The 56,895-nt window shown below is 72.5% G+C and carries 51 protein-coding genes (2 of these 51 running past the window's edge); 21 read left to right on the top strand and 30 right to left on the bottom strand.

Going from position 1 to position 56,895, the window contains the following annotated elements; translation table 11 throughout:
- Positions 1-823: the 5' end (the start) of a DUF4192 domain-containing protein gene (locus ACFY32_RS23885; protein WP_390675193.1), read on the bottom strand. The gene continues 902 nt to the left of window position 1, outside the view; the window shows 823 of its 1,725 coding nt (coding positions 1-823); its start codon is at positions 821-823; its stop codon lies off the left edge, out of view.
- Positions 824-1,022: 199 nt separating this feature from the next.
- Here ACFY32_RS23885 and ACFY32_RS23890 point away from each other — a divergent pair, with 199 nt between their 5' ends.
- On the top strand, positions 1,023-3,188 hold the full coding sequence (locus ACFY32_RS23890; protein WP_390675194.1) for a RecQ family ATP-dependent DNA helicase: 2,166 nt from the start codon (positions 1,023-1,025) through the stop codon (positions 3,186-3,188).
- 316 nt (positions 3,189-3,504) lie between these two features.
- Positions 3,505-4,119 carry a hypothetical protein gene (locus ACFY32_RS23895; protein ID WP_359200088.1) on the top strand — a complete coding sequence of 205 codons (615 nt, stop codon included), beginning with the start codon at positions 3,505-3,507 and terminating at the stop codon, positions 4,117-4,119.
- 340 nt (positions 4,120-4,459) lie between these two features.
- On the opposite strand, the gene ACFY32_RS23900 is transcribed toward ACFY32_RS23895, so the two are convergent.
- The 3 genes from ACFY32_RS23900 to ACFY32_RS23910 form a co-directional block, all read right to left on the bottom strand.
- Positions 4,460-5,092 carry a hypothetical protein gene (locus ACFY32_RS23900; protein WP_359200086.1) on the bottom strand — a complete coding sequence of 211 codons (633 nt, stop codon included), beginning with the start codon at positions 5,090-5,092 and terminating at the stop codon, positions 4,460-4,462.
- A 67-nt stretch (positions 5,093-5,159) separates the two neighbouring features.
- The gene (locus ACFY32_RS23905) at positions 5,160-5,861 is read right to left on the bottom strand and encodes a ribonuclease HII (protein WP_390675195.1); all 702 of its coding nucleotides are present in this window, start codon (positions 5,859-5,861) and stop codon (positions 5,160-5,162) included.
- Positions 5,862-5,942: 81 nt separating this feature from the next.
- Positions 5,943-6,563, bottom strand: coding sequence for a TetR/AcrR family transcriptional regulator (locus ACFY32_RS23910; protein ID WP_359200082.1), 621 nt, complete (start codon positions 6,561-6,563; stop codon positions 5,943-5,945).
- Positions 6,564-6,750: 187 nt separating this feature from the next.
- Between ACFY32_RS23910 and ACFY32_RS23915 the strand changes: the two genes are divergently transcribed.
- On the top strand, positions 6,751-8,298 hold the full coding sequence (locus ACFY32_RS23915) for an MFS transporter (RefSeq protein ID WP_359200080.1): 1,548 nt from the start codon (positions 6,751-6,753) through the stop codon (positions 8,296-8,298).
- A gap of 345 nt (positions 8,299-8,643) precedes the next feature.
- On the opposite strand, the gene ACFY32_RS23920 is transcribed toward ACFY32_RS23915, so the two are convergent.
- The 3 genes from ACFY32_RS23920 to ACFY32_RS23930 form a co-directional block, all read right to left on the bottom strand.
- Entirely contained in the window at positions 8,644-9,564 is a 921-nt protein-coding gene (locus tag ACFY32_RS23920; protein ID WP_390675196.1) for an ADP-ribosylglycohydrolase family protein, read from the bottom strand.
- Between the two features lie 12 nt (positions 9,565-9,576).
- The gene (locus ACFY32_RS23925; RefSeq protein ID WP_359200076.1) at positions 9,577-10,236 is read right to left on the bottom strand and encodes a histidine phosphatase family protein; all 660 of its coding nucleotides are present in this window, start codon (positions 10,234-10,236) and stop codon (positions 9,577-9,579) included.
- Between the two features lie 117 nt (positions 10,237-10,353).
- Positions 10,354-10,959, bottom strand: coding sequence for a YdbC family protein (locus ACFY32_RS23930; protein WP_359200074.1), 606 nt, complete (start codon positions 10,957-10,959; stop codon positions 10,354-10,356).
- Between the two features lie 153 nt (positions 10,960-11,112).
- Here ACFY32_RS23930 and ACFY32_RS23935 point away from each other — a divergent pair, with 153 nt between their 5' ends.
- Positions 11,113-11,646, top strand: coding sequence for a TerD family protein (locus ACFY32_RS23935; protein WP_359200072.1), 534 nt, complete (start codon positions 11,113-11,115; stop codon positions 11,644-11,646).
- Between the two features lie 63 nt (positions 11,647-11,709).
- On the opposite strand, the gene ACFY32_RS23940 is transcribed toward ACFY32_RS23935, so the two are convergent.
- Both ACFY32_RS23940 and nrdR read right to left on the bottom strand, forming a co-directional pair.
- Entirely contained in the window at positions 11,710-14,610 is a 2,901-nt protein-coding gene (locus ACFY32_RS23940) for a vitamin B12-dependent ribonucleotide reductase (protein WP_390675197.1), read from the bottom strand.
- Positions 14,611-14,772: 162 nt separating this feature from the next.
- On the bottom strand, positions 14,773-15,324 hold the full coding sequence (gene nrdR, locus ACFY32_RS23945) for a transcriptional regulator NrdR (protein WP_390675198.1): 552 nt from the start codon (positions 15,322-15,324) through the stop codon (positions 14,773-14,775).
- Between the two features lie 720 nt (positions 15,325-16,044).
- Here nrdR and lexA point away from each other — a divergent pair.
- Positions 16,045-16,824 (top strand): transcriptional repressor LexA, encoded by a 780-nt coding sequence (gene lexA, locus ACFY32_RS23950; RefSeq protein WP_359204918.1) that lies wholly within the window; start codon positions 16,045-16,047, stop codon positions 16,822-16,824.
- Positions 16,825-17,132: 308 nt separating this feature from the next.
- Here lexA and ACFY32_RS23955 read toward each other — a convergent pair whose 3' ends face one another.
- The 3 genes from ACFY32_RS23955 to ACFY32_RS23965 form a co-directional block, all read right to left on the bottom strand.
- Entirely contained in the window at positions 17,133-19,109 is a 1,977-nt protein-coding gene (locus tag ACFY32_RS23955; RefSeq protein WP_359203101.1) for an ATP-dependent DNA helicase, read from the bottom strand.
- A 177-nt stretch (positions 19,110-19,286) separates the two neighbouring features.
- Complete coding sequence (locus ACFY32_RS23960) at positions 19,287-20,132, bottom strand: GNAT family N-acetyltransferase (protein ID WP_390675199.1); 846 nt, start codon at positions 20,130-20,132, stop codon at positions 19,287-19,289.
- Positions 20,133-20,199: 67 nt separating this feature from the next.
- Positions 20,200-22,206, bottom strand: coding sequence for an IucA/IucC family protein (locus tag ACFY32_RS23965; RefSeq protein ID WP_390675200.1), 2,007 nt, complete (start codon positions 22,204-22,206; stop codon positions 20,200-20,202).
- Positions 22,207-22,835: 629 nt separating this feature from the next.
- Here ACFY32_RS23965 and ACFY32_RS23970 point away from each other — a divergent pair.
- Entirely contained in the window at positions 22,836-24,059 is a 1,224-nt protein-coding gene (locus tag ACFY32_RS23970; RefSeq protein WP_390675201.1) for a trypsin-like serine peptidase, read from the top strand.
- Between the two features lie 105 nt (positions 24,060-24,164).
- On the opposite strand, the gene hflX is transcribed toward ACFY32_RS23970, so the two are convergent.
- From hflX to miaA, 6 genes are all read right to left on the bottom strand, one after another.
- The gene (hflX, locus tag ACFY32_RS23975) at positions 24,165-25,655 is read right to left on the bottom strand and encodes a GTPase HflX (RefSeq protein WP_390675202.1); all 1,491 of its coding nucleotides are present in this window, start codon (positions 25,653-25,655) and stop codon (positions 24,165-24,167) included.
- Between the two features lie 199 nt (positions 25,656-25,854).
- Entirely contained in the window at positions 25,855-27,381 is a 1,527-nt protein-coding gene (locus ACFY32_RS23980; protein ID WP_390675203.1) for a M1 family metallopeptidase, read from the bottom strand.
- Between the two features lie 149 nt (positions 27,382-27,530).
- Positions 27,531-29,762, bottom strand: a complete 2,232-nt coding sequence (locus ACFY32_RS23985) for a RelA/SpoT family protein (RefSeq protein ID WP_390675204.1) — start codon at positions 29,760-29,762, stop codon at positions 27,531-27,533.
- 216 nt (positions 29,763-29,978) lie between these two features.
- Complete coding sequence (gene dapF, locus ACFY32_RS23990) at positions 29,979-30,848, bottom strand: diaminopimelate epimerase (protein WP_359203089.1); 870 nt, start codon at positions 30,846-30,848, stop codon at positions 29,979-29,981.
- 42 nt (positions 30,849-30,890) lie between these two features.
- Positions 30,891-31,400: a hypothetical protein gene (locus tag ACFY32_RS23995; protein ID WP_359203106.1), complete on the bottom strand. Its 510-nt coding sequence runs from the start codon at positions 31,398-31,400 to the stop codon at positions 30,891-30,893.
- A gap of 108 nt (positions 31,401-31,508) precedes the next feature.
- Positions 31,509-32,447: a tRNA (adenosine(37)-N6)-dimethylallyltransferase MiaA gene (miaA, locus tag ACFY32_RS24000; RefSeq protein WP_390675205.1), complete on the bottom strand. Its 939-nt coding sequence runs from the start codon at positions 32,445-32,447 to the stop codon at positions 31,509-31,511.
- A 181-nt stretch (positions 32,448-32,628) separates the two neighbouring features.
- Here miaA and ACFY32_RS24005 point away from each other — a divergent pair, with 181 nt between their 5' ends.
- Entirely contained in the window at positions 32,629-32,895 is a 267-nt protein-coding gene (locus ACFY32_RS24005; protein WP_359203083.1) for a hypothetical protein, read from the top strand.
- A gap of 32 nt (positions 32,896-32,927) precedes the next feature.
- Positions 32,928-33,215, top strand: a complete 288-nt coding sequence (locus ACFY32_RS24010; RefSeq protein ID WP_359203080.1) for an antitoxin — start codon at positions 32,928-32,930, stop codon at positions 33,213-33,215.
- A gap of 171 nt (positions 33,216-33,386) precedes the next feature.
- On the opposite strand, the gene ACFY32_RS24015 is transcribed toward ACFY32_RS24010, so the two are convergent.
- From ACFY32_RS24015 to ACFY32_RS24030, 4 genes are all read right to left on the bottom strand, one after another.
- Complete coding sequence (locus tag ACFY32_RS24015; RefSeq protein WP_359203077.1) at positions 33,387-34,112, bottom strand: class III extradiol dioxygenase subunit B-like domain-containing protein; 726 nt, start codon at positions 34,110-34,112, stop codon at positions 33,387-33,389.
- Between the two features lie 317 nt (positions 34,113-34,429).
- Positions 34,430-35,947 (bottom strand): tRNA (N6-isopentenyl adenosine(37)-C2)-methylthiotransferase MiaB, encoded by a 1,518-nt coding sequence (miaB, locus tag ACFY32_RS24020; protein WP_390675206.1) that lies wholly within the window; start codon positions 35,945-35,947, stop codon positions 34,430-34,432.
- 67 nt (positions 35,948-36,014) lie between these two features.
- Complete coding sequence (locus ACFY32_RS24025) at positions 36,015-36,677, bottom strand: response regulator transcription factor (RefSeq protein ID WP_359203071.1); 663 nt, start codon at positions 36,675-36,677, stop codon at positions 36,015-36,017.
- The gene (locus tag ACFY32_RS24030; protein ID WP_390675207.1) at positions 36,677-37,720 is read right to left on the bottom strand and encodes a sensor histidine kinase; all 1,044 of its coding nucleotides are present in this window, start codon (positions 37,718-37,720) and stop codon (positions 36,677-36,679) included. The genes ACFY32_RS24025 and ACFY32_RS24030 overlap by 1 nt, the downstream gene beginning before the upstream one ends.
- A gap of 104 nt (positions 37,721-37,824) precedes the next feature.
- Here ACFY32_RS24030 and ACFY32_RS24035 point away from each other — a divergent pair, with 104 nt between their 5' ends.
- Complete coding sequence (locus ACFY32_RS24035; RefSeq protein WP_359203065.1) at positions 37,825-38,313, top strand: TrkA C-terminal domain-containing protein; 489 nt, start codon at positions 37,825-37,827, stop codon at positions 38,311-38,313.
- Between the two features lie 4 nt (positions 38,314-38,317).
- The gene (locus ACFY32_RS24040) at positions 38,318-39,553 is read left to right on the top strand and encodes a cation:proton antiporter (RefSeq protein ID WP_359203062.1); all 1,236 of its coding nucleotides are present in this window, start codon (positions 38,318-38,320) and stop codon (positions 39,551-39,553) included.
- A gap of 86 nt (positions 39,554-39,639) precedes the next feature.
- On the opposite strand, the gene ACFY32_RS24045 is transcribed toward ACFY32_RS24040, so the two are convergent.
- On the bottom strand, positions 39,640-40,908 hold the full coding sequence (locus ACFY32_RS24045; RefSeq protein WP_390675208.1) for an FAD-dependent monooxygenase: 1,269 nt from the start codon (positions 40,906-40,908) through the stop codon (positions 39,640-39,642).
- Between the two features lie 302 nt (positions 40,909-41,210).
- Between ACFY32_RS24045 and ACFY32_RS24050 the strand changes: the two genes are divergently transcribed.
- Complete coding sequence (locus tag ACFY32_RS24050; protein WP_390675209.1) at positions 41,211-41,831, top strand: hypothetical protein; 621 nt, start codon at positions 41,211-41,213, stop codon at positions 41,829-41,831.
- Between the two features lie 120 nt (positions 41,832-41,951).
- A complete protein-coding gene (locus ACFY32_RS24055) occupies positions 41,952-42,947 on the top strand; it encodes a TAXI family TRAP transporter solute-binding subunit (RefSeq protein ID WP_359203054.1) in 996 nt (331 codons plus the stop codon).
- On the opposite strand, the gene ACFY32_RS24060 is transcribed toward ACFY32_RS24055, so the two are convergent.
- Positions 42,944-44,341, bottom strand: a complete 1,398-nt coding sequence (locus ACFY32_RS24060) for a HAMP domain-containing sensor histidine kinase (protein ID WP_359203051.1) — start codon at positions 44,339-44,341, stop codon at positions 42,944-42,946. The genes ACFY32_RS24055 and ACFY32_RS24060 overlap by 4 nt on opposite strands.
- A 9-nt stretch (positions 44,342-44,350) precedes the next feature.
- Positions 44,351-45,037 carry a response regulator transcription factor gene (locus tag ACFY32_RS24065; RefSeq protein WP_359203048.1) on the bottom strand — a complete coding sequence of 229 codons (687 nt, stop codon included), beginning with the start codon at positions 45,035-45,037 and terminating at the stop codon, positions 44,351-44,353.
- Between the two features lie 295 nt (positions 45,038-45,332).
- Between ACFY32_RS24065 and ACFY32_RS24070 the strand changes: the two genes are divergently transcribed.
- The 8 genes from ACFY32_RS24070 (at position 45,333) to ACFY32_RS24105 (ending at position 51,800) form a co-directional block, all read left to right on the top strand.
- Positions 45,333-46,109 (top strand): amino acid ABC transporter ATP-binding protein, encoded by a 777-nt coding sequence (locus ACFY32_RS24070; RefSeq protein WP_359203045.1) that lies wholly within the window; start codon positions 45,333-45,335, stop codon positions 46,107-46,109.
- Positions 46,110-46,227: 118 nt separating this feature from the next.
- A complete protein-coding gene (locus ACFY32_RS24075) occupies positions 46,228-47,067 on the top strand; it encodes a glutamate ABC transporter substrate-binding protein (protein WP_359203042.1) in 840 nt (279 codons plus the stop codon).
- An 84-nt stretch (positions 47,068-47,151) separates the two neighbouring features.
- A complete protein-coding gene (locus tag ACFY32_RS24080) occupies positions 47,152-47,817 on the top strand; it encodes an amino acid ABC transporter permease (protein ID WP_359203039.1) in 666 nt (221 codons plus the stop codon).
- A complete protein-coding gene (locus tag ACFY32_RS24085; protein WP_390675210.1) occupies positions 47,814-48,704 on the top strand; it encodes an amino acid ABC transporter permease in 891 nt (296 codons plus the stop codon). The genes ACFY32_RS24080 and ACFY32_RS24085 overlap by 4 nt, the downstream gene beginning before the upstream one ends.
- A gap of 174 nt (positions 48,705-48,878) precedes the next feature.
- Positions 48,879-50,564: an FAD-dependent monooxygenase gene (locus ACFY32_RS24090; RefSeq protein WP_390675211.1), complete on the top strand. Its 1,686-nt coding sequence runs from the start codon at positions 48,879-48,881 to the stop codon at positions 50,562-50,564.
- 156 nt (positions 50,565-50,720) lie between these two features.
- Positions 50,721-50,792 (top strand): putative leader peptide, encoded by a 72-nt coding sequence (locus ACFY32_RS24095; protein ID WP_332836340.1) that lies wholly within the window; start codon positions 50,721-50,723, stop codon positions 50,790-50,792.
- A 76-nt stretch (positions 50,793-50,868) separates the two neighbouring features.
- Positions 50,869-51,402, top strand: coding sequence for a cysteine dioxygenase (locus ACFY32_RS24100; RefSeq protein WP_359203027.1), 534 nt, complete (start codon positions 50,869-50,871; stop codon positions 51,400-51,402).
- On the top strand, positions 51,399-51,800 hold the full coding sequence (locus ACFY32_RS24105) for a rhodanese-like domain-containing protein (protein WP_390675212.1): 402 nt from the start codon (positions 51,399-51,401) through the stop codon (positions 51,798-51,800). The genes ACFY32_RS24100 and ACFY32_RS24105 overlap by 4 nt, the downstream gene beginning before the upstream one ends.
- Before the next feature lie 201 nt (positions 51,801-52,001).
- Here the strand turns inward: ACFY32_RS24105 and recX are convergent, their stop codons facing one another.
- From recX to ACFY32_RS24125, 4 genes are all read right to left on the bottom strand, one after another.
- Positions 52,002-52,913, bottom strand: a complete 912-nt coding sequence (gene recX / locus ACFY32_RS24110; protein WP_390675213.1) for a recombination regulator RecX — start codon at positions 52,911-52,913, stop codon at positions 52,002-52,004.
- 3 nt (positions 52,914-52,916) lie between these two features.
- The gene (gene recA, locus ACFY32_RS24115) at positions 52,917-54,044 is read right to left on the bottom strand and encodes a recombinase RecA (RefSeq protein WP_359203018.1); all 1,128 of its coding nucleotides are present in this window, start codon (positions 54,042-54,044) and stop codon (positions 52,917-52,919) included.
- 224 nt (positions 54,045-54,268) lie between these two features.
- Entirely contained in the window at positions 54,269-55,552 is a 1,284-nt protein-coding gene (locus ACFY32_RS24120) for an AI-2E family transporter (RefSeq protein ID WP_359203015.1), read from the bottom strand.
- 60 nt (positions 55,553-55,612) lie between these two features.
- Complete coding sequence (locus ACFY32_RS24125) at positions 55,613-55,807, bottom strand: DUF3046 domain-containing protein (RefSeq protein ID WP_359203012.1); 195 nt, start codon at positions 55,805-55,807, stop codon at positions 55,613-55,615.
- 79 nt (positions 55,808-55,886) lie between these two features.
- Here ACFY32_RS24125 and ACFY32_RS24130 point away from each other — a divergent pair, with 79 nt between their 5' ends.
- Positions 55,887-56,816: a hypothetical protein gene (locus tag ACFY32_RS24130; protein ID WP_359203009.1), complete on the top strand. Its 930-nt coding sequence runs from the start codon at positions 55,887-55,889 to the stop codon at positions 56,814-56,816.
- A gap of 3 nt (positions 56,817-56,819) precedes the next feature.
- On the opposite strand, the gene ACFY32_RS24135 is transcribed toward ACFY32_RS24130, so the two are convergent.
- Positions 56,820-56,895 carry the end of an AzlD domain-containing protein gene (locus tag ACFY32_RS24135; protein WP_359203006.1) on the bottom strand. Its footprint extends 233 nt past the window's final position, so only the last 76 of its 309 coding nucleotides appear in the window; its start codon lies off the right edge, out of view; the stop codon is at positions 56,820-56,822.

Below are 56,895 nucleotides of genomic sequence, written 5' to 3' on the forward strand. Positions count from 1 at the left end.
CGCCCTCCTCCTCGCTGAGCATGCGGGGGATCAGCGTCAGGCCGGCCCGGTCGAGGGCGGCCTCCTGCTCGGCGGCGGCGAAGTCGTCACGGGGCAGCAGCCTGGCCCGCAGTTCGCGGAGGGTGCCGCGCACCTGAATGCCCGCGTACGTGGCGGCCGCGGCCAGCACGGACGTACCCGGCAGGCCCATCGGAACCCCCTCGGCCGGGCAGCAGGACCGGTCGTCGCAGCAGTACGACCAGAAGCGTCCGTCGGAGATGCACAGGGCCTCGACCACCGGCACGTCGAAGGTGCCGCACTCGACGCGGAGTTTCTGCGCCAGCGGTCGTAGCCGGGACATCACCTGCTGGCCCGATTCACCCTTCGAAGGTTCCTGGCAGAGGTAGGCGACCATCTGCTCGGGCCGGGCGCCCCTGCGTTCGCTGCCGGTCACCAGGCCGTGCACCAATTGCCGGGCGGCGGAGTCCCAGTCGTCCGGGTTCGCGGGGACGCCCAAGCGGGCCCGGCCGCCGAAGCGGCCGCGTCCGTCCCGATCGTGCAGCGCTACCAGGACGATGCTGTCCTCCGGACGGTGGCCGAGGAGATAGGGCAGGGCGTCGGCCAGTTCGGCCGGGGTGCGCAGGGTGATCGGGTGCTCGTCGGCGTGACCGTCGTAGGTCGTGCGGGCGGGGTTGTCCGGCCGCTCGCCTCCGCCGATGTCGCCGATGCCGCTGATGTGGCTCTTGTCGAGCTTGTCGCTGTGGTGGCCGTTGTCGCCCTTGTCGCTGTGGTGGCCGTTGTCGCCGCTGTCGGAAGGTCCGGTCGTTTCGCTGTGGTTCGTCATGGCCCGACGATCTCGCGGATCACGGAATCCCGCTTCACCCTGTGGATAACTTCGATCAGGCACACGACAACGCGACAGGTTTTCCCTCGTCCCAGAGCCGGACCGTCCTCGATCACCGCCCAGCCGTCACCCACCCACCCCCGCCCGGTCGTCGGGTGTGGCGTGCCCGTTGTCAGTGCTGTCCTGTTGTATGGGACGCATGGAGCACACGAGCAACGCGGACCTCCGGGCGGCCGCGGACACGGTCCTCGCCCGCCTCGTCGGGGACGCCTCCGGCGCGGCCCGACTGCGCGAGGACCAGTGGCGGGCGATCGAGGCGCTGGTCGCCGACCGTCGCCGGGCCCTGGTGGTCCAGCGCACCGGCTGGGGCAAATCCGCGGTCTACTTCGTGGCCACGGCGTTGCTGCGGGCCCGGGGCAGCGGCCCGACCGTGATCGTCTCCCCCTTGCTCGCGCTGATGCGCAACCAGGTCGAGTCCGCGGCCCGAGCCGGCATCCACGCCCGGACCATCAACTCGTCCAACACCGAGGAGTGGGACGCGGTACAGGACGAGATCACCGCCGGAGAGGTCGACGTCCTGCTGGTGAGCCCGGAGCGGCTCAACAACCCGGACTTCCGTGACCAGGTGCTGCCCAAGCTCGCTGCCGCGACCGGTCTGCTGGTGGTGGACGAGGCGCACTGCATCTCCGACTGGGGCCACGACTTCCGCCCGGACTACCGGCGCCTGCGCACCATGCTCGCCGATCTGCCGCCCGGGGTGCCGGTGCTGGCGACCACCGCCACCGCCAACGCTCGCGTGACCGCCGATATCGCCGAGCAGCTCGGTACGGGAGGCACCTCGGACGCCCTGGTGCTGCGCGGGCCGCTGGACCGGGAGAGCCTGAGCCTGGCCGTGCTGCGCCTGCCGGACGCCCCGGCGCGCATGGCCTGGCTGGCCGACCACCTCCACGAGCTGCCGGGCTCGGGGATCATCTACACGCTCACCGTGGCCGCCGCCGAGGAGGTCACGGCCTTCCTGCGCCGGCGCGGGCACACGGTCACCGCCTACACCGGCAAGACGGAGAACGCGGAGCGGCAGCAGGCCGAGGAGGACCTGCTGGCGAACCGGGTCAAGGCGCTGGTCGCCACCTCCGCGCTCGGCATGGGCTTCGACAAACCTGACCTGGGCTTCGTGGTGCACCTCGGCTCGCCCTCCTCCCCCATCGCCTACTACCAGCAGGTCGGCCGTGCGGGACGCGGCGTCGAGCACGCCGAGGTGCTGCTCCTGCCGGGGAAGGAGGACGAGGCGATCTGGGAGTACTTCGCCTCACTCGCCTTCCCGCCCGAGGACCTGGTTCGCCGCACCCTCGACGTCCTCGCGCGGGCGGAGCGCCCCATGTCGCTGCCCGCTCTGGAACCCCTGGTGGAGCTGCGCCGTTCCCGCCTGGAGACCATGCTCAAGGTCCTCGACGTGGACGGCGCGGTGAAGCGCGTCAAGGGCGGCTGGACCGCGACCGGACAGCCGTGGACCTACGACGCGCAGCGGTACGACTGGGTCGCGCGGCAGCGCAAGGCCGAGCAGCAGGCGATGCGCGACTACGTGGCGACGCCGGACTGCCGGATGGAGTTCCTGCAACGGCAACTGGACGACGAGGGCGCCAAGCCCTGCGGTCGCTGTGACAACTGCGCCGGCCCGCGCTTCACCGCCGAGACGTCCGCCGACGCGCTCGGCGCCGCACGCGCCGATCTGGGCCGGGCGGGCGTCGAGGTGGAGCCGCGCCGCATGTGGCCCACCGGCCTGCCGGCGATCGGCGTCGACCTGAAGGGCCGTATCCCGGCCGGCGAACAGGCGGCGCCCGGCCGGGCCCTGGGGCGGCTGTCCGACATCGGCTGGGGCAACCGGCTGCGGCCCATGCTGGCCCCGCAGGCTCCCGACGGCCCGGTGCCGGACGACGTGGCCAAGGCCGTCGTAGGAGTACTGGCGGACTGGGCGAAAGGTCCCGACGGCTGGGCCGCGGGGGCGCCGGAGGGCAGGCCGCGGCCGGTCGGCGTCGTCAGCGTCGCCTCCCGCACCCGTCCGCGACTGATCGATTCCCTCGCGTCCCGCATCGCCGAGATCGGCCGGCTGCCGCTGCTGGGTTCGCTCGCGTACGCGGGCGACGCGCCCCGCATGTCCCGCAGCAACAGCGCCCAGCGGCTCAAGGCGCTCGACGGGGCGCTGACCGTGCCGCCCGGCCTCGCCTCGGCGCTCGCCGAGCAGCGGGGACCGGTGCTGCTGGTGGACGACTACACCGAGACCGGCTGGACCCTCGCCGTCGCGGCCCGGCTGCTCCGCCCGGCCGGCGCCCAGGAGGTGCTGCCCTTGGTCCTGGCCGTACAGGGCTGATTCCCCGAGGCGCCCGCTGTGCGCGGGTCATCCGCCCCTGGACGACGCGCGGTCGCGTCGCGTCGCGTACGAACGATGCCGGGGCCCGGGGGCCCCATGCGTCGTCCGGAGACACCCTGGGTAGGGATATAAAACGCGTATCGTCCGATACCGGTCGACCGCCCCAATTGCTCGTTGCCGCATCCAAGTTCGACAGGAAGAATTGAAGTCCGCTCCCCGCACGGCCCGTCCGTGATCCGGCAGGGCTTCACTGCGGTGCGCGCTCCCCCTAATCCGACCCTGCCCGAAGAGTGGGCGCGTAGCCGAAGGGAGGAACATGACCTTCGGATTCGCTCCGTCCTCAGCGGCGTCGCTGTCGTCGTCCGCCGCTTCCGCCAGCCGAGTACTCGAACCGGCGGAGTGGGCCGCTGCCGGGATACCGCTGTTGCGCAACCCCCGGGAGGTCGTCAGCGGACTGCACTCCCGGCACCGTCCCCGCCCGGCCACCGCGATCGTCGCCGTGCTGGACCCCGGCGAACGGCTGCGCGCGAGCGCCTCGTTCACCAGTCGGCCGGACCAGGCCGACGGATGGATGTTCCGCAACGTGCTGCTCGCCCAGTTGCGCCGGGTCATCCCGCACGATCTGCGCCGCCGCACCCCGGTGCGCACCGCCGTGCTGCTCTACTGCCGCGAAGGCGACGCGCGGTGGACCGAGGAGGACGGGGCGTGGATGTGGGGGCTGCGGGACGCCTGCACCCTGCACGGACTGCGCTGCGGGGCGTACATCACGCTGACCCGTGATGGCTGGCAGGTGCTGGGCGAGGGCCGGGGCGGGCGCCGCCCCAGCACGACGTCGGAGCCGGAGCCGTTCGCCACGTCGGAGGCACCGGTCCCGCCGCCGCGCACGGGCGGTGTCGCCTCCGAGGTACTGCGCCGCGCGGCGGCTCGCTGAGCACGTCCGGTACGCCGCCGGACACCCGGCGGACCGTGCCGCCGTCCAGCATCCGGCCCCCAGCACCCGGCGCCAGGCGCGAACACCCCTGGCACGCCCCCGAGATCGAGCACGTACGACACTGGCAGCCGCTCCGGCGTCGGACCGCTTGCACCACCCGCCACCCGGCGTGAGGCGCGGAGGCCCGAACCGTCGCGAGAACCGGTGCACGCCCCCCGTCACCGGCCCCCTACGGCTCCTGCCCGCGGGACATGCCGGAACCGCCTCCGTACGGATGCCGCACCACGGCCTGCACGCCGTCCCGGCACGGCGGGCCGGGCGCGACGAAAGCGGTCCCGGCTCAGACGCCCGCGCCCAGCACCGAGTTGATGCGCTCGGGATCGCCACAGACGATGAGCAGCGCACCCGCCCGGGAATGGGCCAGGGGCAGAGCGGTGGCGGCGGAGGCTTCCGGCCCGCCGTTGAGCGCGACCACGACCACGGGACGCGAACCGGCACGGTCCGCGGCGGCGGCGTCCGCGTAGAAGACGTCGTCGCGGGCGTCGTGCTGCGCCCAGTAGGCGGCCTCACCGAAGGACAGTTCGTGGGTGGCCCACGGATGCGGCTCACCGGTGGTCAGCACCAGCACGTCGCCGGGGGCGCGGCCCGAGTCCAGGAGCAGGTCCACGGCCTCTTCGGCGGCGTCGAGTGCGCCTTCCGCCGAAGCCGGGACCAGTTGGATCTGCGGGGCGGCCGAGGCGGCGGCGGGGGCGGGGGGCCCGGACGGTGCGGGCTGGGCGGCCGGCACGTCACGCGGGGTGCGTTGCGCCGGAGGCGTCGGCCGGTTCGGGCCGGGACGCCCGGGACGCGGCGGAGCCACGGGACGGGGGCCGGGTACGGGACGAGGGGTCGGCGCGGTGCGGCCGGTGGCCGGAGTGGCGCGGGGACCCTGGGCACTCTCGTGAATCTGAGGCTCCTCGGGAATGAGAGGCATGAGCTGATGTCTATCAAACGTTGGTGCGGCGCGCGTCAGCGGGTGGCACGTACGTGCGAGTGGAAGGTCAGAAATCGAAGCCGAGTTGACCCTCGATCTCCGGAACCTTGCTCTCCACCCACATGCGGGCCTTCTTCAGGTGCCGCCACTGGGGCAGCGCATCAAGATACGCCCACGACAACCGGTGGTACGGGGTGGGGCCCCGCTCCGCCAGTGCGGCCTTGTGCACGGGCGACGGATACCCGGCGTTGTCCGCAAAATCGAAGTCTGCATGGTCGACACCCAGTTCGGCCATCATTTTGTCGCGCTGCACCTTGGCGATCACCGAGGCCGCCGCGACCGCCACGCAGGACCGGTCGCCCTTGATCACCGTACGCACCCGCCACGGCGCCCCGAGGTAGTCGTGCTTGCCGTCGAGAATGACCGCGTCCGGGCGGACCGGCAGGGTCTCCAGGGCACGTACCGCCGCGAGTCGCAGCGCGGCCGTCATCCCCAGGTCGTCGATCTCCTCCGGAGAGGCATGGCCCAGCGAGTAGGACGTCACCCAGGTCCGCAGTTCCTCGGCCAGTTCGGTGCGCCGCCTGACGGTGAGCAGCTTGGAGTCGGTGAGGCCGACCGGGGGCCGGCGCAGTCCGGTCACCGCCGCGCAGACGGTGACGGGGCCGGCCCAGGCGCCGCGCCCCACCTCGTCGACACCGGCAATGATCTTCGCCCCGGTCGTGGCGCGGAGAGAGCGCTCGACGGTGTGAGTAGGTGGTTCGTACGGCATGGCGTCTTTAGCGTACGCCGCCTCGGACCTTGCCCGACACCCCGGTTCCCCGAGCCGGGGCGGAGCCCGCGCGAGGCGGGGTCACGAGTCGTCGGGCCGCAGCAGCGGAACCATCAGCTGGTCGATCATCTCCTCGATCTCGGAGTCGCTCCATTCGCAGTCGCAGATCTTCGACCGGTACATCATCATGGCCGGGACCGCGTCGAAGACGTACCCGTTCGCAGCTTCGGGGCGGACCTCATTGCGCTCGATACCGCGGGTTATCACCTCGCGCAGCATCCTGATGGTCGGCTCGATGACACCCTCGTAGATCACCGCATGGAAGCGTTCCATCTGCAGGTCGTCACATTCGTGAATGACCGACCGGAGGGCGAAACCGGGGCGGGAGAACATCGCGTCCCGGGCCCGGCGGCACAGGACGAGGAGGTCCTCGCGCACGCTCCCCAGGTCGGGCACCGTGTCGAAGCTCGGCAGCCCGGAGCGCAGCGCGTCGGCGACGAGATCCTCCTTGGAGGACCAGCGCCGGTAGACGGCGGCCTTGCCGGTCTGGGCACCGGCCGCCACGCCCTCCATCGTCAGGCCCTTCCAGCCGACCGTGCTGAGCTGTTCGAGCGCGGCGTCGAGGATCGCACGTTCGAGCACCGCGCCACGTCGGCGTGAAGCCGCCTGAGCGGAGGCGGCCTCCCAGTGCGAAGTAACCATTCAGGTGCCTCCAGGGGCAGAGGAAGCGGTCGTTCCACAGCGGGGGACGGCGCCGTGCGACCGCAACGGGGGGACGGTCCGCTCGGCGACGAAAAAAGGGAACGGTTGCGTTCACTGTACGAGAGTCACTACGGTTGGCGAGACAGTGAACGCGAGCGTTCACTAAGGCACTCATGGGGGACCCATAGTGACAACCTCTCCGCTGATCCACGACCAGAAGCCGGGCGCCGCCCGCCGGGAAGGGCATCCCGGCATCGCGCTCGCCGTCATCGCGGCCTGCCAACTCATGGTGGTCCTCGACGCGACGATTGTGAATATCGCACTCCCGCACATTCAAGACGCACTCAAGTTCAGCACGACCGACCTCACGTGGGTGGTCAGTTCCTACACACTCACCTTCGGCGGACTGCTGCTTCTCGGCGGCCGGGCCGGTGACATCCTGGGCCGGCGCCGGGTCTTCATGACCGGCATCCTGCTGTTCACCTTCGCCTCGCTGCTCGGGGGCTTCGCCCAGGAGCCCTGGCAGTTGCTCGCCGCACGTGTCCTCCAGGGCATGGGCGGCGCGATCGCGTCGCCCACCTCGCTGGCACTGATCACCACCACCTTCCCCGAGGGACCCGAACGCAACCGGGCCTTCGGTGTCTTCGCCGCCGTCTCGGCGGGCGGCGGCGCCATCGGCCTGCTGGCGGGCGGCATGCTCACCGAGTGGCTCGACTGGCGGTGGGTGCTCTTCGTCAACGTGCCGATCGGCGTGCTGATCGCGGTGCTCGCGCCGCTCTACATCAACGAGTCGCAACGGCACTCCGGCCGTTTCGACATCGCCGGCGCGGTGACGTCGACGACCGGCATGGCGTCCCTGGTGTACGGCTTCATCCGGGCGGCGGACGAAGGGTGGCGGGACAGCCTGACCATCGGGTCCTTCGTCGCCGCCGTGGTCCTGCTGCTGTCCTTCGCTCTTATCGAGTCCCGGGCCAAGGAGCCGATCACCCCGCTGCGGATGTTCGCCGACCGCAACCGCCTGGGCACGTACATCATCATGCTCAGCCTGGCCGCGGCGATGTTCGGCATGTTCTTCTACATCGTGCTGTTCGTGCAGAACGTGCTGGGCTACACCCCGATCGAGGCCGGTCTGGCCTTCCTGCCGGTCACCGTCGTGATCGCGCTCGGTGCGGGTCTGTCGCAGCGGTTCCTGCCGGTCCTCGGACCCAAGCCGTTCATGGTCGTCGGCTCGGCGCTCGCGGCGATCGGGCTCGGCTGGCAGGCCCTCATCAGCTCGGACAGCTCCTACGTCGGCGGGGTGCTGGGGCCCATGCTCATCTTCGGCTTCGGCATGGGGCTGAACTTCGTGACACTGACGCTCACCGCGGTCTCCGGGGTCGCCCAGCACGAGGCGGGCGCGGCCTCCGGGCTGCTCAACGCCATGCAGCAGGTCGGCGGATCGCTCGGTCTGTCCATCCTGACCACGGTGTTCGGCACGGCCAGCAAGGACGAGGCGGAGAAGCAACTGCCCGACTTCCTCGCCAACGCCTCGCCTGAGCAGCAGGCGGAGTTCGCCAAGACCCACCAGTTGCCCGCGCCCTGGGGGCACGAGGTACTGGCGCAGGGCATATCGGGGGCGTTCATCCCCGCCGCCGCGATGGCCGTCCTGGCGCTGGCCACGGCCTGGCTGGTCATCCGGGTCCGCAAGAGCGACCTGGAGGCCCTCTCCGGAGCCGGTGGGCCGGGACTCGGCTGACGACGGGGCAGACCTCCGGGCCGGCCGGGACCGGCCGGCGGACCTCGCAGGAGGAGTCCGCCGGCCCTTCCCCGGCCAGCCCGCGGCGCGTGGGCCGGACAGGCGGCCGCTCGGCCACCCGAGCGGCCCCACGCCCGGTGGGCAGGCCGGCAGGCCGACGAGCACCAGCAGAACTCCCATGACCGCCCCCCTCGCGACGCCAGGCTCCCGGATGTGCGGTCCCGCGCGACCCGTCCGAGGCCGGCCGCCTGCCGCAGCCCGGTCAGGCCCTCCTCGGAGGTCGGCCCGCGGTGTTCCGACAACGAGCGCGCTGTCACGCGGAGTTCCCGACGGGTACGGAGCGTCTCAGGCGGTGGCCGCGCTCCGCGGTGCCAGCCAGTCCGGCAGCGCTTCCGTCCGCGTCACCCATTCGGCGGGCGGCGCCCCCGCCCTCTCGGACGAGATCACACCGCCCGCGATGGCGCAGGTGGTGTCCACGTCCCCGCCGACCAGGGCGGTCGTCCAGAAGCCCCGCTCGTAGTCGCCGAGGCACCGCGCGGCCGACCAGAGGGCGAAGGGAACCGTGTCATGCGCGGTCGTACGCCGTCCGCAGCCCAGGACCGCCGCCACCGTGTCGGCGTCGGCGTAGTCGAGCATGTCCCGGGCGCGCCGCAGCCCGGCGCCGACCGCGCTCTTCGCGGGCACCAGCGCGATCACCCCGTCGAGGAGCGCCTCGGCACCCGGCGGGCCGCCGGGAGCGGCGACCAGCGCTGCGGCCGCGGCGACGGCCATGGCGCCGACCACGGCCTCCCGGTGCTGGTGCGTGGGGTAGGCGGAGATCTCGGCCTGGTGGGTGGCCTGCTCGGGGTCGTCCGCGTACCAGGCGCCCAGCGGGGCGATCCGCATCGCGGCGCCGTTGCCCCAGGACCCCTGGCCGTTGAAGAGGGCGGCGGAGAGTTCCCGCCAGTCACCGCCCTCGCGGACCAGCCGCAGCAGCCGGCCGACGGCGGGGCCGTACCCCCGGTCGAAGTCGTGGTGCTCGGCGAAGGAGCGGGCCAGGGCGTCCTGGTCGACGCGCTGGTGGGCGGCGAGGACGGCCACCACGGAGCAGGCCATCTCGGTGTCGTCGGTCCACTGCCAGGGGCCGGGGGGGACCTCGCGGCGCTTGAGCAGCGGGTAGTGCGCGGGCACGAAGAACTGCGAGCCCAGCGCGTCCCCGACGCGGAGTCCGCGCAGGCTGGCCAGGGCGCGCTCCAGGCGCCCGTCGGGAGAGGAATGAGCGGTCATCGCCCTGCCACCTTAACCAGTGATCCCGTAGGGTTCGGGGTCTCGCCAGCGGTCGAACGGGCGGTCCAGGGAGTACTTGCCGTCCTCCCCGAGAACGAGCATCCGCATCTCGCCGTTCCCCGGATTGGACAGCGACTCGAATTCCGCGACCGTCCAGTGGAACCACCGCATGCAGAACAGCCGCATGGCCAGCCCGTGGGTGACCAGGAGGACGTTCGGCGGGTGGTCGGGGGCCTCGAAGCTGCGGAAGAGGCTCTCCAGGAAGCCGCCCACCCGGTCGTACACGTCGGCGCCGGACTCGCCCTGGGCGAAACGGTAGAAGAAGTGACCATAGGCGTCCCGGTACGCCTTCTGGAGGCGCACGTCGTCGCGGTCCTGCCAGTTGCCCCAGTCCTGCTCACGCAGCCGCGGCTCCTCGCGCACCCGTATCAGTCCGGGGTCGAGGTGGAAGGCGCGCAGCGTCTCGTGGGTGCGCCGGTACGGGGAGACGTACACGCTGACGGGTTCGCGGCCGAACAGCTCGCGCAGCCTCCTGCCCGTCTCCTCCGCCTGCTTCCGGCCCTGCTCGGTCAGGGCCAGCGCGTGGTCGGGTTCCCGCTCGTACACGGAGTCGTCGATGTTGCCCGTGGACTCGCCGTGCCGGACGAGGACGATGCGCCGTGGTCGTGCCATGTCAGAACCCTAGATCGAGTCGGGGGCGATCGAGCACTCGTACGGGCCCCATACGGCGTAGGTCACACGGTTCCCGCCGGGCGGTCGCCGCGGGCATACGGCGGGAGCGTCCGGATGTCAAACGGTCCAGGACGGTTCCAGCTCCACGATGTCCCCCGTGAGGGCCGCTATGTCGGCCTCGGTCTGGGCGCGCAGGGCCAGTCGTTCGATGCGTTCGGTGCGGTACTTGCCGTGCTCGGCGGCCGACCGCCACATCGACAGCACCAGGAACTCGTTTCCCGGTGCCTCGCCGAACAGGCCGCGGAGCATCCCGGGCGAGCCGGCCATCGCGGGGTTCCAGACCTTCTCCTGCATCAGGACGAAGTGCTCGGCGCGCTCCTGGTGGACGCGGCAGAGTGCCACCCTCAGCAGATCGGCGTCCGTGAAACGCGGTTCGAAGCCGGTCTTCACGTCGAACTTGTAGTCGAACAGCCGGGCCTGGGCGTTCTTGAAGGTGCCGGACTGGGCGGCGGCGAGCCGGTCGTGGGAGCGGGCCATGAAGGAGTCGTAGAACGCGCGGCTCTCCCAGAACGCGAAGACGTGCGCCACGTCCGGCCGCATCCGGCTCCAGCCCCCGCCCTGTCCGCGAAATCCCGGCTCCCCCGGAAGCCCCGCCCACTTCCGCTGCCCCCGTTCGAACCCCCGACGGTCCACCACGGTGCAGCGAATCCACTTGACCAGCACCGCGCCATCGTAAGGCCGGCGCGTGGCGCCGGTCGCTCCCGTGCGGTCCGCTGCCCGCGTCCGGGTCCGGGCGCGTGGCAGGATGGACAACCGGCCGTCACCGTTCGGCAGTTGGGGTGGACGGACAGGACGGGGACCGGGAAGGGGAAGCGAGTGAACGCCGTCAGCAAGGGAATCCGCAAGGCCGAGGTCGCACTGAGGTGGGACCCGAGCCCGGCGGGCGAGCCGCCCGCCGACCTGGACCTGGTCGCCGCGACCTACCTGTCGGACGATCCGTACGGCGATCCCGCCTATGTGGTGCACTTCGACAGCCGCTCCCCCGACGGCACCGTCTATCTCAACCGGGACAGCAAGGACGGCAAGGGCTTCGGTTTCGACGAGGTCATGACGCTGGAACTCGACCGGCTGGACCCCCGGTACGCACGCGTGGTGGTCGGTGTGGTCATCCAGCAGCGCTCGGGAGACCGGACCTTCGCGGACGTGACCCGGCCGGGACTGCGTATCCGCGAGGGCTACACGGATCTGGCCGTGACCGACTTCGGCGAGGTGCCGGGCGCCACGGCGGCGATCGTCGCGGAGTTCGCGCGGGACGAGACCGGGGTGTGGGAGTTCCGCCCCGGCGTCCACGGCCACGAGGGCGATCCCACGACGTTCACCAGCACCATGGGCTCGGTCCGCCGGGCCTGAACCCGCGCATGGGTGAGGGGCGCCGGCCATGGCCGGCGCCCCTCACCCACGGGGTGCTACCCGTCAGCTACAACCGCTGGTCGAGCCGCAGCCCTCGCAGATGTAGCAGGAGCCGGCGCGCTGCATCTTCGTACCGCAGGAGAAGCACAGCGGGGCGTCGGCCTGGATGCCCAACTGCATCTCCACCAGCTCGGCGCTGGTGTGCGCCTCCTTGGGAGCGGGCTTGGCCACCTCGGCCTCGGCCTTCGGCGTGGCGACCGCCTTCAGTTCCTGGGCGCGCGGCGCCGACTGGGCGAGGCCCTCGACGTCGACCTCGTCGTCGGACGGCTCGTACGAACCGGTCTCCAGGTGACGCTGGCGCTCCTCGGCGGAGTGGATGCCGAGCGCGGAGCGCGTCTCGAAGGGCAGGAAGTCCAGCGCCAGGCGGCGGAAGATGTAGTCGACGATCGACTGCGCCATCCGCACGTCCGGGTCGTCGGTCATGCCGGCCGGCTCGAAGCGCATGTTGGTGAACTTCGAGACGTACGTCTCCAGCGGCACGCCGTACTGGAGGCCGACGGAGACCGCGATGGAGAAGGCGTCCATCATGCCCGCGAGGGTCGAGCCCTGCTTGGACATCTTCAGGAAGACCTCGCCGAGACCGTCGTCCGGGTAGGAGTTGGCGGTCATGTAGCCCTCGGCGCCACCGACGGTGAAGGAGGTGGTGATGCCGGGGCGTCCCTTCGGGAGGCGCTTGCGGACCGGGCGGTACTCGACGACCTTCTCGACCTTGGCCTCGACGGCGGCGGGCGCCTCGGCCTTCCCGTCCTTGGACTCCTCCTTGGAGTCCTTCGTCTTGGCGGAGAGCGGCTGGCCGACCTTGCAGTTGTCGCGGTAGATGGCGAGCGCCTTGACGCCGAGCTTCCACGCCTCGAAGTAGATCTCCTCGACCTCCTCGACGGTCGCCGTCTCCGGCATGTTGACCGTCTTGGAGATGGCGCCGGAGATCCACGGCTGGATCGCCGCCATCATGCGGACGTGGCCCATCGGGGAGATGGCCCGCTCGCCCATGGCGCAGTCGAACACCTCGTAGTGCTCGTGCGCGAGACCGGGGGCGTCGATCACATTGCCGTTCTCGGCGATGTGGGCGACGATCGCCTCGATCTGCTCCTCCTGGTAGCCCAGGCGGCGCAGGGCCTGCGGGACGGTGCCGTTGACGATCTGCATCGAGCCGCCGCCGACCAGCTTCTTGAACTTGACCAGCGCGAGGTCGGGCTCGACACCGGTGGTGTCGCAGGACATCGCCAGACCGATGGTGCCGGTCGGGGCGAGGACGGACGCCTGGGAGTTGCGGAAGCCGTTCTTCTCGCCGAGGTGCAGCACGTCCTGCCATGCCTCGGTGGCCGCGGCCCACACCGGGGTGTCGAGGTCGTCCATGCGGACGGCCGTGCCGTTGGCGTCGGCGTGCTGCTTCATGACGCGCTTGTGGGCGTCGGCGTTGCGGGCGTAGCCGTCGTACGGGCCGACGACCGCGGCCAGTTCGGCGGAGCGGCGGTAGGCCGTACCGGTCATCAGGGAGGTGATGGCACCGGCGAGGGAGCGGCCGCCGTCGGAGTCGTAGGCGTGGCCGGTGGCCATCAGCAGGGCGCCGAGGTTGGCGTAGCCGATGCCGAGCTGACGGAAGGCGCGGGTGTTCTCACCGATCTTCTCGGTGGGGAAGTCCGCGAAGCAGATCGAGATGTCCATCGCGGTGATGACCAGCTCGACGACCTTCTGGAAGCGGTCGGCCTCGAAGGACTGGTTGCCCTTGCTGTCGTCCTTCAGGAACTTCATCAGGTTCAGCGAGGCCAGGTTGCAGGACGTGTTGTCCAGGTGCATGTACTCGCTGCACGGGTTGGAGCCGTTGATCCGGCCGGACTCCGGGCAGGTGTGCCAGTGGTTGATGGTGTCGTCGTACTGGATGCCCGGGTCGGCGCAGGCCCAGGCGGCCTCGGCCATCTTGCGGAAGAGGGACTTGGCGTCGACCTCCTCGATGACCTCGCCGGTCATCCGGGCGCGCAGGCCGAACTTGCCGCCCTGCTGCACCGCGGTCATGAACTCGTCGTTCACCCGGACCGAGTTGTTGGCGTTCTGGTACTGGACGGACGTGATGTCGTCGCCGCCCAGGTCCATGTCGAAGCCCGCGTCGCGCAGGGCGCGGATCTTCTCCTCTTCCTTGACCTTGGTCTCGATGAAGTCCTCGACGTCCGGGTGGTCGACGTCCAGGATGACCATCTTGGCGGCACGGCGGGTGGCGCCACCGGACTTGATGGTTCCGGCGGAGGCGTCGGCGCCCCGCATGAAGGAGACCGGGCCGGAGGCGTTGCCGCCGGAGGACAGCAGCTCCTTGGAGGAGCGGATGCGGGAGAGGTTCAGGCCGGCGCCGGAGCCGCCCTTGAAGATCATGCCCTCTTCCTTGTACCAGTCGAGGATCGACTCCATGGAGTCGTCGACGGACAGGATGAAGCAGGCGGAGACCTGCTGCGGCTGGGGCGTGCCCACGTTGAACCAGACGGGGCTGTTGAAGCTGAAGATCTGGTGCAGGAGGGCGTACGCCAGCTCGTGCTCGAAGATCTCGGCGTCGGCGGGCGAGGCGAAGTAGCTGTAGTCCTCGCCCGCCTTCCGGTACGTCTTCACGATGCGGTCGATCAACTGCCGGAGGCTGGTCTCGCGCTGCGGGGTGCCGACGGCCCCGCGGAAGTACTTGCTGGTGACGATGTTGACCGCGTTCACCGACCAGAAGCCGGGGAACTCGACGCCGCGCTGCTCGAAGTTGACCGAGCCGTCGCGCCAGTTGGTCATGACGACGTCACGACGCTCCCAGGTCACCTCGTCGTAGGGGTGGACCCCGGGAGTGGTGTGGATGCGTTCGACCCGGAGGCCCTTGCTCGCCTTCGTGCCCTTGGCGCGGGAACTCCGTGCCGGACCGCTCGCCGTCTCTGTCATGCCGCCTCCCTGTACGGGCGAAAACGCCCTGAAGTGCCACGTTGTTCCCATGGCACGGTGTTCTGTCTGGTGTCGCGGGCACCTCGCGCGCCGCCCGCGACAGGTCTTCTCCTCGCCGCCGCCCGGCCGGGACCGGTTCCTGCGTCCGGTCCGGCCCGTCGGTCAGTCGGCGGCACCCGCGGGCTCGGGGACCTGTGGCGTCCCTCCCGGCCCGCGGTCGTCTTCCCGACTCCCCGCGCCGGCCGCGTCGCCGTCGCCGCCGGGTGGTCCCGTCACTGCCCTGAGCTCCGCGATGGCGGCCTCGAAGTCCTCGAGCGAATCGAACGCCCGGTAGACCGAGGCGAACCGCAGATAGGCCACCAGGTCCAGTTCCTGCAGCGGACCGAGTATGGCCAGCCCCACGTCGTGGGTGGTCAGCTCGGCGCTTCCGGTGGCCCGCACCGCCTCCTCGACCCGCTGGCCGAGCTGGGCGAGTGCGTCCTCCGTGACGGGCCGGCCCTGACACGCCTTGCGCACGCCGTTGATGATCTTGGTGCGGCTGAACGGTTCGGTGACCCCGGACCGCTTGATCACCATCAGCGAGCAGGTCTCCACGGTCGTGAACCGACGGGAGCAGTCAGGGCACTGGCGGCGCCTGCGGATCGACGTACCGTCGTCGGTCGTACGGCTGTCGACGACACGGCTGTCGGGGTGCCTGCAGAAGGGGCAGTGCATGGAACTCCCAACCCTCCTCACAGCAGACTCAATGACCTCGGCAGGCCACTCGGGCCCCTCGAAGCAGCCCCAAGCATAGGCGATGGCCACGGGCCCCAGGACCCGGGTCACCACAACTTGTGGGCCGCTGATCCAATCCAACCACTAGATGTGGGGACCGGCCCACACATCCGCGCCGTCACGCGTGTCGCGCCCGTCACGCCCGCACCGCCCGGCCCGTTCGCCGCGGCGAACTGCGGCAGGCCCGTCCGGGACCGCCGTCCGGGCCGCCCGCGGCCCGGCGCCGGACGCCCGCCGGGGAGTCGGGAAGGCGCCCGCGGCGGCTCCCGCGCGTGCCCGCACGCGGGTGTTCCACGGGGTGCGGCAGGCGTGTACATCCGCGAATCGGCACGGCACACGCGCGTGCGGCACCGCGCCGCGCGGCACATACGGGGATACCGTGGGCGCCGCGAGGAGGGGTCGTGGGACTCCCGCACAGATGGGGGCCGGTCCCCGCCGGACGGGACACCGGATGGCAGACTGGGGCAACAACCCACGAGGTGGCCACCCCGGCGGTGAAGGGTAGCAACAGGCCCTTTTGCCCGTCGGTCGCGGTAGCCATACACCTGGAGACATGATCCCGGCAGGCATTTCGCGGTTTTTCACTCGAACGTGTGTTTGGCGCAACCTTTCGAAAGCATCTACCGTTGTGCAGCAGGGAGACCATCGAGAGGGGCCGACGTGACCACCACCGCAGACAGTGCCAGCATCACTGCCCAGGACCGCTCCCCGGGCCGACTTGAGCCGGTGCACGCGATGAACGAAGCCACGAACCCTGAGGGGCCCAAGCGCTCCCTGCCAGGACGACCTCCAGGCATCCGGGCGGACAGTTCCGGACTCACCGATCGCCAGCGCAGGGTGATCGAAGTGATCAGGGACTCCGTCCAGCGCCGGGGCTACCCGCCGTCGATGCGGGAGATCGGCCAGGCCGTGGGTCTCTCCAGCACCTCCTCCGTCGCCCACCAGCTCATGGCGCTGGAGCGCAAGGGCTTCCTGCGCCGCGACCCGCACCGCCCGCGCGCCTACGAGGTGCGCGGCTCCGACCAGGCCGCCTCCGTGCAGCCCACGGACACCGCGGGCAAGCCCGCCGCGTCGTACGTGCCGCTCGTCGGACGGATCGCGGCCGGTGGCCCGATCCTCGCCGAGGAGTCCGTCGAGGACGTGTTCCCCCTGCCCCGGCAGCTCGTCGGCGACGGCGAGCTGTTCGTCCTCAAGGTGGTCGGTGACTCGATGATCGAGGCCGCCATCTGTGACGGTGACTGGGTGACGGTCCGCCGCCAGCCAGTCGCCGAGAACGGCGACATCGTGGCCGCGATGCTCGACGGAGAGGCCACCGTGAAGCGCTTCAAGCGCGAGGACGGCCACGTCTGGCTGCTCCCGCACAACGCGGCGTACGAGCCGATCCCCGGCGACGACGCGACGATCCTCGGCAAGGTGGTGGCCGTACTGCGCCGCGTCTGAGCGGCACGGCGGGCGGCCCTCCGGGGACGCCTGCCGCCCTGACCGGGCCCCGGGACCTCTGCGCCGGTTCCGGGGTCCTGTGCTGTCCGCCGGGCCCGGTGCGGGCGGCTTCCGGACCGGCGGGGGGGGCCGCGCGGCGGCCCCCCCGGGCCCCCCCCCGGGCCCCCCCCCCCCCCCGCCCGGGCCGGGCGGCGGGGGGGGGGCCGCCCCGGCCCCCCCGGGGGGGGGGGGGGGGGGGGCGGGGGGGGGGGGGGGGGGGGGGGGGGGGGGGGGGGGGGGGGGCGCCGCCCCCCCCCCCCCCCCGCCGGTCACCCGGCCTCCGCCTGCCGGGCCGTCGCGTCGATGGCGGCCAGCGACTTCCGCACCTGGTTGCGGTCCGTGGTGTACCAGAAGTCCGGCAGCGAAGCCTTGAGATAGCTCCCGTAGCGGGCCGTGGCCAGCCGCGGGTCCAGCACGGCGACGACTCCCCGGTCACCGGACGCCCGGACGAGACGGCCCGCGCCCTGGGCCATGAGCAGCGCGGCATGGGTGGCGGCGACCGCCATGAAACCGTTGCCGCCGGCCTCCTCCACCGCCTTCTGCCGGGCGCTCATCAGGGGGTCGTCGGGACGCGGGAACGGAATCTTGTCCATGACGACGAGCTGGCAGCTCGGGCCCGGGACGTCCACGCCCTGCCACAGCGACAGGGTGCCGAACAGGCAGGTCTCCGGGTCGGCGGCGAAGTTCTTGATCAGCTCGCCGAGGGTCTCCTCGCCCTGGAGGAGGATCGGATACTCGGGGATGCGGGAGCGCAGGTCCTCGGCGGCCATCTGGGCCGCCCGCATCGACGAGAACAGGCCCAGGGTGCGCCCGCCGGCCGCCTGGATCAGCTCGGTCAGCTCATCGAGCATGTCGGCGCGGTCGCCGTCCCGCGCGGGGCGCGCCAGATGCTTGGCGACGTACAGGATGCCCTGTCTGCGGTAGTCGAACGGCGAACCGACGTCGATGCCCTTCCACTGCGGGACGTCGTCCCCCTGGGTGCCTTCCGGGGCGAGCCCCAGGGAAGCGCCCACGCCGTTGAAGTCGCCGCCCAGTTTCAGGGTGGCCGAGGTCAGGATGACCGAGCGGTCGGAGAAGAGCTTCTCCCGCAGCAGACCGGAGACGGACATGGGAGCCACCCGCAAGGAGGCTCCGAAGCGGTCGTGCCGCTCGTACCAGACGACGTCCCACTCGGAGCCGTTCACGATGCGCTCGGCCACGTCGTGCACGTTCTCCACGGAGGCCAGCGCCTGCTTGCGGACCGCGTCCTCGTCCTGCACGGACTTGTCGCGGGTGGCGCCGATCGCGGAGATCACCGTGCGGCAGGCGTCGCGCAGGGCCATCAGCGCGTACCCGAGGTCCTCCGGGATCTCCTCCAGACGGCCGGGCAGCGCCAGCTCCATCAGCCGCTCGAAGCCCTCGGAGGCGGTCTGGAGCTGGTCGGCGGCCTTCTCGTTGACGAGCTTCGCGGACCGGCGCACCGCGCGGTTGACCTGGCCGGGAGTGAGTTCGCCGGTGGCGACGCCGGTGACCCGGGAGACCAGTTCGTGCGCCTCGTCGACGATGAGCACCTCGTGCTGCGGGAGGACCGGGGCGCCCTCGATGGCGTCGATGGCGAGCAGCGCGTGGTTGGTGACGACGACCTCGGAGAGCTTGGCGCGCTCGCGGGCCGTCTCGGCGAAGCACTCGGCGCCGTACGCGCACTTCGAGGCGCCCAGGCACTCCCGCGAGGACACCGACACCTGCGACCAGGCCCGGTCGGAGACGCCGGGCGTGAGGTCGTCGCGGTCACCGGTCTCGGTCTCGTCCGCCCAGTCGCGCATGCGCAGCAGGTCCTGGCCCAGCCTGCTGGTGGGGGCGGCGGCCTCGAACTGGTCGAAGAGGCCCTCTTCCTCGTCCTGCGGAACGCCCTCGTGCAGACGGTGCAGACACAGGTAGTTCGATCTGCCCTTGAGCATCGCGAACTCCGGGCGGCGGCGCAGCAGCGGGTGCAGGGCGTCCACCGTGCGCGGCAGGTCCCGCTCGACGAGCTGGCGCTGGAGGGCCAGGGTGGCGGTCGCCACGACGACCCGCTCCCCCTGGGCGAGCGCGGGCACGAGGTAGCCGAGCGACTTGCCGGTGCCGGTGCCGGCCTGGACCAGCAGATGGGAGCCGTCGTCGATCGCCTCCGCGACGGCTTCGGCCATGGCCACCTGGCCGGGGCGCTCCGCACCGCCGACAGCGGCGACGGCGGCATGCAGGAGTTCGGGGAGTGAGGGCTTCGTCATAGCGCGACCACCCTACGGCCCCGCACCGACAATCGTGCGATCACCGGGGAGGCGGGGAACCGGACCGACGGCGGACGCGGGACCGCAGGACGCGGAGAGGCGGGCGGCGGGGCCAATGCGGGCGCTCCTTGGCAGGGGGCGGGGAGGGGCCGGGGCAGGCAGGGGTGAGGCGTCGCGCTACCGCGGACGGCGCGGGTGGCGGTCGCGGACCATGAGGGCGGCGCGCTTGGCCGGCAGGTCGACCTCGGCGCGGCACCGGAAGCCGGCGCTGCGGAAGGCGGCGACGGAGGCGGTGTTGCGGACGTCGGGTTCGGCGAGGACGCGTGCGCAGGTGGGCCGCTGGTCCAGTACGAGGTCGGCGACGGCCCTGATCAGGGTGGCGCCCAGTCCGCGCCCGCGGTCGGCGGCAGCGCCGATGAGCAGGTGGATGCCCGTGTCGTGGGGCCGGGTGGGGCAGTGCCGGGCCAGTGCGTCGAGGTCGGCGCGGTAGACCTCCCAGTAGCTCATGGGCGTGCCGTCCAGTACGCCGACGCAGGGAACGCTGCGTCCGTCGCCGGTGAGCTGCGCCCGGAGGTGGTCCTCGGTGACGCCCGGCGGTCCGGTCAGTTCCCAGAAGGCGGCGACGGCCGGGTCGTTCATCCAGCGGCTGATCAGCGGCAGGTCCCGTTCGACGCGGACCGGGACGAGGTGGAACACGCCCGCGGGGGTGACGGTCGGTCCCCAGTCGGCCACCCGGTCCAGCAGGTCGTCGCCGCGATCCGGTGATCCGCCGCACGCGGTCGCCGGGTCCGGCAGGTGCGCGAGGAACCCGTCGGGCAGACGCAGGTCCAGGGTGTCCTCGCCGTCCGGGCCGCCGGGGCTCCGGTCGGTACGGGGGCTGGTGCCGGCGCCGGGGCTCAGGTCGGTACCGGGGCTGGTGCCGGCGCCGGGGCTCCGGCTGGCAGGGGCGCCTGGGTCGGCGCCGGGGCTCAGGTCGGCGGGCCGGGCGTGGGCGGCGTGGGCACCGGCGTCGGTGGGGGGCACGGCATCACTCCTGTCGGGGAGGGCGGGGCGGGCGGTGGCGGGGGCGGCGAGGGCTTCGGGGGTCCGGTCAGTGGTGGAGGGGGTTGGAGATGGTGACGTAGACGGACTGGGTGTCGACGGGTCCGGCGAGTTCGTCGAGGCCGTGCAGCCGGGTCAGCAGGTTGGCCTTGCAGCGCAGGACGGGTGTGTCGAGGAGCCGGGCGGGCAGGGTGCCGCCGAGCCGGCGCGGTCCGGCGGCGGCCTCGTACAGGAAGCGGCGGAAGGCGGCGAGCAGCAGCCCTTCGTCGGCGAGGCGCTGGGAGCCGAAGGCGCCCACGAGGCCGAGCACGTTGTTGACGGCGAGGTAGTAGGCGAACCGCTCGTCGGTCACCTCGTCGGAGACGAACGTGTCGCTCCGCCCGCCGATGCCGGGCAGCCGGGCGTCGAGGTCCGCCCGCCGGGACTCGCGGAAGTAGTAGCCCTGGTTGTCGCGGTACCGGCCGCCCACCGGCCAGCCCTCGGCGTCCAGGAGGAGCAGCGTGTTCTGCTGATGCGCCTCCAGGGCGATCCCCGCTTCCCCGTCCAGCCACAGGATCGGGCGTACGACCTGTTCGAGGTAGCGCAGGAACCACTCGGCGGAGACGGTGGAGCGCGGGCTGCCGGTCGCGGCGGCGAGGCGCGTGATGATCCCGGACAGCCGGGACGCCTGAGCGGGGGCGTGCGCTGCGGGGCCGTCGGCGGGGTCCCCGGCGGCCGTGCCGGGCCGGGGTGCGACCAGCGCGGCGACGCAGCAGACGTCGTCGGAAGGGCTGAAGGGGTTGTGCCGGATGACCACGTCCAGGCCGCGTACGGGGCTGCCGTCCGGTCCGTCGACCGCGAGCCAGGCCGGGTCGCGGACGATGTCGAACCCCGGGTGCGCGGCCCGCCACTGCCGGGACAGGCCCTTGCGCAGCAGGCGGTGGACCTCGACGCCTCGGTGCAGTTCCTTGCGGAGGTTCTCCCGGCGGGAGTTGGTGATGTGCAGGCCGAGGGAGAGCTTGAGCATGACGGGAGCGCCGGTGCGGTGAACGGTGCGCACGGAGGAGGTGGGGTACCAGGGGGCGCCAAGGGTACCGAGGTCACGCAGCAGACCGGTGTCCAGCAGGTGCGTGATCTCCGGCCGGAGGAGGAGCTGGCGGAGCTGCCACGGGTGCAGCGGCAGGGCCGCGTGGTCCTCCGGGAGGGCCGGTCCCGGGTCCGGAGCGAGGCGGGCGGTGAGCCGGGGCGCGGGGACGGGGCGACCGCGCTCGGTCCAGGCGGAGTCGGTGGCGAGCACGGAAGGGGAGACGGCCAGCCAGTGGAGGGGGAAGGAGCCGCGCAGTTCCGGTGAGTAGACCTGTGCTTCCGGCTCGGAGAGACCTTCCCGGCTCTTCGGGGTCGGGTGCAGGGGATGGCCGAGGAGGAGGGCCTGCTCGGCGGTAAGGAAGCGGTCGGACGGGGCGGACGGAACAGACGGGACGGACGGGTCTGACGGGTCGGACGGGTCGGCGGGATGGCCGAGGCGGTCGCGGACGTCGGACGCGTCGGCCGGATGCTCGCGCCGGTCCCGGATGAAGCCGGCCGTCCGGCGGACGGAGTCGGCGACGCGTGCGACGAGGTCGGCGGCGTCACCCGCCGTGCCACCCGCCGCCTCCCGGGCGAGCAGCGCGGCGACGGTCACCGCGTCGGCCGGCCGGGCCGGCTCGGGGACACCGTCCAGGTACGGCTGTCCGAAGCGGTGCCAGCCGGTCGGCGACCAGTACCGGACGGGGGCGGTCAGGGCCGTGCCGCTCGCGGGCAGCGGGATGCGGAGCACGCCGTCGGCCGGGGCGGGGGCGTCGGTCTCGCGGGTCCAGCAGCGCAGCAGGTTCTCCACGGCCGCGGCCTGCGCGGCGACCTCGGGGTCCGGATGCGTGAGGAGGTCGGCGGAAGGGGCTTCGCCGGGTTGCGCGGGGACGTGGACCGGCCGCGACCGCAGGGGTACGGACCCGGGTGCCGGGGGCGGCGCTGCGGGGGCGGGGGCGGAACCGGGCGCCTGTCCGGGTGTGTGGTCGTCGGATACGAGGGAGGAGGTCACGGCGAGTCCTTGGGGCGAGCTGGGTTCATGGGGTCGAGGGCGTCGAGCGGGCGTCGGGTCAGGATTCGGGGGGGGCGAGCGGGGGGTCGAGCCTGGATTCGTGAGGGCGAGCCTGAATTCGTGGGGTCGAGCCTGAATTCGTGGGGTCGGGCGGTCCGGGTTCCGTAGGGCGAGCGGCGGGAGCGTGGCGTGGTCTTCCGGCGGCGCGGTGGCGAAGGGCCGAAACGACCGCGAGCCACCGCCCGGACCGCGTCGGTCAGCCGGTCGAGGACGGCGGCCCCGCCCGTCCCCCCGTGACGGCGCGGGGCGGCGCCGGCTCCGACCGGAGGGGACCGCGCCCGCGCGGCGGACCGTCCCCCACCGCTACAACCCGCGACCGTTCACCGGGTTACGGGTCGCCCCGTCGACGCGGCCCTCCGGTGAGCGCTACCGGCGTCGGCGTTTCGGCGGCTGACCTGGTCGGACGGCTTGTGTCCGAACCGTTGCCGTACCGACGGAACTCCCCCACAGCCAGCGCATAGGGTGTGATGCCGTTCCAGGGCTGCCGTGCGGCCCGGCCGCACCCCGCTACGGGGCCGGGCCGGGTCCGGGCCGCGCCCGCGTACGTCCACAGCAGGGGGAGTCACACCATGCGTTCCATACGGCCGTCGTTCACCGCTCGCGGACGAAGGGGCGGGCGCCGCCGTACCTCCCCGGTGCCGGCGACCGTCGTGCTCGCCACGGCGCTGCTGCTCACCGCGACGGCCTGTGACTCGGGCGGCGCCGAGGCGGGTGGCGGGGCTTCCGCGACCGCCGCGGACGACGGCGAGGGCGGGATCAGGATTCCGGACCACATCAAGGACAAGCTCAAGGAACACGGGATCGACGTCGACCAGTGGAAGAACGGCGCCTGGCGGGACTGGGACAAGGACGACTGGCTGCGCGAGGCGCAGGACTTCGTCAACCCGATCATCGAGGACCTGTGGGACCCGGACCGTATGAGGGACGCCGAGGAGCCGGACCAGGAGGTCACCGAGAGCGACCTCGCCGATGACTCCGGCGTCACCGACCCGGAGCCCCGGCCGGTCCAGGCGAAGGCCGTGCCGCCGAAGTACCACGACAGCGCCGCCACGGCCGGGAAGGTGTTCTTCGACGCTCCCGGGGGCCAGATGGTCTGCTCGGCGACGGTCGTCCAGGACCCGGCGAACCCCGGCAAGTCCAACCTGGTGTGGACGGCGGGCCACTGTGTGCACGCCGGCAAGAAGGGCGGCTGGTACCGCAACCTCGCGTTCGTGCCGTCGTACAACGACAGCGGCATGTCGAACGAGGAGTTGCAGAGCGCCGCCAAGGAGGAGGTCGCTCCGTACGGCGTGTGGTGGGCCGACTGGGCGGGGACCTCGCAGCAGTGGATCGAGCAGGGCGGTGCCACGGGCGGCGACGGCGCCTCGTACGACTTCGCCGTGATCCATGTGACGCCGGAGGAGGGCAGCGGCGGCAGGTCGCTGGAGGAGACGGTGGGTTCGGCGCTGCCGGTGGACTTCGACGCGCCCTCCGCGCGGGAGCTGCCCGGCGTGAAGGCGATCGGCTACCCGGCCGCGCCGCCGTACGACGGTCAGGCCCTGTACCAGTGCGAGGACAGGCCGGGCAGGCTGTCGATCGCCGCGGCCGACCCGACGATGTACCGGATCGGCTGCACCATGACCGGCGGTTCGTCCGGCGGAGGCTGGGTCGCCACCGGTTCCGACGGGGAGCCGGCGCTGGTGTCCAACACCTCGATCGGCCCGGTGACCGCGGGCTGGCTCGCCGGTCCGCGTCTGGGCAAGGCGGCCGAGGGCGTGTACGACGAGGTCAGCGAGAAGTTCGCCGACCGGTGACCGGCACCCGGGCCCGCGCCGCACGGTGAGCGCGCCCGGTGACGGACCGAGGGCCCGCCCCCTGCCGGTGCGGGGGGCGGGCCCTCGGTCGTCGGGCAGGCGCGGTCAGGCGAGGGGCGCCGGGACGTACGGCGTGAGTTCCGCCGCCAGTTCCTCGTGCACCCGCAGCTTGAGCAGGGTGCCCTCCGCGGTGTGCTCCTCGGAGAGGACCTCGCCCTCGTCGTGGGCGCGGGCGACCAGCTTGCCGTGCGTGTACGGGACCAGGGCCTCGATCTCGACGGACGGGTGGGGCAGCTCGTTGTCGATGAGCGCGAGCAGTTCCTCGATGCCGGCGCCCGTGCGGGCGGAGACGGCGATGGAGTGCTTCTCGACCCGCATCAGCCGCTGGAGCACCAGCGGATCGGCCAGGTCGGCCTTGTTGATCACGACGATCTCGGGTACGCCGGTGGCGCCGACGTCCCTGATCACCTCGCGTACGGCGGCCAACTGCTCCTCCGGCACCGGGTGCGAACCGTCGACCACGTGCAGGATCAGGTCGGAGTCGCCGACCTCCTCCATGGTGGAGCGGAACGCCTCGACGAGGTGGTGCGGCAGGTGCCGGACGAAGCCGACGGTGTCCGCCAGCGTGTACAGCCGCCCGCTCGGCGTCTCGGCCCGGCGCACGGTCGGGTCCAGGGTCGCGAACAGCGCGTTCTCGACCAGGACGCCCGCGCCGGTGAGGCGGTTGAGCAGGGAGGACTTGCCGGCGTTGGTGTAGCCCGCGATGGCGACGGACGGCACCTTGTTGCGCCGGCGTTCCTGGCGCTTGACCTCGCGGCCGGTCTTCATCTCCGCGATCTCCCGGCGCATCTTCGCCATCTTCTCGCGAATCCGGCGCCGGTCCGTCTCGATCTTGGTCTCACCGGGGCCGCGGGTGGCGAGGCCGCCGCGGCCGCCACCCATCTGCCGGGACAGGGACTGACCCCAGCCGCGCAGCCTCGGCAGCATGTACTGCATCTGCGCGAGCGCGACCTGCGCCTTGCCCTCCCGGGACTTGGCGTGCTGGGCGAAGATGTCGAGGATCAGGGCCGTCCGGTCGATGACCTTGACCTTGACGACGTCCTCCAACTGGATGAGCTGGCCGGGGCTCAGCTCACCGTCGCAGATGACGGTGTCCGCGCCGGTCTCGTGCACGATGCCGCGCAGCTCCTCGGCCTTGCCCGAGCCGATGTAGGTGGCGGCGTCGGGCTTGTCGCGGCGCTGGATGACGCCGTCGAGCACGAGCGCGCCTGCGGTCTCGGCGAGGGCGGCCAGCTCCGCGAGGGAGTTCTCCGCGTCCCGGGCCGTCCCCGAGGTCCAGACGCCGACGAGGACGACCCGCTCCAGGCGGAGCTGGCGGTACTCGACCTCGGTGACGTCCTCCAGCTCGGTGGAGAGACCCACGACACGGCGCAGGGCCGCGCGCTCGGAGCGGTCGAACTGGTCGCCGTCCCACGCTCCGTCGTTTCCGTGGCTCCAGGCGACGTCCTCTTCCATCAGGGCATCGGCCCGGAGACCCTCGGGGTAGGTGTGCGCGAGGCGCTTGGTGTCCTGGGAAGGGGAAGAAGAGGAGGTCATTGGTTCCTTACGTGTCTGGGAGATGGTCGCGCGGCGCTTTCCCGCGCCTGTGGATGACAACGCACGAGCCGCTGCGGGGATTCCCGCGTCCGTACCGCGGCGTCCGGAAAATGGTCGCACGGCACGGGGCGTCTCGTCATCGGCTTATTCCCCCGCAGCCGCCGGTGATGCGGACCGCGGGGAAGCCGCGTACGGGGGTTCAGTGCCTGGGCGCGGGCGCCGTAGCCGCGGGTGTCGCGGTCGTCGTGGTCGTGGTCGCCGTGGTCGGCTTCCAGTCCGGGTGACCCGGCATCGGCGGGGTCTTCTCGGCGTACAGCCAGGCGTGGAAGAAGCCGCGCAGGTCGCGGCCGGCGATGTCGGCGGCGAGGCGGACGAAGTCGGCGGTCGCCGCCGTGCCGTCGCGGTGGCGGGTCACCCAGGCGCGTTCGAGGCGTTCGAAGGCGGGGCGGCCGATCTCCTGGCGGAGCGCGTAGAGGACGAGGGCGGCGCCGTCGTAGACGTTGGGCCGGAAGATGCTGGTCTTCCGGCCCGGTTCGGGCGCCTTGGGGGCGGCCGGGGGCCCGCCGGCGGCGCGCCAGCGGTCGGAGGCGCCGTAGGCGGCCTTCATGCGCTCCACGAGGGGTTTGCCCGCCGTCTCCTCCGCGTAGAGGGCCTCGTACCAGGTGGCGTGGCCCTCGTTGAGCCACAGGTCGGACCAGGTCCGCGGGCTGACGCTGTCGCCGAACCACTGGTGGGACAGCTCGTGCACCATGATCGAGTCGATGTACCAGCCGGGATGAGCGGGCTCGGCGAACAGTTCCCTCTCGAAGAGGGAGAGGGTCTGCGTCTCGAGTTCGAATCCGGTGTCCGCGTCGGCCATGAGCACGCCGTACGTCTCGAACGGGTAGCGGCCGACCTTGTTCTCCATCCAGGCGATCTGGCCGGGCGTCTTCTTCAGCCAGGGTTCCAGGGCCGCGCGGTGCCGCGTGGGTACGACGTCCCGTACGGGGAGTTCGTGCGGTCCGCCGCGGCGCAGGACCGTGGAGCGGCCGATGGAGATCTGGGCGAGTTCGGTGGCCATGGGGTGCCGCACGCGGTACGTCCAGGTGGTCGCGCCGCCGGTCCGGTCCCGGCCGGCGGGCAGGCCGTTGGCGACGACGGTGTGGCCGTCGGGGGCGGTGACGCGGATGGTGAACCACGCCTTGTCGGAGGGGTGGTCGTTGCAGGGGAACACCAGGTGGGCGGCGTCGGCCTGGTTGGCCAGGGCGAGGCCGTCCGCGGTGCGGACCCAGCCGCCCTCGTGGCCGTCGGGGTGCACGGGGTCACTGGTGTGCCGCACGGTGATCCGCGTCCGCTCGCCCTCGTCCAGCCCGTCCCGGGGCGTCACCACCAGGTCCTCGTCGGCGGTGGTGAAGTCGGCGGGCTCGCCGTCGACCTCGACCGAGTCGACCGTGCCGTGGGCGAAGTCGAGGTTGACGCGGTCCAGGTCGGCCGTGGTGCGGGCGTCGATGGTGGTGACGGCCCGCAGCGGCACGCTGTTGTCGCCGGAGTAGGTGAAGGCCAGGTGGTACGCCGCCACGTCGTAGCCGGGGTTGCCGAGGTGCGGGAACAGGCGGTCACCGATGCCCAGCGGGGCCGGCGGGGCGCTCGCGGCGACCAGGCAGACGGAGGCGGCCGAGGCGAGCAGCGCCACGGCGCGCAGCCGTCGCCGGGGACGGGCGGTCGGGGTGTCGGGGGTGTGCGGCATCCCCCACGGCTACCAGCGTGCGCGTACCCGACGGCGACGGCGCGCGCCGGGCGCACCCGAACGGGGGGCGGCGCTCCGGAGCGCGGACCGGGCGGCAGGCCCGCGCGGCTCGGACCGGCACGCGGATCGCGGCTCCCCGCGCCCCCGGCTCAGACCCCTGACGGCATCGGCTGGGCCCGGCTCACGTCGTACACCCCTGCGACGTTCCGCATGGCGCGCATGAGGGCCGGGAGGTGGGCGGCGTCGGGGAGCTGGACGGTGTAGGTGTGGCGGACGCGCTGGCGGTCCGGAGGTTCGACGGTGGCGGAGACGATCTCGGCGCCTTCCAGGGCCATGGCCTCGGTGAGGTCGGCGAGCAGATGAGGACGGACGAACGATTCGGCAAGCAGGGTGACCCGGCACTCGGTGGTGTCCCCCCAGCGCACGCCGACCTCCGGGCGCCCCCCGCTCTTCATGCGCGCTACCACGGCGCACTCCGCGCGGTGCACGGTGACCACGCCCCCGCGTACGGCGAAGCCGGTGACCTCGTCGGGCGGTACGGGGGTGCAGCAGCGGGCCAGCCGCACGGTGACGTCGGGGAGGTCGACCAGGACGTCGGGGCCGGCCGGCCGGCCGGCCGGTGCCCCGGCGGTACGGCGGACCAGCGGCCCGGCATCCGCCCGTCCGGCATCGGCCCGCGGCCCGGTGCCGGTCCGCCGCCCGGCTTCGGGTCGCCCGCCGCCCCCGGCGCCGTCCTCGTCGGTGCCGGCGGCTGGGGCGGCGTCGGCCGGGTGGGCGGCGAGCCAGCGTTGGATGGCGATGCGGGCGGCGGGGGTGTGGGCGTGCTCCAGCCACTCCCGGGAGGGCTCGGAGGCCGGGTCCTGCCCCATGAGGAGCTGCACGGTGTCGCCGTCCTTGAGGACCGTGCTCAGGGTGGCCAGCCGGCCGTTCACCCGGGCGCCGATACAGGCGTGGGCGTCATCTCCGTACTGCGCGTACGCGGCGTCCACGCAGGTGGCGCCCTCGGGCAGGCCCAGGGTGCCGCCGTCGGGCCGGAAGACGGTGATCTCCCGGTCCTGGGCGAGGTCCTCGCGCAGGGTGGACCAGAAGGTGTCGGGGTCGGGCGCGGCGCGCTGCCAGTCGAGGAGCCGGGAGAGCCAGCCGGGCCGGGTCGGGTCGATGCGCTCGCCGTCGCCCGGGGACTGTTCCTCGGCGGGAGTCGCGTAGGGGTTGCCGAGCGCGACCACGCCCGCCTCGGCGACCTTGTGCATCTGGTGGGTGCGGATGAGGACCTCGACGACCTGGCCGTCGCCCTTGCGGGCCACCGCGGTGTGCAGCGACTGGTACAGGTTGAACTTCGGTACGGCGATGAAGTCCTTGAACTCCGAGACGACGGGCGTCATACAGGTGTGCAGCTCGCCCAGGACGGCGTAGCAGTCGGCGTCCTCGTTGACCAGGACCAGCAGGCGGCCGAAGTCGGCGCCGCCGAGCGCGCCGCGCTTGCGGGCGACGCGGTGCACGGAGACGAAGTGGCGGGGCCGGATCAGCACCTCGGCGGGGATGTCGGCCTCGCGCAGCACGGCGCGCACCTCGTCGGCGGTGCCGGTGAGGGGGTCGTCCGCGCGGGCGGCGTTCCCGTCGATCAGCTTGCGGGTGTGCGCGTAGTCCTCGGGGCACAGGACCGCGAAGACGAGGTCCTCCAGCTCGGTCTTGAGGGCCTGGACGCCGAGCCGTTCGGCGAGCGGGATGAGGACGTCGCGGGTCACCTTGGCGATGCGTTCCTGCTTCTCGCGGCGCATGACGCCGAGGGTGCGCATGTTGTGCAGCCGGTCGGCGAGTTTGATCGACATCACCCGGACGTCGTTGCCGGTGGCGACGAGCATCTTGCGGAAGGTCTCGGGCTCGGCGGCGGCGCCGTAGTCGACCTTCTCGAGCTTGGTGACGCCGTCGACGAGGTAGCGGACCTCCTCGCCGAACTGCTCGCGGACCTGCTCCAGGGTGACGTCGGTGTCCTCGACGGTGTCGTGCAGCAGGGAGGCGGTCAGGGTCGTGGTCTCCGCGCCCAGCTCGGCCAGGATGAGGGTCACGGCGAGGGGGTGGGTGATGTACGGCTCGCCGCTCTTGCGCATCTGGCCGCGGTGCGAGGACTCGGCGAGCAGATAGGCGCGGCGCAGGATGTCGAGGTCGGCGTCCGGATAGTGGGCGCGGTGGGCCTCGACGACGTGGCCGATGGCGTCGGGCAGCTTGTGCCGGGCGGCGGGGCCGAGCAGCGCGGCGCGGCCCAGGCGGCGCAGGTCGAGCCGGGAGCGGGTCTTCCTGCGGGGCGCCGGCGGGGTGACGGCGCCGGGGGCTGCGGGCGTCACGGGGCCTGGGCTCGCGGGTTTCGCGGCCTCCGCGTTCATGGGCACCTCCGGCTGCGTCGACCGGCGGACGGGGCGCCCCAGGGCGGACACGGCTCAGGGGACGGCATCGGTCCCCCGTCCGGGCCGGTGCTTGATGCTATCGAGCCCATCACGTACGGCCGACCGCCTCTCGCCGAGCGTGAAACGGATCACCCATTCGAGCGACAGCCGTCGGGTTTACGTTTCCGTATGGAGTCTCGCACTCCGGTCGCGGCCTCAGACGGCGGCCCCCGCCAGCCACTCGGCGTCGATCTCGCCCTCGGCGACGATCACCGCCGGACCGGTCATCTCGATCTCGCCGTCCGGCCGCTCGGTGATCACCAGCGTGCCGCCGGGGACGTCGACCCGGTACGTCACCGGGGTGCCGGTGACGGCCGGGTCGGTGCCGTCCCGGCGGGCGGTGGCGACGGCGACGGCGCACGCGCCCGTGCCGCACGACCGGGTCTCCCCGGCGCCGCGCTCGTGCACGCGCATGGCGACGTGCCCGGGGCCGCGGTCGGCCACGAACTCGACGTTCACCCCGTCCGGGTAGGCGGTGGCCGGGCGGAACGGGGGCGGCGCGAGCAGGTCGCCCGCGTGCGCGAGGTCGGCGACGAAGGCGACCGCGTGCGGGTTGCCCATGTTCACGTTCCGCGCGGGCCAACTGCGCTCGCCGACGCTCACCGTGACCTCGCCCCCGGGGAGCAGGGCGCGGCCCATGCCGACGGTGATGTCGCCGTCCTTCGCGATGTGCACGCTCTTCACGCCCCCGCGCGTGGCGACGGCGAGGTCGCCCTCGGTGGCGTGCCCGGCGCGCTGGAGGTAGCGCGCGAAGACCCGTACGCCGTTGCCGCACATCTCGGCGATCGAGCCGTCGCCGTTGCGATAGTCCATGAACCATTCGGCCTCGGCGGCCAGGTGCCGGGCCTCGGGGTGGGCGGCGGACCGCACCACGTGCAGCAGCCCGTCGCCGCCGAGGCCGGCGCGGCGGTCGCACAGGGCGGCGACGGCGGCCGGCGGCAGGTCGACGGCGTTCTCCGGGTCGGGGACGATCACGAAGTCGTTCTCGGTCCCGTGTCCCTTGAGGAAGGCGATCCGCGTGCTCATTCCTCGATCGTACGACGTGGGTACGGCGGTGCGGCGGCGGCCTCAGCCGCGCAGGCGGGCCACTCTCCACACGGCCAGCACGACGGCCGCGGCGACCATCACGGCGTACCCGAGGACGACCCGCCAGTCGGGGCGGCGGCCGGAGCCGCGCGGGGGCAGGCCGGGCCAGGTGTGGCCGACCCGGCGGGCGGCCATCATGCCCCAGCCGGCCGCGCAGGAGCAGATCAGCAGTCCGAGCATCGCGATCACCGCGCCGCTGTCGCCGAAGTCGAAGGCGAGCGGGAAGGCGAACATCAGGGAGCCGATCGCGGCCAGGCAGACGATGGGCGCGAGCTGCCAGATGCGCAGCCGCCGCTGCGGGCGCAGCTCGACCTCGACCTCCTCGCCGCCCACGTACATCTCGTCGGGCCCGGGGCCGTCGGCCGCCACGCCGTCCGGCGTCTGGTCGGGGCCGTCGGGGCTCAGACGGGCCCCGTCGTCCGGCTCCGGTTCGCCCCGGTCGGCGGTCACGGGTTCGGTGCTCGGTGCGGTGTCACGAGGGCCGGCCTCCATCGCCACGCGCCCTCCCAACTAGGACTCCACTTGGTCGATCGAAGCTCGATGATGGCACGCCGCCGGAGGCCGGGATGACGGCCGGGGCGTCCCGATGCCATGACGTGATCAGGCTGTAACCGGTCGTTCGACCAACGACAGGGCGAGCCGCGGAAGTTCCGTGCGATCCGCCGCGGCCCCACTCAACCAGTGCACCCTGGGGTCGCGCCTGAACCACGAATCCTGGCGGCGCGCGAAGCGTTTGGTGGCGCGGACGGTCTCGTCCCGGGCCTCCTGGAGGGTGCACTCGCCGGCGAGCGCCGCGAGCACCTGCTGGTAGCCGAGTGCGCGCGAGGCCGTACGCCCCTCTCGCAACCCTCGCGCCTCCAGTGCGCGCACCTCGTCCACCAGACCGGCCTCCCACATCCGGTCGACCCGGCGCGCGATGCGGTCGTCCAGCTCCGGGCGGGCCACGTCGACACCGATCTGCACGGTGTCGTAGACGGAGTCGTGGCCGGGGAGGTTGGCGGTGAAGGGGCGGCCGGTGATCTCGATCACCTCCAGGGCGCGGACGATCCGGCGGCCGTTGCTGGGCAGGATCGCCCGCGCGGCCTCCGGGTCGGCGGCGGCCAGCCTGGCGTGCAGCGCACCGGAGCCGCGCAGGGTCAGCTCCTCCTCCAGGCGGGCCCTGACCTCGGGGTCGGTGCCGGGGAACTCCAGGTTGTCGACGGCCCCGCGGACGTAGAGGCCGGAGCCACCGACGAGGACCGGCCAGCGGCCGGCCGCCAGCAGGGCGTCGATCCGCTCCCGGGCGAGGCGCTGGTACTCGGCGACGGAGGCGGTGACGGTCACGTCCCAGATGTCCAGGAGGTGGTGCGGCACTTCCGCCCGCTCCTCGGGCGTCAGCTTGGCGGTGCCGATGTCCATCCCTCGGTAGAGCTGCATGGAGTCGGCGTTGACGACCTCGCCGCCGAGCCGTTGGGCCAGAAAAACGCCCAGATCGGACTTTCCGGCCGCGGTCGGTCCGACGACGGCGATGACGCGGGGGGCGGGGGGTGCACTGCTCACCGCCCCAGTCTCGCAAACCTCCCGCCGCCGTCTCGAACGAGTTACGTGACATCACGCGATCGGGGTCGTTGCCCGTTGCGAGGTTTCCGCCTCGCCATCCCGGAGGCGGTGGCCCGGTGACGCGATCGGACGCACCGGGTAGCGCGGGAATTCGCCCGCACGAGTACCGTATGGAGTTGATATGGGCGTTTTTGCACGGCTTCTTAGGAGGTCGAAGGCCACAGAGGAGGGGACGTCCGCCGCGGCACCGACCGAGGCGACGTCCCCCGAGCCCGAACCCGCGGCCGAGGCGGCAGCGGCACCGGGTGCGGCCGACACCGGCGGGGAGCAGGCGCCGCCGGACCCGGAGGCGAAGGAGGCCACCGGGTCCGACGGCGTCGAGATCCCCCAGCAGCAGTCCACCGGCAAGGCCGCCGACAACGAGGCCGGCGAGGGCGCCCGCACCTGACCACCCGCGAGCGACGCGAGGGAAGGCGAACCATGGGTCTCCTGGACAACTTGAAGGCCAAGCTGGGCCCGGCGAAGGGCAAGGTCTCCGACCTCGCGCAGCAGCACGGGGACAAGATCCAGCACGGGCTCGACCGGGCGGCGAAGGCCGTCGACGAGAAGACCAAGGGCAAGTACAGCGGCCAGATCCAGTCCGGTACGGGCAAGGCCAAGGACGCCATGGAGCGCCTCGCGCACCAGGAGGGCACCGGCCCGGGTCCGGGCGCCGGTCCCGACGCCGGCGGCGGTACGCCGAACGGGCCGAGGCCCCCGGCCTCCTGAACGGCGCGCCCCCGCGCCCGAGAGGCCGGACACGACCGGGCACACGACGGCGGACGGCCGTGGAGCACCCGCTCCCCGGCCGTCCGCCGTCGTGTGTCCGTGTGCCGCCGTGGCTAGGTCCCCAGGACCGGCCGGCCGCCTCGGCGCGGGCCGCCGACGGCCGAGGCGGCTCTACGACCAGGCCGCCACCACGTAGCCCACCCCGTACGGCGCGTCCTCGTACAGCAGCGTCCCGGCGAGGGAGGCGTCCTGGGCGGCGCCCGCGAGGACCTGCCAGGGGGCGCGGCCGGACGCCTTCAGCTCGCGGGCCAGACGGGCGTCCAGCGCGCCGAGGGCGGCGAGGTCGGCCGCGCCGAGGGCACGGGCGACCTCGGCGTCGAAGGGCTCGGCCCGTTCGTCCAGGTACCCGGGTGCCTTGACCGTGCGGCACGCGCTGGCGTCGCCCAGCACGAGCAGCGCCGTCCGTCCCGGCCGCCCGGCGAGGTCCCGCCCGAGGTCGGCGCAGTGCCCGGCGGGGAGCGCCTCGCCCACGCCGAGCGCCTCGACGGGGGCGTCGGACCACCCGGCGCGGTCCAGCAGCCAGGCGCCCACGGCGAGCCCGTACGGCAGCTCCGGCCCCGCCTGTTCGCCCTGCTCGCCCTGGTCCGCGCCGAGCCGTACGTGTACGTCCACGCCGAAGCCCCGGAACGAGCCCCGGGTGCCCCGGGGGTACGTCTCCGGGCCGGTGCCGCCCTCGGCGGGGCCGACGAGCAGCAGGCGGTCGGGCCGGGCGGCGGCGAGCACGCCCAGGGCGTCCGCGCACGCGGCGCGGGCGGCGTCCAGCTCGGGTGCGGCACCCGCCGCGACCTCGGGGACCAGCAGGGGCGGACAGGGGCAGACTGCGGCGGCGACAAGCATGATCGGCAGCGTAGCCCCGCCGGGCCACCGCCTCGCGTCCGGCCACGGCGCAGGGCCGCCACCTCGCGTGCGGTCACGGCGCAGGCCCGCCACCTCGCGTCCGGTCACGGCCCAGGCCCGCCACCTCGCGTGCGGTCACGGCGCAGGCCCGCCACCTCGCGCAGTCACGGGGTGGAGCCGCAGCCGCTCGCCACGGCCGGCCGGGGCTCCGGCAGGCGGCCGACGCGCGGGACCGGACGGCCCGGCGCGCGGGACCGGACGGCCTGGCACGCGGGACCGGACGGCCCCGCGCCCGACGCGTCACCGGGCGCGGTGGGTCAGTCGCAGCCGCAGCCGCTCGCCACGGCCGGCAGGGGCTCGGGTGCGCCGATCTTCGGCAGGCCCAGCATGACGCCGGCCGGCGCCGACGGCTGGACCGCGTTGCGCTTCTCCCAGGCGTCGCCCGCGCGGGTGCGGCGCACGTCGAGCACCGGGCCCTCGGCGAGGAGGTGGTGCGGGGCCGCGTAGCTGATCTCGACGGTGACGACGTCGCCGGGGCGGATCTCCTGGCCGGGCTTGGTGAAGTGGACGAGGCGGTTGTCGGGGGCGCGGCCGGACAGGCGGTGGGTGGTGCCGTCCTTGCGGCCCTCGCCCTCGGCGACCATCAGCTCCAGGGTGCGGCCGACCTGCTTCTTGTTCTCCTCCCAGGAGATCTCCTCCTGGAGGGCGACCAGCCGCTCGTAACGGGCCTGGACGACCTCCTTGGGGATCTGGCCGTCCATCTCGGCGGCCGGGGTGCCGGGCCGCTTGGAGTACTGGAAGGTGAACGCCTGGGCGAATCTGGCCTCGCGGACGACGTGCAGGGTCTGCTCGAAGTCCTCCTCGGTCTCGCCGGGGAAGCCCACGATGATGTCGGTGGTGATCGCCGCGTGCGGGATGGCGGCGCGGACCTTTTCGATGATCCCGAGGTAGCGCTCCTGGCGGTAGGAGCGGCGCATCGCCTTCAGGACCGGGTCGGAGCCGGACTGGAGCGGCATGTGGAGCTGCGGCATCACGTTGGGCGTCTCGGCCATGGCGGCGATGACGTCGTCGGTGAAGTCGCGCGGGTGCGGGGAGGTGAAGCGGACCCGCTCCAGGCCGTCGATGGTGCCGCAGGCCCGCAGCAGCTTGCCGAACGCCTCGCGGTCACCGATGTCCGAGCCGTACGCGTTCACGTTCTGGCCGAGCAGGGTGATCTCCGAGACGCCCTCGGCGACCAGCGCCTCGACCTCGGCGAGGATGTCGCCGGGGCGGCGGTCCTTCTCCTTGCCGCGCAGCGCGGGGACGATGCAGAAGGTGCACGTGTTGTTGCAGCCCACCGAGATGGAGACCCAGGCGGCGTAGGCGCTCTCGCGGCGGGTGGGCAGCGTGGACGGGAACGCCTCCAGCGACTCGGCGATCTCGACCTGGGCCTCCTCCTGGACGCGGGCGCGCTCCAGCAGGACCGGCAGCTTGCCGATGTTGTGCGTGCCGAAGACGACGTCCACCCAGGGGGCGCGTTCGACGATGGTGTCGCGGTCCTTCTGGGCCAGACAGCCGCCGACGGCGATCTGCATGCCGGGCCGCCGGGCCTTCCTGGGGGCGAGGTGGCCGAGGTTGCCGTACAGCTTGTTGTCGGCGTTCTCCCGTACCGCGCAGGTGTTGAACACCACCACGTCCGCGTCGCCGTCGGAGCCCTCGGGGGCGCGGACGTACCCGGCGTCCTCCAGCAGACCGGACAATCGCTCGGAGTCGTGGACGTTCATCTGGCACCCGTAGGTGCGTACCTCGTACGTGCGTGTGCCGCCCACTGACTGGCTCCGGTCGATGCTGCTCATGGCAATAAGGGTAGGCGGTCCGCGGCGATGTCCCGGGCCGCCTGTGGACAACCGCCGTCCGCGCAGGTCAGGGCTCTATGAGGCCCGCGCGGATCGCGTACCGGGTCAGTTCGAGCCGGTCGCGGACGCCGAGTTTCTGGAGCAGGTTGGCGCGGTGGCGTTCGACGGTCTTGGCGCTGATGAAGAGGAGTTCGCCGATCTCCTTGGAGGTGTGGCCCTCGGCGACGAGCTTGAGGATCTCCTCCTCGCGTTCGGTGATCGGCCGCTCGGGCAGGCCGTCGCCGCGGTGCAGGCGGTCCAGGTAGGCGCGGACGAGGGCGCGCTCGGCGCCCGGGTAGATGAACGGTTCGTCGCGGACGGCCGCCCGGCACGCCTCCACGAGGTCGCGGTCGGCGACGGACTTGAGGACGAAGCCGGAGGCGCCCGCCTTGAGGGCCTCGAAGAAGTACTGCTCGTTGTCGTACATCGTGAGGATGAGGATGCGCAGGCCGGGCAGGCGGCGGGAGAGTTCGCGGGCGGCCTGGAGGCCGGTCATGCGGGGCATCGCGACGTCGAGGACGGCGAGGTCGACCTCGGTGGCGCGGGCCGCGGCGACCGCCTCGGCGCCGTCCCCGGCCTCGGCGACGACGGTCAGGTCCGGTTCGCCGTCCAGGATCAGGCGTACGCCCCGGCGTACCAGGGTGTGGTCGTCGGCGAGCAGGACGCGGATCGGGGGCGGCGGTGCGGGCATCAGGGGGCTCCGGTCGCGACGGGGACGCGCAGGCGGATCTCGGTGCCCGCGTCCGGGCCGGGTACCACGGTGAGCGCGGCGCCTATCAGCAGGGCGCGTTCGCGCATGCCGCTGATGCCGGTGCCCTCGGGGGCGTCGCCGATGCCGGTGCCGTTGTCGGCGACGACGAGTTCGACGCCGTCGGCGCGGCGGCGCAGGCTGAGGTCGGCGCGGTCGGCGCCGGAGTGCCGGACGGTGTTGGTCAGGCCCTCCTGGGCGACGCGGTAGAGCACGAGTTCGATCTCCGGGGTGAGCGGGGGCAGGTCGCCGGGGATGTGGTGGCGGACGGTCAGGCCGTGGTGGGTGAACTCGGTGGCGAGCGAGCGCAGGGCGCTGGCCAGGCCGAGTTCCTCCAGGACGCCGGGGCGCAGCCGGCGGGCGATGCGGCGGATCTCGTCCAGGCCGTCCCGGGTGGCCTCCTGGGACAGGGCCACCTCCTCGCGCAGGTCGGCGGGGACCCGGTCGGCGACCCGTTTGAGCTGGAGGAGTACGGCGGTGAGGGTCTGGCCGACCTCGTCGTGCAGTTCCCGGGCGATGCGGTGCCGTTCGCGTTCCTGGGCGTGCAGGGCGCGGGCGGCACCGGCGGCGCGTTCGGCCTGGAGCCGGTCGAGCATGGTGTTGTACGTGGCGATCAGCTCGGCGGCCTCGGCGGGTCCGGCGACCGTCGGGCGGGCCCCGGGGCGCAGCAGGTCGGCGGTGGCCATGGCCCGGCCGAGCCGCTTGAGCGGGACGAGGCCGAGCCGCAGGACGACCGCGTTGCCGGCCAGCAGCACGACCAGCCCCGCCAGCAGGATCAGCGCCTCGTGCGGCAGTACGGGGGTGGAGACGGTGACCGGTCCGAGCAGCAGCGCGGTGGCCACGACCAGGCCGGCGGCGTTGAGCGAGAAGATCCGCCAGAACAGCGACACGGTCCCCTTCCCGCCCCTCCCGGCCTTCGCGCACGACACCGCCGGGGCAAGCCTCGCCGCCCGCCTCCGCCTGCGTATATCCGTCACGACACCCATATCGCCACCGTACGTGCGGATGACAGCATGGCGGGGCGCCACCGGACCCGGACGGGGCCGGGGGCGGTACGACGCGAGACGAACGAGGGGAAGAGGGAAGACACGTGTCCGCTCCACGCCTGAGGGCGACGCCGCTGCCGGGTATCGGGGTGCAGTACGACCTGGTGACCCGGGACCACCGGCATCTGTCGGTGGTGGCGCACCGCGACGGCGCCCGCACGGTCAATGTGTACCGGTCCGACGACCCCGACTCCTGCGCGCACTCCCTGAAGCTGACCGGCCCGGAGGCGGGTGCGCTGATCGACGCGCTGCAGCCGTCCCACCACAGCGCGAGCCTGCTGCACACCACCTCCGGCCTGGGGCTGGTGGCCGAGCGGATCGAGGTGTCGGCGACCTCGCGCTGGAACGGGCGGGTACTGGGCGACACCCGGATGCGCACCGAGACGGGCGCGTCGATCGTGGCCGTGCTGCGGCACGCCGAGGCGATCCCGTCGCCCGCGCCGGACTTCCGGCTGGTGGGCGGGGACACCTTGATCGTGATCGGTACCCGTGAGGGCGTCGACGCCGCCGCGGCGATACTCGGGCGGGAGTGACCCGGTGCACTCCTCCGCGGTACTGCTGATCGAGTTCGGTTCCATCATCCTCGGCCTCGGCCTGCTCGGGCGGTTCGCCGGCCGCTTCGGGCTCTCCCCGATCCCGCTGTATCTGCTGGCCGGGCTGGCGTTCGGGGAGGGCGGGCTGCTGCCGCTGGGGGCGAGCGAGGAGTTCGTGGCGACCGGCGCCGAGATCGGCGTCATCCTGCTGCTGCTGATGCTGGGCCTGGAGTACACGGCCGGCGACCTGGTGACCAACCTGAAGTCGCACTATCCGGCGGGGCTGGTCGACTGCGCGTTCAACGCCGTGCCGGGCGCGCTGGCGGCGCTGCTGATGGGCTGGGGTCCGGTGGCCGCCGTCGTGCTGGCGGGCGTCACCTGGATCTCGTCCTCCGGTGTGATCGCGAAGGTGCTGGGCGACCTGGGGCGGGTCGGCAACCGGGAGACCCCGGTGATCCTGAGCGTGCTGGTCCTGGAGGACCTGGCGATGGCGGTGTACCTGCCGATCGTCACGGCGCTGGTGGCCGGGGCCGGGCTGATGACCGGCAGCATCACCCTGGCGGTCGCGCTCGGGGCGGCCGGTCTGGTCCTGTTCGTCGCGGTGCGCTACGGGCGGCTGATCTCCCGGTTCGTCTCCAGCGACGACCCGGAGAAGCTGCTGCTGGTGGTGCTGGGGCTGACCATCCTGGTCGCGGGCGTGGCCCAGCAGCTCCAGGTGTCGGCCGCGGTGGGCGCCTTCCTGGTGGGCATCGCGCTGTCCGGGGAGGTCGCGGAGGGCGCGCACACGCTGCTCAGTCCGCTGCGGGACCTGTTCGCCGCGGTGTTCTTCGTCTTCTTCGGGCTGCACACCGACCCGGCGAGCATTCCGCCGGTCCTGCTGCCCGCCCTCGCGCTGGCCGTGGTCACCGCGCTGACGAAGATCGCCACGGGGTACTGGGCGGCGCGGCGGGCCGGGATCTCCGTCAAGGGGCGCTGGCGCGCGGGCGGTGCGCTGGTGGCCCGCGGCGAGTTCTCCATCGTGATCGCGGGGCTGGCGGTCACGGCCGGGATCGAACCGTCCCTGGGCCCGCTGGCCACGGCGTACGTGCTGATCCTGGTCATCGTCGGTCCCCTGACCGCCCGGTACACCGAGTCCGTGGCGTCGCGGCTCGCCCGGCGCCGGAGCGACCCCGACCGCCGCCCGGACGTCCCCGAGAACGCGCCGCGCACGGCCGAGGCGGGGGCGTCGGCGGATGCCTGAGGCGGGCGCCGGCGGCCTCGGACGCGGTGGGACGCGCCGCGCCGGACGACCACGGCACCCGGGCGGAGACCCGCGACCCCGGTGGGTCAGCTCTGGTCGGCGGCGAGGGGCTCCGGTCCGGGGCGGGACCAGGACGGGGCGTTGTTGACGTCCGCGGGCAGGGCTCGCGTCAGGGACTTGTAGTGGTCGGCGATACGGTCGAGCCTCTCCGGTGCGCTGCCGCCGCCGCGCTGCTCGACGAGCTTGATGATGCGTTCGGGGCCGAGCAGGCGGTTGGCGCGGACGAGGCGGTTGAGACGCGGTCGCCGGATGGTCTCGTAGTCATGGAGCGCCCGGCGCGGATCGGTGGCGCGGGCGAGGCAGTGGGCGACGACCCGGGCGTCGATGACGGACTGGGTGCCGCCGTTCATCCCCATGGGGTACATCGGATGCGCGGCGTCGCCGAGCAGCGTGACCGGTCCGAAGCTCCAGCGCGGCAGCGGATCGCGATCGAGCATGGGGAAGCGGGTGATGCCCGCCGCGCCCGCGAGCAGGGCGTCCATGTCGAGGAAGCCGACGTTCCAGCCTTTCAGTCGGTCCCTCAGATCTCCGACGGTCATGCGTCGTACCAGCAGGTCCTCGTGGGCCGGCGCCGGCGGGCGCGTCTCCAGGACCCAGTTGAGCGCGGGCCCGAGACGGCTCGCGTCGCCCGGCCGGACGGGCGCGAGGACCGGGTAGGCGATGAACTTGGCGCCGGGTGTGCCGCCGGCCACGACGACGGTGCGCCCGTCGAGGAGATCCACGCCGGTGCTCAGGCCGCGCCACATGTGCACGCCGTTCCACAGGGCCGGCCCCTCGGCGGGGTAGAGCCTCGCCCGGACCTGTGAATCGATGCCGTCCGCGCCGATGAGGACATCCGCCCGGTACGTCACGTTCCGGTCGGCGGCCCGGTCGTACGCATGAACGTCGACCCCCGTCCCGTCGGTCTCGAAGCCGAGCAGGGAGACGCCGGTGCGTACCGCTCCGGGAATACGCCGCTCCACCTGCCGCAGCAGAAGCGCCTGCAACACCCCGCGGTGCACGGAGCACTGCGGCCACCGGAAACCGGCCGGGCGCCCCAGGTTCTCGTGCCAGAGGGGGCTGCCCGCCCGGTCGCAGTACGCGAGCCGGTGCGGCGTCACCGACGCTTCCTCCAGCGCGTCGCCCAGGCCGAGTTCGCTCAGCTCGCGCACCGCGGAAGGCAGCAGGTTGATCCCCAGGCCCACCGGCTCCAGCGTTCCGGCCCGCTCCAGGACCACGGCTTCCAGCCCGACCGCCCGCAGGCTCAGCGCGGTCACCAGTCCCGAGATTCCACCGCCTACGATGACGATTCGCACGGAGCAACATCTCCTGAATTGGATTTCTTGGGATTTCCGCAGCGCGCGTCAGCGTATATCACGCCGCAGCGGTGATCCGGAATTCGCGGTCACGTTTTCGGTGAGCGGTGTCCGCGGTGCCGTTGCGGGGTTTCCGGACCCGGACAGGGGGTGTGCTGCCGGAAGAGGGAATGTCATACAACTTCCGGTCCCGCCTGCGAGATCGAGGGCCCGGCCCTCCCTACGTTTGATTTCCGCGCCCGACCAGGCGCGCCGGAATCCGAGAGGGAGGCATTTCGATGTATTCCGTTCGATCGCGTGTGGTGGCGGGAACCGCGCTGCTGGTCCCGCTGACGGCGGGCACGGCGTGGGCCGGTGCCTTGGCGGAACCGGTCCTCGCCAGAGACATCATCACCTGCGCCGGGCCCGCGCAGATGAATTTCGATCCACCCCTGACGACCTCTCCCCGGGATTCGACCGTGACGGGGAGCAACCAGTTCTCCACCTGCACCGTGGTGCGCCGGAACGCCGTCACCGGTGAGCAGATCGGAGGGACCGAGACGCTCTCTCCGGCGTCGGGCGAGGGAACGTCCGTCGCCGAGGTCCGCTATACGGACCTCGTCCTCAGCCAAGGCCAGTGCAACACCCGTAACGCGAAGTTCAAGGGCAAGGTGACTTACTACTGGCACGACGACATCGGAGGGGAGACCGTCATCAATCTGGGAAAGAGCGCCGTCATCACTTCCGCGGGGTCGCACCAGTTCGCTAACAAGGATGCCGCGGACGCGAGCAGTACGCGTTTCGCCGGATACGCCGAGTACCCGCGGGGCGTCATGAATCCGCACATCACCGGCTCGTGCTCGGGTTCCGGTGGCGTGAGCGCGATGACCGGGGACGTCACGATCACACTGTACTCACCCCCTTACGTCACGACGGTGAACTGAGGTGATGGCGACCGTCCTGCCGAAGACGATCGGCGCGCTCCTGTGTCCGCCGACCCCCGGGGCACCGGCCCCGGCCCCGGCCCTGGTCAGGCGGGCGTCCGGGCTGGCAGGATCGCGCCCATGTCCACGCTGTTGTCCCGTACCGGCGGGCGCCGGGCGCTGACGGCCGCGGCCGCCGGTGCCGTCGCGCTGGGCCTGCTGCTGTGGTGGCTGCTGCCGCTGGGCGAGAAGCCGCCGAGCGGCTCGGTGACGTTCAGCACGGGCACCCGCGCGGGCGTCTACCAGAGGTACGGCGAGATGCTCCGCACGGCGCTGCGCCAGGACATGCCGCGGGTGAAGGTGGCGCTGCGCACCAGCGCCGGTTCCCAGGAGAACGTCGAGCGGGTGGCGAGCGGCAAGGCCGACTTCACGATCACCGCCGCCGACGCGGTGGAGACGTACACCTACCAGGAGCGGCCCGGCTCCGAGCGGCTGCGCGGGGTCGCCCGCCTCTACGACGACTACGTGCAACTGGTCGTTCCCGTCGACTCGCAGATCCACTCGGTCGCCGATCTGCGGGGCAAGCGGGTCAGCGTCGGCCTGCCCGACTCGGGGGTCCGGCTGATCGCCAACCGGCTGCTGCGCGCGGCGGGCCTCGACCCCGGCAAGGACATCACGCCCCGGTCGTACGGCATCGACACCGGGCCGAAGCGGCTCGGGCACGACATCGACGCCTTCTTCTGGTCGGGCGGGCTGCCGACGGACGGGCTGCGGCAGATCGCCGACACGCCGTCCTTCCGGTTCGTGCCGATCGGGGAGGACCTGGTGGCCAAGCTGCACGAGCAGGGCGGCGCGACCCGCTACTACCGCGCCACCAGCATCCCGCAGTCGGCGTACCCGACGGTCCAGAACACCGACGCGGTGCCGACCATGGCGGTGGCCAACCTGCTGGTCACGCGGGACGACGTGGACCCCCGGCTCACCGAGTGGCTGACCCGCACGGTGCTCGAGAGCCGGGACGGCATCGGCAAGCACGTGCACTCCGCCCAGTTGGTCGACCTGCGCACGGCGATCTACACCGACCCCGTCCCACTGCACGAGGGCGCCCGGCGCTACTACGCGTCCGTCAAACCTTAGGGCCGCTGCCTCGGCACGGTCACCGTCACCTTCAGGCCGTGCGGTTCGTGGTGGTCGAAAGCGATGGTGCCGCCGCCCGCCGCGAGCAGGGCCCGGCAGATGGACAGGCCGAGGCCGGAGCCCTTGACGTTCTGGTGGCGCCCGCTGCGCCAGAAACGATCGCCCACACGCGCGAGTTCCTCGTCGGTGAGACCGGGCCCGCGGTCGGTGACGACGACGGTGGAGGCGGTGCCGTTGGAAACGACCGCGACCCGCACGGTCTCGCCCCCGGGCGTGAACTTCAGCGCGTTGTCGATGACCGCGTCCAGCGCGCTCGACAGCGCCACCGGGTCGGCCCACGCGGTGACCGGCGGGCACTCCCCCACCAGGCGTACGCCCTTGGCCTCGGCGGTCGGCGCCCAGGCGGCCACCCGCTCGGCGGCCAGCGCGCCGATGTCGGTGACCGCGAGGTCGGCCTCGGCGTGCTCGGCGAGCGCCAGGTCCAGCAGGTCGTCCAGGACGCGGGCCAGGCGCTTGCCCTCGGTGCGGACGGAGGCGATCTCCTCGTTGCCCTCGGGCAGTTCCAGGGCGAGCAGTTCGATGCGGAGCAGCAGCGCGGCCAGCGGATTGCGCAGTTGGTGGGAGGCGTCGGCGACGAAGGCGCGCTGCTGCTCCAGCACGTCCTCGACGTGGTCGGCCATCTCGTTGAACGAGCGGGCCAGCCGCCGCAGTTCCGGCGGCCCCCCGGAGGAGGCGACCCGGGACTTCAGACGGCCGGTGGCGATGTCGTGGGTGGTGGCGTCCAGCACCCGTACGGGCCTGAGCACCCAGCCGGTCAGCCGCAGGGCGGCGCCGACGGCCAGCAGCATCGCGGCGATCTCGCCCGCGCCGATGACCAGCCAGCCGTGCAGGATACGCGACCGCATCGCGCCGGTCGGCGAGTCGGTGACGACGACGGCGATCACGTCCCCGTCCCGGATCACCGGCGAGGCGACCACGAGCCGGCCCCGCTCCCAGGGCCACACCTGCTCGGGATCGTGGCTGCGCCGGCTGAGCAGCGCCTCGTCGAAGGCGTCGCGCACCTCGCCCGTCCGCGGGAGGAACCAGGTCGTCGGGGCGTTGGCCATGGGGATGTCGTCTGTGTAGAAGACGGCCGCCCGGATGCCGTAGACCTCGTAGTAGCTGATCAGCTCGCTCTGCAGGGTCGCCAGGCGCTCGCTGGGCGTGGTGCGGGACCCGGAGGGCGCGTCGCCGACGAACTGGGCGAGCGCCGCGAAGCGTGCCGTGTCGTCGATGCGGTCGACGACGACCCGCTGCTGGTCGGCCCGCGCGACGCTGACGGCCAGTGGGACGCCGAGCGCGAGCAGGACGGCCGCCATGAGGACGATCAGCAGCGGCAGCAGGCGGGCGCGCACCCGGGCCCGCTACGCGGCGGGGGCGACGAGCCGGTAGCCGACGCCCCGTACGGTCTCGATCAGCGCCGGCATCCGGAGCTTGGCCCGCAGGGAGGCGACGTGCACCTCCAGGGTGCGTCCGGTCCCCTCCCAACTGGTGCGCCAGACCTCGCTGATGATCTGCTCCCGGCGGAAGACCACCCCGGGGCGCTGGGCGAGCAGCGCCAGCAGGTCGAACTCCTTGCGGGTCAGTTGGACGACCGAACCGTCCACGGTCACCTGGCGGGTCGGCAGCTCGATGCGCACCGGACCCAGGCGCATCTCGCTCTCGCCGGCGCCCGGCGCGTCCTCGTGGACGGCGCGCCGGCTGACGGCGTGGATTCGGGCGAGCAGTTCCCCGGTGTCGTACGGCTTGACCACGTAGTCGTCGGCGCCGAGGTTGAGGCCGTGGATGCGGGAGCGGACGTCCGCGCGGGCGGTGACCATGATGACGGGGGTGCTGGTGCGCTTGCGGATCTTGCCGCAGACCTCGTAGCCGTCCTGGTCGGGCAGGCCCAGGTCGAGGAGGACGACGCCGAAGCCGTCGCTCTCCGGGACGAGCGCCTGGAGGGCCTCCTCGCCGCTGCGCGCGTGGGTGACGTCGAAGCCGTGGCGGGCCAGCACCGCGGACAGGGCGGCGGCCACATGGTTGTCGTCCTCGACGAGCAGCAGTCTCATCCGGGCCCCCTTCGGTTCATCGGGCGTACGCTCGGGACGGGTAGAAAACGGGCGGAGAACGTGTCCACGCGCGTGCCCTGTGCAGTGACGCTGATGGACAGGGACGGCGTCAAGGGGGTTCCGGTTGCCGGACGCCCGAAGTTATCCGGCCGATATGCGCCCTGCTCACAAGTGCTACGACACGTGTCCGATTGCTACCGGATCGTGATGCTCAGATTCCCCTCAGATGTAATGACGCAGGTCGCGAAGGGTAACTACTGTCCTCCGAAACCGAGGAGGACGGAGCCCGAGAGCGATGACCGAAGTATCGGTGGCCAAGGAAGACGTGGCCGCGACCGGCGATCTGGTCGTCTTGAAGAGCGTCAACAAGCACTTCGGCGCGTTGCACGTGCTCCAGGACATCGATCTGACGATCGCCCGCGGTGAGGTCGTCGTGGTGATCGGACCCTCGGGGTCCGGTAAGTCCACCCTGTGCCGCACCATCAACCGCCTGGAGACCATCGACTCCGGCACGATCGCCATCGACGGAAAGCCGCTGCCCGAGGAGGGCAAGGCACTGGCCAGGCTGCGGGCCGACGTCGGCATGGTGTTCCAGTCCTTCAACCTGTTCGCGCACAAGACCGTGCTCGAGAACGTCACCCTGGGCCAGATCAAGGTCCGCAAGGTCGAGAAGAACAAGGCCGAGGAGAAGGCCCGCGCTCTGCTGGACCGGGTCGGCGTGGCGGCGCAGGCGGACAAGTACCCCGCGCAGTTGTCCGGCGGCCAGCAGCAGCGCGTCGCCATCGCCCGCGCGCTGGCCATGGACCCGAAGGTCATGCTCTTCGACGAGCCCACCTCGGCTCTCGACCCGGAGATGATCAACGAGGTCCTGGAGGTCATGCAGCAGTTGGCCCGGGACGGCATGACGATGATCGTCGTCACCCACGAGATGGGCTTCGCCCGGTCGGCCGCGAACCGCGTGGTGTTCATGGCGGACGGCCGGATCGTCGAAGAGGCCGTGCCCGACCAGTTCTTCAGCAACCCGCGCAGCGACCGTGCCAAGGACTTCCTGTCGAAGATCCTGCACCACTGACGCCCGCCCCCGACGCCCCGCCCGCGGGCCCCGCCGGCGGGGCCCGCTTCCGGCGATCCGCGTCACCCGCCCTTGACGGCCCGTCTGATCGTCCGATCACAGTCAAAGGATGTTCACCATGAAGCTCCGCAAGGTCACCGCCGCATCGGCCGCCGTCCTCTCCCTCGCCCTGGCCGCCACCGCGTGCGGCTCCGACGACGGCGACGACGGCGGTTCCTCCTCCGGCGGCGACAAGAAGATCACCATCGGCATCAAGTTCGACCAGCCGGGCCTGGGCCAGAAGACCCCGCAGGGTTACGCCGGTTTCGACGTGGACGTCGCCACGTACGTCGCCAAGAAGCTCGGCTACGACGAGAACCAGATCGAGTGGAAGGAGTCGAAGAGCGCCGACCGCGAGACCATGCTGCAGCGCGGTGACGTCGACTTCATCGCCGCCACGTACTCGATCACCCCGGAGCGCCAGGAGAAGGTCGACTTCGCCGGCCCGTACCTGCTCGCCCACCAGGACGTGCTGATCCGCGCCGACGACACCTCGATCAAGTCGCCGGAGGACCTCAACGACAAGAAGCTGTGTTCGGTGACCGGCTCGACCTCGGCGCAGAACGTCAAGGAGAAGCTGGCGCCCAAGGCCCAGCTCCAGCAGTACCCGACGTACTCCGCGTGTCTGACCGGTGTGCAGAACAAGGCCATCGACGCGCTGACCACCGATGACTCGATCCTCGCCGGTTACGCCGCCCAGTCCCAGTTCAAGGGCAAGTTCAAGCTCGGCGGCTTCAAGATGACCAACGAGAACTACGGCATCGGCCTGAAGAAGGGCAGCGACCTCAAGGACAAGATCAACGACGCGCTGGAGGCCATGGTCTCCGACGGTTCGTGGCAGAAGGCCGTGGACGCCAACCTCGGCCCGGCCGGCTACAAGAACGACCCCGCGCCGAAGATCGGCGAGATCAAGAGCTGAGGCAACGCCTGACAGGGTGCGCCGCCCCGGGTGCGGGGCGGCGCGCCGGGGCGGGCCTCCCTACACGCGGAAGCGCGGGAGATCGTGTTCGACTTTCTTGAAGACTACGACCTGCTCGGGGCCTTCTGGACGACGGTGCAGCTCGCTGTGCTCTCCGCCGTCGGGTCCCTGATCTGGGGCACGCTGCTGGCCGCCATGCGGGTCGGCCCGGTGCCCCTGATGCGCGGTATCGGGACCGCGTACGTGAACATCGTGCGGAACATCCCGCTCACCGTCATCATCCTGTTCACGTCGCTCGGGCTGAACAACACGCTGGGCGTCACCCTCGGCTCGAACGAGATCGAGACGACCAACTTCCGGCTCGCCGTCCTCGGTCTGGTCCTCTACACCTCGGCCTTCGTGTGCGAGGCGCTGCGCTCCGGCATCAACACCGTGCCGGTCGGCCAGGCGGAGGCCGCCCGCGCGATCGGGCTGAGCTTCGGCCAGGTGCTGAGCCTGGTGGTGCTGCCGCAGGCGTTCCGCTCCTCCGTCGTACCGCTGGCCAACGTCCTGATCGCCCTCATCAAGAACACCACGGTGGCCGCCGCGATCGGGGTCGCCGAGGCGGCGCTGCTGATGAAGGAGATGATCGAGAACGAGGCGCAGTTGCTGCTGATCTCCGCGGTCATCGCGTTGGGCTTCGTGATTCTGACGCTGCCGACCGGCCTGATCCTGGGCTGGGTGGGCAAGAAGGTGGCGGTGAAGCGATGAGCTCCGTTCTCTACGACGCCCAGGGACCCCGCGCCAAGCGGCGCAACGTCGTCCTCACGGTCGTCTTCCTGGCCGCCGTGGCCGCCGTGGTGTGGTGGGTGCTCAGCACCCTGAAGGACAAGGGCCAACTGGAGTGGGTCCAGTGGGAGATGTTCTTCACCAGCACCGAGCCCTGGTCGACGTACATCTGGCCCGGTCTGGAGAACACCCTCAAGGCCGCCGCGCTGGCGATGGTCATCGCGCTGCCGCTCGGCGCCGTCCTGGGCATCGCCCGGCTCTCCGACCACGCCTGGGTCCGGGTGCCGGTCTCGATCGTGGTGGAGTTCTTCCGCGCCATCCCCGTACTGGTGCTGATGATCTTCGGGCTGGCGCTGTTCGCCGAGTACACCAACGTCAGCTCCGACGACCGCCCGCTGTTCGCGGTCGTCACCGGCCTGGTGCTCTACAACGCCTCCGTCCTCGCCGAGATCGTCCGCTCGGGCATCCTGGCCCTGCCCAAGGGCCAGTCCGAGGCGGCCATGGCGATCGGCCTGCGCAAGAACCAGCTCATGCGGCTCGTCCTGCTCCCGCAGGCGGTCACCGCGATGCTGCCGGCCATCGTCAGCCAGCTCGTCGTCGTCCTGAAGGACACCGCCCTCGGCGGCGCCGTCCTCACCTTCCCCGAACTGCTCGCCTCGGCCAACACGATGAGCGGCTACTACGGCGCCAACGTCATCGCCAGCTTCACCGTGGTCGCCGTGATCTACATCGCGCTGAACTTCGCGCTGACGACCTTCGCCGGTTGGCTGGAGCGGCGGCTGCGGCGGGGCAAGAAGTCGACCGGGGCGGTGCTCAAGGCGGACGACGCGCAGACCGCGGGTACGGCGGGCACCGGAGCCGGCATCTGACACTCGGTCAACTCGTGTGACCATTCGGAGGCAGTGGCATGATCGCCACTGCCTCCGTCACTTGACGCAAGCAGCGGCAATGGGTTGCATACGTTCTGTGATCGTGCACCCTGCTCAAACATCCTGTTCACCTGTGTCCCCCGGGACGCCGCACCGAGCAGGGGGCGCCGCGCCGTGGACCCGGTGATCATCGTGGGGGCGGGGCCCGTCGGGCTCACGCTCGCGCTGGCCCTGGCGCGTCAGGAAGTGCCCTGCGTCGTCCTCGACGAGGGACCGGGCAAGGACGAACCGCGCCCCGCGCGCACCGTCGTCCTGCCCGAGGACACCGTGGTCCTCCTCGAACGGCTCACCGGCACCTCGCTCGCCGGGGCCGGTCTGCGCTGGGCCGGATGGCGGTCGATGCGGCGCAAGCAGGTGACGCGCGAGATCGCCTTCGACGACACCGAGCCCGCCCCGCTGCACCTCGCCCAGCACGTGCTGACCGGCGCGCTGCGCACCGCCCTGGCCGGCGAGCCGCTGGTCAAGATCGTCGTGAACGCGCGCCTGGACACCGTCGAGCAGGAGCCCTCCGGCGTCACGGCCCACACCCGCGGCCCCGACGGCACCTGGTGGCGCGGCAGTTACCTGGTCGGCTGCGACGGCCCCCGTTCGACCGTGCGCAAGCTCCAGGACATCCGCTTCCCCGGCCGTACGGCGGTGGAACGGCACGCCGTCGCCGCGCTGCGCACGGAACTGCCCTGGGGTGCAGAAGCGTTGCTGCACCGGTCCCCGCCGTGGCGCACCTCGGGCCCCTCGGGGGGCGAGGTCACGGCCCGCCCGCTCCCGGACGGCGTCTGGCGCCTGGACTGGCTGCTGCCGCCGGGCAAGGACCTGGTCACGCCCGAACTGCTGGTGACCCGCGTCCGCGAGACCCTCGGCCACTGGAACGGCGGCACCGTCCCCTCGTACGAGCTGCTCGACACCGGCGTCCACACCGTCCACCACCGGCTCGCCCGGCGCTGGCGCAACGGCCGCGTCCTGCTCGCCGGGGACGCGGCGCACCTGCTCGGCGCACTGGGCACGCAGGGCCTCGTCGAGGGGCTGCGGGACGCCGACAACCTCGCCTGGAAACTGGCCCTGGCCTGGCACCAGGGGCCGCACGACACCCTCCTCGACAGCTTCCAGGCGGAGCGGCGCGCGGCTGTCGCCGCCAAGCTGCGCGCCGCCGACCAGGCGCTGCCGCCGCTGCGCGGTGGCGGCGGACTGCGCGGTTACGTCCCCGGCGCGGCCCGTGGCCAGGAGGCGTTGCTCACGGACGGTCACCTGGGGCGCGGACCGGTGGGTGCGCCGGGGGCGTACGCCGATTCGCCGCTGGCACCTCCGCCCCTCGACGGGGAGGTGCCCGTCGATACGCCTCCGGGGGCGTTGGTCGAGGACGTGCGGGTCACGGCGGAGGACGGCAGCTTCGTACGACTGCGCGACCGGCTCGGGCGCGGGGCGCTGCTGGTGGTGCTGATCGCGCCGGGCACGGGTGTGTGGGAGCGCAGGCACTGGGTGTCCGCGGGGGTGATGCCCCGGCTGGCCGCGGCGGTGACCGCGCTGCCGTACCGCGCTGAGCTGCTGGTCGCCGAGAGCTACCCGGGCGCCGCCGCGCACACCGTGCTGCTGGTACGGCCCGACGGTCACCTGGTCACGGCGCTGGGCGGGGTGCGCCCGGCCGACCTGTACACGGCGGCCCAGGCGGCACTGGGCGGGGCCGAACAGGCGAAGGCGGGGGCTGGGGCGCGAGCGGCGTCGGGGGCGGGGTCGGGCTCGGGGGGGCGGGCGGCGTCAGGGGCGGGGTCGGGCTCGGACGCGGGGTCGGGTTCGCGGGCGGGCTGAGGGGACGGCCGGGCTGAGGGGACGGCCGGGCTGAGGGGACGGCCGGGGTGAGGGGACGGCCGGGGTGACGCACCGTCGCCGGACTGTCCGCATCGTGACGGTGAGTTGACCGGTCCGCACCGTCATGGTGTACTCCGGACCGTGACCGACACCGACGTGCGCCTGTGGCGGAGGGTCCATATGGACCTCGTCCGCTACGCGGGCTGCGTGTGTCGCACGTCCTGCTGAATTCGCCTCAAGACCCCTGCGCGCGCCGCTTCCCGCTGCCGCGCGCTTCCGCGAACTCTCTTCCAGGACGGTAGCCGTGTCCGTTTCCGCCTCTTCCACCTCCCCCGCCCCCGCCTCCGCGCCCACCCAGGCCGAGTTGCTCGCCTTCGTCCAGCGGATCGCGGCCGACGCCGAGCTGATCGCCTCGCTCCCCCTCGATCCGGAGGGCCGTACCTGGGTACGGCTGGACGGTCCCGGTGGCAGTGAGGCGTGGCTGATCGGCTGGCCGCCCGGCACGGGCACCGGCTGGCACGACCACGCCGACTCGGTGGGCGCCTTCATCACCGCCGCCGGCCAGCTCAAGGAGAACGCCCTCGCCGCGAGGCTCCCCACGGACGGCTGGCGGACCCTCGAACTGTCCGACGGGGTGGACCGGCACCGCACGCTGGCCGCCGGTCAGGGCCGCGCGTTCGGCCGGCACCATGTGCACGAGGTGCTCAACGAGTCCCCCGACCGGCACGCCGTCTCGGTCCACGCCTACTACCCGCCGCTGCCGCAGATCCGCCGCTACAGCCGCACCGGGCAGATCCTCCGCCTGGAGCAGGTCGAGCGCCCTGAGGACTGGCAGTGAGCGAGCGGCGGGAACCTCTGGACATCGACACGCTGCTGGAACGCGTCCGCCAGGGCTACATACGCATCGCCCCGCGCGAGGCGTACGAGGCCGCCCGGACCGGGGACGCGCTGCTGGTGGACATCCGGTACGCCGCCCTGCGCGAGAGAGACGGGCTGATCCCCGGCGCCCTGGTGATCGAGCGCAACGAACTGGAGTGGCGGCTGGACCCCCGGGGCAGCCATCGCGTCCCCGAGGCCACCGGCCATGACGTGCGGGCCGTGGTCGTCTGCAACGAGGGGTACGCCTCCAGCCTGGCGGCGGAGTCCCTGCACCGCCTGGGGCTGCGCCGGGCCACCGACCTGATCGGCGGCTTCCAGGCGTGGCGGGCGGCGGGGCTTCCTGTGACGGCCGCCTGACGGGCACGTCGGGGCCCGCAGGCACGGCTGCCGGCGGGCACGGTCGGGGTCGGCGGGCACGGCTGCCGGCGGGCACGGTCGGGGTCGGCGGACAGGGCGGCCGGGAGGCGCTGTCGGGGTCGGCCAGAGCGGCAGGCGACGGGCGCGGCGGGCGGCGGGCGCGGCGGGCGGCGGGCGCGGCGGACGGCGGGTGTGGCGGGGTCAGAACGCCTCGTCGTCCAAGAACTCCGTGTCCTCGCCCTCCTCCTCCAGTGCCTGCCGGACCACCCGCAGGGCCATGCCCTCGGCGTAGCCCTTGCGGGCGAGCATCCCCGCGAGCCGGCGCAGCCGCTTGTCGCGGTCCAGCCCCCGGGTCGAGCGCAGTTTCCGGTCGACGAGTTCCCGCGCGGTCGCCTCCTCCTGCTCGGAGTCGAGCTGGGAGACCGCCGCGTCGATGAGGGTGGAGTCGACGCCCTTGGTACGCAGTTCCCGGGCGAGCGCGCGCCGGGCCAGGCCGCGTCCGTGGTGGCGGGACTCCACCCAGGCGTCGGCGAAGGCACTGTCGTTGATCAGTCCGACCTCCTCGAACCGGGACAGCACCTCCTCGGCCGCGTCGTCCGGGATCTCCCGCTTGCGCAGGGCGTCGGCGAGCTGCTTCCGGGTGCGCGGGGTCCCGGTGAGCAGGCGCAGGCAGATCGCCCTGGCCTGCTCCACCGGGTCCCGCGGAGGCTCCGCCCGCTCGGCCCTCGACGAGGAAGCGGCGCCTCCGTCCGTGCCGGACGGCCCTCCGCGCTCAGGCCGGCCGCGCCGGCGCCGGCCGCGCGTGCCGTCCGCGCCCCGGGGCCGGGCGTCACCCCGACGCGCCCCGGAACCGTACTCGCCTCCCCCGTCCGTTTCCCCCGTTTCGTCCGCGTACGCCCCGTATCCCGTACCGGTGCCGTACGGCGCCTCCGTCCCGTACGGCACCGAAGGGTCGTACCCCGGGCCGGTGCCGCCGTCCGTCCCGGTGAGGTCACCGCCGTATCCGTCGCCACCCGCCCCGGCGGAGCCCTCGTCGTCCGGTCCGCCCCGTCGGCGCCGGCGCGCGGCGGGGTCCGGGGCGGCGTACTCGGCCCAGTCGGTTCGTCGTGTCACGGGTCAGCTCTTGGCCGCCGCGGCCTTGGACTTGGTGGCCTTGACCGCGGGGACGGGCACCGCCGGAGCGGCACCGGCGGCAGCGGCGGCCGGAACGGCCGCGTCCGCGGCCGGCTCGGCGGCCGGCTCCTCGGGACGCACCCCGACGCCCAGCTTCTCCTTGATCTTCCGCTCGATCTCGTTGGCGAGGTCGGGGTTGTCCTTCAGGAAGTTGCGGGCGTTCTCCTTGCCCTGGCCGAGCTGGTCGCCCTCGTACGTGTACCAGGCGCCGGCCTTGCGGACGAAGCCGTGCTCCACGCCCATGTCGATCAGGCCGCCCTCGCGGCTGATGCCGTGGCCGTAGAGGATGTCGAACTCGGCCTGCTTGAAGGGCGGCGCGACCTTGTTCTTGACGACCTTGCAGCGGGTGCGGTTGCCGACCGCCTCGGTGCCGTCCTTCAGGGTCTCGATGCGCCGGATGTCGATGCGCACGGAGGCGTAGAACTTCAGCGCCCGGCCACCGGTCGTGGTCTCCGGGGAGCCGAACATCACGCCGATCTTCTCGCGGAGCTGGTTGATGAAGATCGCGGTGGTCTTGGACTGGTTGAGCGCGCTGGTGATCTTCCGCAGGGCCTGGCTCATCAGCCGGGCCTGGAGGCCGACGTGGCTGTCGCCCATCTCGCCCTCGATCTCCGCCCGCGGGACGAGCGCGGCGACGGAGTCGATGACGATGAGGTCGAGGGCGCCGGAGCGGACCAGCATGTCCACGATCTCCAGGGCCTGCTCACCGTTGTCCGGCTGGGAGAGGATCAGGTTGTCGATGTCGACGCCGAGCTTCTTGGCGTACTCGGGGTCGAGGGCGTGCTCCGCGTCCACGAAGGCGACCTGGCCGCCGGCCTTCTGCGCGTTCGCCACCGCGTGCAGGGTCAGGGTCGTCTTGCCGGAGGACTCGGGGCCGTAGATCTCCACGACGCGGCCGCGCGGGAGGCCGCCGACGCCGAGGGCCACGTCGAGCGCGGTCGATCCGGTGGGGATGACCTCGATGGGCTCGTTCGTCCGGTCACCCATGCGCATGACCGCGCCCTTGCCGAATTGCCGTTCAATCTGTGCGAGAGCGGCGTCCAGGGCCTTCTCGCGGTCGGTTCCTGCCATGGGTTCCACCCGATTTGCTTGAGTCGATCGCTTCACGTCAAAGACGCTAACGCCTGCCACTGACAATGCGCCTCGACGCAGGTCCGGCCTGTGGATAACTCGGGCGCATCTCCGTCCAAACCCAGTCGAATCGCCCGTTGCAAGCTCTGGCCGGAGTCTCCATAAGAATAGATGTTCGATTTTTGTGTCAAGCGCACCACGCGGCACGCCGAGGCCCTCCGGCCTCAGGAAGAACCTTCCCCGGAGTCCCGGGACCTCTCCTGCTCCCCGGGCGGCCGTTCTCCCTGCCGCCGGTCCCGCAGTTGCCTCGCGCGGGCGAGGAGGCCGGGCCCGGAGCCCCGCTGCCCGCGCCGGTGCCCCTGGACGCGGGGGTCGTCCGTGACGGCGTACCGCTTGACGTACGCGCCCAGGAACGCCTGGAGCGTGGCGACCGCCGGGATGGCGATCAGGGCGCCGACCGCGCCGAGCAGTGCGGTGCCGGCGATGACCGAGCCGAAGGCGACCGCCGGGTGGATGTCGACGGTCCTCGATGTCAGCTTGGGCTGCAGCACGTAGTTCTCGAACTGCTGGTAGACCACCACGAAGACCAGCACCCACAGCGCGTACCAGGGGTTGACCGTGAAGGCGATCAGCATCGGCAGCGCGCCCGCGAGGTAGGTGCCGATGGTCGGGATGAACTGCGACACCAGGCCCACCCACACGGCGAGCGCGGGCGCGTAGGGGACCTCCAGGACCTCCAGCAGGACGTAGTGCGCCACCCCGGAGATCAGCGCCATCAGGCCGCGCGAGTACAGGTAGCCGCCGGTCTTGTCGACGGCGATCTCCCACGCGCGCAGCACCTCGGCCTGCCGCGCGGGCGGCAGCACGGAGCAGAGCGCGCGGCGCAGCCGGGGGCCGTCGGCGGCGAAGTAGAACGCGAACAGGGTGATCGTCAGCAGCCGGAAGAGGCCGCCGAGGACCTGGGTGGACACGTCCAGGACGCCGGTCGCGCTGTTCTGCACGTAGTTGCGCAGCCAGTCGGAGCGGAGCAGGCCCTCCTGGATGTCGACCCGTTTCAGCTCGGTGTGGAAGTGGCCGTTGACCCAGTTGATCACCGAGTCGAGGTAGTCGGGGAAGTCCTCGACCATCTTGACGATCTGGCCCGCGAGCATGGAGCCGAGCAGGGTGACGAACCCGGCGGTGACGACCAGCACGGCGAGGAAGACGAGGAAGGTGGCCAGCCCCCGGCGCATCCCCCGCGCGGCCATCCAGCTCACCGCGGGCTCGATCGCCAGGGCCAGGAAGAACGCGATCAGGATGTTGATCAGCAGGCCGGTGAGCTGGTGGAAGGCCCAACTGCTGAGCTGGAACAGCGCGTAGAGCGTCAGGGCGAGCACCATCGCGCGGGGCAGCCACCGCGGCATACGGGCGGCCGGCCCGGCGCTCCCGGCGGGCGGCCGGGCGGGCGGCACGGGGCCGGAGGGAGATGCCTGCTGGGCCGGCTGCCCGGTCTCGTCAGTGGATGCCACGGGACTAGTCTCGCCCACACCACCGACAGCCGGGGACCGTCCGGCGATCTTCGTGACGGATCAGCGCTTCTCCTGTGGCACGTTCATGACCGAGCACACCACGCGCCACACGTCCTTGGCGTCCCACCCGGCGTTCAGGGCCTGGTTCACCGTCCGTCCGCCCAGCTCCGTCATCACATGATCGCGTGCGAAGGTGTCGGCGTACCCCGGACCGAAGTGCTCCGCCATCCGCTGCCAGAAGACCGTCAACCGCATGCCTCCAGTATCCCGCCCCCGGGTAAGGGCCCCGGCCGGGCCCGCACCCGGGGCGGCTCCGCGCCCTACGGTCTGACGCATGGCCGAAACCGGAGCTTCCACCCTCCCCCCGACGCCCCCGGCGGACACCCCGCTCGCACGCGCGGAGCGCTTTGTCTGGCTCACCGCCCGCGTGCTGGAGCAGCGCCTGTTCGCGTACCACTTCCGGGGCGGTGACGCCGACCCGGTGGAGACGGCGCTCGACGCCTACCGCAACGAGGACGGCGGGTACGGCCACGCACTGGAGCCCGATCTGCGCGGCCCGGCCAGCTCGCCGCCGCACATCGCGCACGCGCTGCGCGTACTGGACGCCGTGGGCCGCTGCGGCGGGCAGCGCGTGGAACGCGTGTGCCGCTACCTGACCGGCGTCTCCACCCCCCAGGGGGCGCTCCCGGCGGTCCCGCCCGGCCGGGACGGCCTCCCGTCCGCCCCCTTGCCGCGCGTGGGCGACCCGCGCGGCGAGCTGTACGCCACCGGCCCGGTGGTCGGGCTGCTGCACCGCAACGGGGTGTGGCACGCCTGGCTCTTCCGGGCCACCGACTTCTGCTGGCAGGCGGTCGAGTCGCTGCGGACCTCCCGCCCGTACGAGATCGAGGCCGCGGTGACCTTCCTGGACGCGGTACCCGACCGCCCGCGCGCTCGGGCGGTCGCCGACCGCCTCGGCCGGCTGGTCCGCGAGCAGCGCCTGGCGGTCCTGGACCCGGCCGACCGCGACGCCCACCCGGCCGCGCCGGGTGCGGGCCGCTTCCCCCACGACTACGCGCCGTTCCCGGCCTCCCTCGCGCGCGCGTGGTTCACCGACGAGGAGATGACCCGCTCACTGGACTTCCTCGCGGCGGAGCAGCGGGCGGACGGCGGCTGGCCCGCCCGCCGGCCGGAGTGGACGCCGGCCGCCGTCCTGGAGGCACGCCCCAGGGCGACGCTGGACGCCCTGCGGGTCCTGCGGGCGTACGGCCGCCCCGTCGGCTGAGCGTCATCCGCCCAGGGCGCGGGTCCCGGCGGTCACCGCCACGGCCGCCGCGACGACCAGCAGGAAGGGGGCGCGCAGC

The sequence above is a fragment of the Streptomyces sp. NPDC000134 genome, assembly GCF_042899225.1.
Lineage (GTDB): Bacteria > Actinomycetota > Actinomycetes > Streptomycetales > Streptomycetaceae > Streptomyces.

Bases quoted from the DNA above. Each gene is read 5' to 3' on its own strand.
- ACFY32_RS23970 (WP_390675201.1), top strand. From the start codon at position 22,836: ATGCGTTCCATACGGCCGTCGTTCACCGCTCGCGGACGAAGGGGCGGG.
- ACFY32_RS23920 (WP_390675196.1), bottom strand. From the start codon at position 9,564: ATGACCGCTCATTCCTCTCCCGACGGGCGCCTGGAGCGCGCCCTGGCC.
- ACFY32_RS23905 (WP_390675195.1), bottom strand. From the start codon at position 5,861: ATGCCGTACGAACCACCTACTCACACCGTCGAGCGCTCTCTCCGCGCC.
- ACFY32_RS23940 (WP_390675197.1), bottom strand. From the start codon at position 14,610: ATGACAGAGACGGCGAGCGGTCCGGCACGGAGTTCCCGCGCCAAGGGC.
- ACFY32_RS23955 (WP_359203101.1), bottom strand. From the start codon at position 19,109: ATGACGAAGCCCTCACTCCCCGAACTCCTGCATGCCGCCGTCGCCGCT.
- ACFY32_RS23985 (WP_390675204.1), bottom strand. From the start codon at position 29,762: ATGAACGCGGAGGCCGCGAAACCCGCGAGCCCAGGCCCCGTGACGCCC.
- ACFY32_RS24065 (WP_359203048.1), bottom strand. From the start codon at position 45,037: ATGAGACTGCTGCTCGTCGAGGACGACAACCATGTGGCCGCCGCCCTG.
- ACFY32_RS23895 (WP_359200088.1), top strand. From the start codon at position 3,505: ATGACCTTCGGATTCGCTCCGTCCTCAGCGGCGTCGCTGTCGTCGTCC.
- ACFY32_RS24010 (WP_359203080.1), top strand. From the start codon at position 32,928: ATGGGTCTCCTGGACAACTTGAAGGCCAAGCTGGGCCCGGCGAAGGGC.
- ACFY32_RS24005 (WP_359203083.1), top strand. From the start codon at position 32,629: ATGGGCGTTTTTGCACGGCTTCTTAGGAGGTCGAAGGCCACAGAGGAG.
- hflX (WP_390675202.1), bottom strand. From the start codon at position 25,655: ATGACCTCCTCTTCTTCCCCTTCCCAGGACACCAAGCGCCTCGCGCAC.
- miaB (WP_390675206.1), bottom strand. From the start codon at position 35,947: ATGAGCAGCATCGACCGGAGCCAGTCAGTGGGCGGCACACGCACGTAC.
- ACFY32_RS24125 (WP_359203012.1), bottom strand. From the start codon at position 55,807: ATGCGGTTGACGGTCTTCTGGCAGCGGATGGCGGAGCACTTCGGTCCG.
- nrdR (WP_390675198.1), bottom strand. From the start codon at position 15,324: ATGCACTGCCCCTTCTGCAGGCACCCCGACAGCCGTGTCGTCGACAGC.
- ACFY32_RS23900 (WP_359200086.1), bottom strand. From the start codon at position 5,092: ATGCCTCTCATTCCCGAGGAGCCTCAGATTCACGAGAGTGCCCAGGGT.
- ACFY32_RS23890 (WP_390675194.1), top strand. From the start codon at position 1,023: ATGGAGCACACGAGCAACGCGGACCTCCGGGCGGCCGCGGACACGGTC.
- ACFY32_RS23980 (WP_390675203.1), bottom strand. From the start codon at position 27,381: ATGCCGCACACCCCCGACACCCCGACCGCCCGTCCCCGGCGACGGCTG.
- ACFY32_RS23910 (WP_359200082.1), bottom strand. From the start codon at position 6,563: ATGGTTACTTCGCACTGGGAGGCCGCCTCCGCTCAGGCGGCTTCACGC.
- ACFY32_RS24070 (WP_359203045.1), top strand. From the start codon at position 45,333: ATGACCGAAGTATCGGTGGCCAAGGAAGACGTGGCCGCGACCGGCGAT.
- ACFY32_RS24085 (WP_390675210.1), top strand. From the start codon at position 47,814: ATGAGCTCCGTTCTCTACGACGCCCAGGGACCCCGCGCCAAGCGGCGC.
- ACFY32_RS24130 (WP_359203009.1), top strand. From the start codon at position 55,887: ATGGCCGAAACCGGAGCTTCCACCCTCCCCCCGACGCCCCCGGCGGAC.
- dapF (WP_359203089.1), bottom strand. From the start codon at position 30,848: ATGAGCACGCGGATCGCCTTCCTCAAGGGACACGGGACCGAGAACGAC.
- ACFY32_RS23925 (WP_359200076.1), bottom strand. From the start codon at position 10,236: ATGGCACGACCACGGCGCATCGTCCTCGTCCGGCACGGCGAGTCCACG.
- recA (WP_359203018.1), bottom strand. From the start codon at position 54,044: ATGGCAGGAACCGACCGCGAGAAGGCCCTGGACGCCGCTCTCGCACAG.
- ACFY32_RS24075 (WP_359203042.1), top strand. From the start codon at position 46,228: ATGAAGCTCCGCAAGGTCACCGCCGCATCGGCCGCCGTCCTCTCCCTC.
- ACFY32_RS23995 (WP_359203106.1), bottom strand. From the start codon at position 31,400: ATGGAGGCCGGCCCTCGTGACACCGCACCGAGCACCGAACCCGTGACC.
- ACFY32_RS24055 (WP_359203054.1), top strand. From the start codon at position 41,952: ATGTCCACGCTGTTGTCCCGTACCGGCGGGCGCCGGGCGCTGACGGCC.
- ACFY32_RS24015 (WP_359203077.1), bottom strand. From the start codon at position 34,112: ATGCTTGTCGCCGCCGCAGTCTGCCCCTGTCCGCCCCTGCTGGTCCCC.
- ACFY32_RS24025 (WP_359203071.1), bottom strand. From the start codon at position 36,677: ATGCCCGCACCGCCGCCCCCGATCCGCGTCCTGCTCGCCGACGACCAC.
- ACFY32_RS24030 (WP_390675207.1), bottom strand. From the start codon at position 37,720: ATGGGTGTCGTGACGGATATACGCAGGCGGAGGCGGGCGGCGAGGCTT.